Source organism: Granulicella sp. S190, from assembly GCF_009766095.1.
GTDB lineage: Bacteria > Acidobacteriota > Terriglobia > Terriglobales > Acidobacteriaceae > Edaphobacter.
Map to the genome: position 1 here is coordinate 1 of NZ_LMUD01000047.1, position 57,671 is coordinate 57,671.

Here is a 57,671-nt window from a genome sequence, read left to right on the forward strand (position 1 = left end):
GTCGGTGGTGTCGGTGGGGGTGAAGGTGGCGACGACGGCGGTGGCGGGACCGACGGCGAGGACACCGGCGGGGTTATAGGAGAAGGATCCGGGGATGGAGGCGGTGGCCTTGATGCCGGTGGTGCCGCCGAGGGCGGTTCCGTAGACGATGCTCTGGTTGGGCCAGGTGATGGTGTAGCTGGATCCGGTGGCCTGGGTGATGGTGAGGGTTCCGGGGGCGTAGGTGAAGGTGTAGTTCTTGGCGGCGAGGGTTCCTGCGGCGGCGGTGATGGGGTAGGAGCCGACGGGCGAGGTGGCGGTGTCGGTGGAGGTCAGGGAAGCCGAGCCGGTGACGGCGGTGGCCAGGGTGTCGCCGTTGACCAAGCCTGCGATGGTGTCGGTGAAGGTGGGATCAGCCTGGCCGTAGGCGCGGGTGGCGTTGCTGGCGGTGACGGTGAGGACGGCTGGGGTGACGGTGATCTGGGCGGTGGCGGTCTGACCGGCGTAGTCGGTGGTGTCGGTGGGGGTGAAGGTGGCGACGACGGCGGTGGCGGGACCGACGGCGAGGACACCGGCGGGGTTATAGGAGAAGGATCCGGGGATCGAGGCGGTGGCCTTGATGCCGGTGCTGCCGCCGATGGCGGTTCCGTAGACGATGCTCTGGTTGGGCCAGGTGATTACCGGAGTGGCCTTCGTAATTGTGAGCGTGCCATTGACCAAGGTGAAGGTGTAGTTGCTGGATGTCAAAGACCCGATGGCGGGGGTGATGGGATACGTGCCAGTGGCAGTCGGGCTTGCCGGATTTGTAGTCAGCGATGGGCTGCCGGTGGTGGAGTTGGACTGGGTATCGCTGCCAAAGAATCCTGTGATGGTGTAGGTGTAAGGAGCAACCGAGCTGCCGTAGGTCACTGTCTGATCAGCGGCAGTCACAGTGAGAGCTGCTTTGGTGATAGTGACGGAGCCATTGGTGAAGGTGAAGGTGTAGTTGCTGGAAACGAGGGACCCGATGGCTGCAGCGATGGGATAGCTGCCCACAGCGCTCGGAGTTGTTGGGTTAGTCGTCAGTGATGGCGCGCCAGTGGTGGAGCTGGACTGGGTATCACTGCCGGCGAATCCTGTGATGGTGTAGGTGTAAGGAGTAAGCGCATGGCCGTAGATCACGGTCTGGCTGGCTGCAGTGACGTTAAGTGTCGCTTTGGTAATGGTGACGTTGCCGTTGGTGAAGGTGAAGGTGTAGTTGCCTGAGGTGAGCGACCCGATGGCTGCGCTGATGGGGTAAGAACCGGCGGCAGTCGGCGTCGTCGGGCTGGTGGTCAGCGCGGGGCTACCGGCGGTGGAGTTGGACTGGGTATCACTCCCTGCGAATCCTGTAATCGTGTAGGTGTAAGGAGCAACCGGATTTCCGTATGCAATGGTCTGGCTGGCTGCAGTGACGTTAAGTATCGCTTTTGTAATGGTGACGTTGCCGTTGGTGAAGGTGAAGGTGTAATTGCTTGAGGCCAGGGATCCGATGGCCGCGGCGATGGGGTAGCTGCCTACTGCGGTCGGCGTTGTTGGGCTGGTGGTCAGTGAAGGGGCACCGGTAGTGGAGTTGGACTGAGTATCGCTGCCGGCGAATCCTGTAATCGTGTAGGTGTAAGGAGCTACTGTGTTTCCATAAACCACACTCTGGCTAGCCGCAGTGACATTTAGGTTCGCTTTGGTGATGGTGGCTGTGCCGTTGGTGAAGGTGAAGGTGTAGTTGCTTGAGGCCAGGGACCCGATGGCTGCAGTTATGGGATAGACGCCTGCGGCAGTCGGTGTTGTTGGGTTGGTTGTTAGCGATGGACTACCTGTGGTGGAGTTGGCCTGGGTGTCGCTGCCAGCAAATCCTGTGATCGTGTAGGTGTAAGGAGCAAGCGCATGGCCGTAGATCACGCTTTGGCTGGATGCCGTGACGTTAAGCGCTGCTTTGGTGATGGTGGCGTTGCCGTTGGTGAAGGTGAAGGTGTAGTTGCTTGAGGCCAGGGATCCGATGGCCGTGGTGATGGGATAGCTGCCTACAGCGGTCGGCGTCGCTGGGTTGGTGGTAAGGGATGGGGCACCAGTGGTGGAGTTGGATTGGGTGTCAGTGCCGACGAAGCCTGTAATAGTGTAGGTGTAGGGAGCAAGCGCATTACCGTAGACAACACTCTGGCTGGCCGCAATGACGTTGAGACTAGCTTTGGTGATGGTGGCGTTGCCGTTAGTAAAGGTGAAGGTGTAGTTGTTGGAGGCGAGAGAGCCAATGGCTGCAGTGATGGGGTAGCTGCCTACGGCGGTCGGCGTTGTTGGGTTGGTCGTCAGCGAGGGTGTGCCGGTAGTGGAGTTGGACTGGGTGTCGGTACCTGCGAAGCCTGTGATGGTGTACGTGTAAGAAGCAAGCGCATTACCGTAGACAACGCTCTGGCTGGCCGCAGTGACGTTGAGATTAGCTTTGGTGATGGTGGCCGTGCCGTTAGTGAAGCTAAAAGTGTAGTTGTTGGAGGCCAGCGATCCTAAGGCTGCAGTAATGGGATAGACGCCTGCGGCAGTCGGTGCTGTTGGGTTGGTTGTCAGCGATGGTGTGCCGGTAGTGGAGTTGGACTGGGTGTCGGTACCTGCGAAGCCTGTGATGGTGTAGGTGTAGGGAGCGAGCGCATGTCCGTAGACCACGGTCTGGCTGGCTGCAGTGACATTCAGGTTAGCCTTGGTGATGGTGGCCGTGCCGTTAGTAAACGTAAAGGTGTAGTTGCTGGATGCCAGGGATCCGATGGCCGCTGCGATGGGGTAATTACCTACTGCGGTCGGAGTTGTTGGGCTGGTGGTCAGCGAGGGGGTGCCGGTAGTGGAGCTGGACTGGGTATCGCTATAGGCGAATCCTGTGATGGTGTAGGTGTAGGGAGCAAGGGCGTTACCGTAGACCACGGTCTGGCTGGCTGCGGTGACGTTGAGTGCTGCTTTAGTGATGTTTGCTGTGCCATTGACGAAGGTGAAGGTGTAGTTGCTGGATGCCAAGGACCCAACAGTCGAAGTGATGGGATAGGAGCCCACGGCAGTCGGTGTCGTCGGGCTGGTGGTCAGTGACGGAGTACCGGTGGTGGAGTTGGACTGGGTGTCCGTGCCGGCGAATCCTGTAATGGTGTAGGTATAGGGAGCAAGTGCATTGCCGTAGACCACAGTCTGGCTGGCAGCAGTGACATTCAGATTAGCCTTGGTGATGGTGGCTGTGCCGTTGACGAAGGTGAAGCTGTAGTTGCTGGAGGCGAGCGATCCGATAGCTACGGTAATGGTGTACGCGCCTGCAGCAGTCGGCGTCGCGGGAGTAGTACTCAGTGATGGCGCGCCGGTGGTGGAGTTGGATTGGGTGTCGCCGGTAGCGAATCCTGTAATGGTGTAAGTGTAGGGGGCAAGTACATGGCCATAGACAACACTCTGGCTGGCAGCGGTAACAGTAAGAGCACGCTGGTCAACATTTATTTGGACGGATGCGGTAGCGGTTGTGTAGTCGATGGCGTCGGTGGGAGTAAAGGTAACGGTGAGCGTATGCGGTCCGGCGCTGAGAATCGTGTTTGCTGCTGGGCTGTAGGAAAAGGTGCCACCTACGGAGGAGGTTGCATTCAGCTGTCCGGTTGAGCCAGTGGTAAGAGGAGTGCCGTAACTAATATCTGCCGGCGTCGCCCAGGTGAGCACCGGCGTAGCTTTCGTGATGGAGAGTGTTCCGGGTGCAAAGGTGAGGGCGTAGTTTGACGAGGCGAGGGAACCGACTGCGGCGGTGATCGTGTAGTTGTTAGCAGCAGTTGGTGATGCGGGAGTCGTTGTCAATGACGGAGTTCCCGTGAAAGCATTCGACGACGTATCTCCGTTGACGTAGCCGGATACCGTGTAGGTGTAAGGAGGAACTGTGGTGCCGTAGACGGCAGTCTCGTTACTCGCCGTAAAGAGCAGCGTCTGCTTGGTGACGACGATGCTTATCATCTTTGAAGCCGCTGCATAGTTCGTGTTGGTCGGAGTGAACTGGACGCTGAGGGAGTTGGTACCTACAGGAAGAACAGTTCCTGCGGGAGGGGTATAGGTATAACTTCCTGCGATAGTGGTAGGCGTCGAGGAGGTGTTGAGCGCCATTGCAACAATCACTACGTTGCGATTGTTGGGGAGGGTTACACTCTGCACGGTTCGCGTGCTGTCAAGAGGAATGGAATAACCGTATAGGTTTACATTGCCAAGAGTCTCGCCGCCGCCGCTGGTGTTTCTATAGGGAGTTGTGGAGACGATCGTCTCGCCTGTGTAGTTTGCCGACTGTGTCCAGCTGCTGAGACTTACCGTGGTGATCGCTGTGGTTCCATCTGTATAAGTGATGGTGAAAGATTGCGCGGTCTGTCCGCTCGTGGTGGCTGCACCGATCATGGTAAGGCCGGCGAAGGTTCCCTGGGGCAGAGCGATAATCGTACTCGTGACGGCGTCCGGAAGATTCGCAGGCCCGAGCGAATAGGTCTGCCCATTCCACGTGATCGACGATCCAACCTGATTGGAGGAGTAAGCATTTCCCCCGTTGTCGAAACCGCCTGTTGAATAGATCGATCCATTCGATTGGAAGGCGTTGACGCGGTAATAAGAAGAAAGAGAGACGGACGTAGTGCCAGGATTTGTCTGAGCGACTGCGTTGAGTTGTGTACTGCTGAGCGGCGTCCCGTAAACGATAGGAGAAGGTGTGGGCCATACGATCGTCGTTAGATTCGCCGGGTTGTCGAGTTCCTGGACGCTGGCTGTGGCGCTTGTGTAATCGGCCTGATCGGTCGGAGTGAAGTTTGCAGTAAGAGTATTTTCACCAGTCGGAAGAACGGTACCCGATGGGGGCGTATAGACAAGCGCCCCTGGGATTGGAGGCGAGACGAGTGCCATCGCGAGCATCACAATATTTCGTGTTGCAGGCATGGTGATGCTCAACGGAATTTTCGTACTGTCGAGCGGAATCTGATACCCATAGACGCAGGTGAGGTGGGCATCCTGGCTGCCATTAGATTCATCGCGATAGGGAACGCACTTTACTTCTGTCTCTCCCGTGTAGTTCAACGGGTAGACCCAGTCGCTGAAGCTTTGCGTGACTTGAGCGCTAGTTCCGTCGGTGTAGTTCACGGTGAAGGTATTTGCTGGTGTCGCATTGTTAACAAGCGCACCGAGCATTGTCAGATTTGCATAGTGTCCCGCTGGCAGGCTGATGGTCGTATTGCTGACCGCATCGGGAGCGTTAGCCGGTCCCAATGGATACGTAATGTTGTTCCAAGTGACTGAAGTCCCTAGCGTGTTCGCGGAGTAGGCAGAGCCGCCGCCGTCGAACCCACCCGTGCTGTAATTCGAGCCGTCCGTATAGATTCCAGAGACGTTGTAGAAGGAGGCCAGTGGAACCATCGTGTAGACGGCTACAGTTGCATTCAGCTGAATGCTGCTCAACGCCGTTGGATAAGTAATGGGAGCTGGAGTTGCCCAACTGATCTGTGGGTTTGCAACGCTTACAGTGAGAGTGACGTTGCTGGTCGCCGTGCCATAGCTCGAGCTGTTCGCGGCATTTGGCGTGAACGTGACGCTCAACGTGTAAGTGCCTGGAGTCAGCAGGGTGTAGGGCGCTGGGCTATAGGTAAAGGTTCCGGCGATGGTCGTTGTGGCATTCTGCTGCATGGGGGATAGCAGTGTGCCGTAGTTGATAGCTGCGGGAGTGGGCCAGGTGATTACAGGAGTCGCCTTCGCAACGGGATAGCTCACAGGAGTGGAGGCGCTGGTCACGAAGTTCGCGTCCACTGGGTTGGTATCGAGATAGGTTGCGGTGAGGCTATCGGTTCCAACTGGCAACGACGTGACGTTAAGCGTTGCGACTCCGCTTGAAAGCTTGCCCGTGCCCAGAACAGTGGTGCCGTTCATGAAGGTAATGAGCTCGTTGTTTGTGGAATAGGTCCCTAAAGAAAAGGGACTCAAGGTGGCGGATAGTACGATCTGCTGGGTGTAGTTGCTTGAAGAGGGGTTTGCTCCCAACAGGGTCAGGGTGGAGATTGGCGTTCCGGTAAGAGATATTGTGCCGGACGTACTTCCACTAAAGAACTGTCCGGCCGGCAGTAACGGCTCTCCGGCATAAACCGCGTCAACCTTATGTGTTGTAGCCGCTCCCTGTGGAACGTTGGGCGTGTTGAGCGTGGCTGTTGCGGTGTGGGTGATCTGGTCCGACAAGATCGTGACTGTATTGTTGGTCTGGGTCGGGGTCGCAAGATCTGGGAATCCGTCGCTATTGAAGTCCGCTGCCAGTGTGGCGGAGCCATTGGTCCCGACCGAGAAGCTCGCTGCGGCTCCGAAGGTTCCATCACCATTACCGAGCAGCACGCTTTCGGTCTTTTTATTCGTATCGGTAGGATCTACGACTGCCAGGTCGGCGATTCCGTCTCCGTTGAAATCGCCAAGAGCGATCGAGCTCGGATTTGTTCCCGCTGCATAGGCTACGGCTGGTTTGAAGGTGACAGTTGGGTCACCGAGAAGAATGCTGACCGTATTGTCGCCGGAACTGGTGATTGCGAGATCGAGTCTTCCGTCGCCGTTGAAGTCTCCGGCAACCAGACTGTTGGGAGATGTTCCGGCAGCGAATGGAGAGCCGGTTGGCTGGGTGAAGGTGCCGGTACCACTTCCTTCGAGGATGGAGACTGAGTTTCCAACAGTATTGGTTACGGCAATATCGGAGTGACCGTCACCATTGAAGTCACCTACGATCAAACCGGAGGGGCTTTTCCCAACAGCGATAGGCGAGTTAAGCGGTGCGGTAAAAGCGCCGCTCCCATTGTTGAGGAGAATCGTCACGCTGTTGGTGGTCTGATTTGCGATGGCGAGATCGGCGTTTCCGTCGTTGTTAAAGTCGCCGACCGCGATCGCGACTGGTCCTGTCGTCGGAACGGTGATCGTTCCGGTGGCGTAGTTAGCCGGAGCCTGAAACCCGCCAGCTGCTATGCCCAGAAAGATGCTTACGGTGTTGCTGCCGAAGTTGGTAACAGCAATATCAGCAACTCCGTCATTGTTGAAGTCGCCGACTGCGACGCCGGTTGGAGTAGTTTGAGCGGTTAGCGTGGTTCCAGCCGCGAAAGTTCCATTGCCATGGCCCAAAAAGATGTTGACACTGTTGGTTCCCGCAGCGACAGCAATATCCTGAAAACCATCACCATTAAAGTCACCTAGAGCGGCGCCTCGCGGAGTTGTGACTGCAGACGTAAAAGTGGCAGCGGCAAACGTCTGTATCGCCACGGCTGCTGACAGCGGAGCTGTTCCGAACGCATAGTTGCCATTCGAGGTGTCCTGAAAGGAGACTGTGGTGGAGGGAGAGATCTCAAAGCCACCTTTGGCAGCAACCGAAGCTGAAAGCGTGTAGTTGCCTTTAGTTCCTGTCGCCGGGGCAAGAGTTGTTACGGTCGAATAAGTTCCACTTACGGTAAGAGTCTCTGAGGAAGACGTGCTGCCTGTAAAAAGATTGGTGCCATGGAAGACGGCTGTGTAGCTGTGGTTTCCGATCGCTGGTACAAAACGCAATATCGCGGTGCCAGCGGAGGTCAACTGTGCCGTGCCTAGAACTGCGGAGTTGACGCAATGGGGTGCTGTAGCTTCGCAAAAAGTCACCAGGCCAGGTGAGACAGCTGTAGCAGTACTCGTAGTTGCGACGGCGGCGGTGAGGGTCACCACAGTTCCACTGGTGACGGTACTAGAAGAGAGACCTAGAGTAGTAGTCGTCGTCGCGCCTAAGGCAAAGCTTGCAGGTGTGGCTACTGCTGCCATAAGTAAGGCGAGCACTGCCGAGAAGATGGCTGAGAAAGAACGCGAGCCGAACTTTAGATTCCCTGAGCAGCTTTTGTAGGTGGCGCAGTGTGACGACATACATATCTCCATGACGACCGTGACGTAGCAGGAAGTCTTCAGGGCAGACTGGGGCGTTACACAAAAAACCGGTAGCTGGTGGCCACCTTGCTTTTGCGCTGTCAGTTGCTGAAAGACTTCCTGTGGCGAGAACTGTGCTTGTATTGCTGAACCTGAAAAAATCCCCTAAGAACTTACGTGCCGTTCTTATCAGGCCTGCATATTCGCCGATAGAGAATGGAGTTGGGCAAGGAGTTCTTCGCTACTTTGTCCATCACTAGAATCACTTAGCGGAGGGTTCTCATCCATAGTCCAAAGGTGGCAGCAGAAACATCGCAAAATGCAGGGATTTTTGCGCAACTTGGGTACGTGTCTCAGGGGACTGACACAGAAGTGTCAGAAGTCTCGTGGCTTTGACGTCATCTGTGGTATCAAAAATGGCGTCAACTCTCCCACCAGTTCTAAAGAGCCGCGACTGAAGGTGGGAAGAGAAGATCTGGAGAAGAAGTTTGTGGCACTGGAGCAGATTTGCAGTCGAATGAAGGTGACTGCCTACTATCATTTTGCACTAAAGATCGCTGCCCGATGGCGACTGCATCTCTTCGCCTTTCGTTTGTTAGGCGAAGAGTAATACGGCAACCGTAGGGACGTTACATAGACGGTGGTGGAACTTCGATCTCTCGCTTTTGTAGTCGAGCCTGATTCGACTGAACCACCGCGAGAGCTGAGCCTAAGCCGACATGGACGTCCGCAATAGGCCGCGAGCTGGTACGGACACAGTAGATAAAGGCTCGGGTTGCTGCCGTGGTGGGGTCCTCAGCAGTTGTAACGTTCACGGGTCTCCCAGGACCGCGGTACGGCATTTCACCGGACGAACGATAGGACGCGCTGGTGGTCACGCCCTTCTCCTCACCATGGGCGCTCGGCTTGGCGCGTTCGATCTGATGGGGTTCGTAGAAGAAAGTTGCGTCTTCAAGAGTCAGATTAAGAGAGCCCTTGTTGCCATATAGCCAAAGCTGATCCCCCATCTTCGCGTTATCAGTCACGGAGTTGAATATGAATCGACGACCATCTGAGTAGCCGAGGACCGCCTGCACGTTGTCGTCTGTCTCGCGTCCATCGTGGTAACGGCAGATAGAACCGGAGGCGAGAGCCGTTATGGGAGTTGAACCAAAGACCCAGTTAGCGATGTCTATATGGTGAGATCCCAACTCAGCGAGAAGACCAAGAGACCACTGATGATAGAGTCGCCAGTTGATCAATCTTTCCAGTGAAGGATCCGGCACAGGTCGTCGCCAATCGTTATTGCGATGCCAGTAGCCTTCAATGTGGGTCACAGTGCCAATTTCTCCCGCCTGCACACGAGCGATGGCAGCTCGAATCCAGGGAGAGTATCTATATTGATGCCCAACCTGATAGAGGCGCTTTCCCGCTTCGACGGCAGAGACAATCTGCCGAGCCTGATCGACCGTGTAAGCCATCGTTTTTTCGCCATAGACGGCGTGTCCTGAGGCTAAAGCCGCAAGTACATGATCTGCATGCAGGCCAAGTGGCGTAGCCACGACGATAGCGTCCAGATCCTTGCGATCGCAAAGCTCCCGAAAGTCGCTAAGAGCAGCAACCGGATACCCGCACAGGTCGTTGAGTTCCTGGAAACGCGGAGCATAGACGTCGGACGCAGCAACAATCTTGATTCCCGGAACGCGGAGGAAGTTTCGAACCAGCTCCTTGCCGCGTGAACCCGGACCGATGATACCGATATGGAGCGGCGAGCTATCTTTAGAGGGAAGAATCTGTTTGGCCACCTCGGCCTCGGCCTGAGTCAGTCCCGGAGTATCGGCATCTGCACCCAGCCCTATCAGGGAGTCTGCTGCAATTGCCGTGGCTGAAAGTCCCTGAAGGAAGTGGCGCCGGTCGATCATCGTCGATCTCCTCTTTGAAATGGTTATGCCTGGCCACAGGGGTCTCCGGGCCAATTCATATTGAGACAGCTTTGATGAGTCTGCGGCCGACGAAAGACCAACGCCTTCCTGCCTGGGGTGGATTCGATGACTCGTCGAGAAAGGGTTGGATCAAGGACGAAGACCACTGTGGAAAGCGCATCGCTGTCCGTCGCGCTGGGATCGATAACGCTGGTCTGCAGGACGCCCTCCACTGGTCGGAGGCTTTTAGGATCGAAGATATGGCAATATCGGTGACCATCTTTAATGAAGAACTTCTCCGTACAGGCACCTGTTGAGAGGGAAGAGTCTTTCAGAAGAATTCTACTGGCTATCCTGCCGGGGTGGATGGGATCAGGAATATTGACCGGCCATCCTGTCGTGCCGGGAGGAGCTCCAATTGCATAGAGAGTGCTCCCGCCGGCGGAGAGAAATGCGGATGTGACGCCTAATCCGTGAAGCATCGTTACCACCTGATCAATAGCAAAACCCTTACCGATACTGCCGGGGTCAAGTTCCATCGACTGATGGTGTGAGAAGCTCACGGTCCTTGCCTGGGAGTCGAGGATCACCTTCTGCCAGCCAACTTTCGAACGCAGAGAGACAAGCTCGGAGCCGGAAGGGATGCGACCGCCCTGAAAGAAGAATCCCCACGCTCGCAGCAGCGGACCCACGGTGATGTCGAACGCGCCCTCCGAGCGCGCACTCCAGTAAAACGCTCGCTGAAGAAAGCGGAAGGTCTCGGGGTCCGTCGTGACGGGCTCGTTAGACGCTTCACGGCTGATGCGAGAGAGCTCGCTCGAAGGACGGTAGTTGCTGAGCAGGTCTTCCAGTCGATCTACCTCATCAAATGCTAAATTGATGGCCCGATCAGCCTCGGATTGATTGTGAGCGTATATATCGATGGAGAACTCTGTACCCATGGCGGGATGGGTCTTGTGGAAATACTCGAGTGGCTCTACGTCAATGGCGCTTTTAGTCGCGGAGCCAAATAACTCACCACTAGAGGTGTTTGCCGGACTCCAAGCGGAAAGAATAAGAAATAACGCGCCCACGAAACACCGACCGATGAGTTGGTGGAAGTGCAAATATGACCTCCCTCGCATTTATAAAACAGAATTGCCGCGCTCCTCTGTGCGATGCAGGTTTTACCGTCTACGGACCGAGGAGCTATCACTCTGCATGCACTTTTAGCGATAATAGAGTTCTATGTCGAAACGCGAATTTCAAACAGAAGTTAGTCAACTGCTCCAACTGATTATCCACTCTCTTTACTCTCATCCTGAGATCTTCCTACGCGAACTTGTCTCGAACTCGTCGGATGCGCTTGATAAGCTTCGCCACCTGACGCTCACCGACGAGGCCTACAAGTCATTGCCATTTAGCCCTCGCATCGACCTGGAACTGGATGAGGAGAAGAAGACTCTAACGATCAGCGATACCGGCATCGGCATGAACGAAGAGGATCTGAGTTCGAATCTTGGCACGATTGCCCGCTCCGGCACGAAGAACTTTCTGTCTCTCCTCTCAGGAGATGCCAAGAAAGACTCAAATCTGATCGGTCAATTTGGCGTCGGCTTTTATAGCGTCTTCATGGTCGCAGACCGTGTTGAAGTGGTCTCTCGTAAAGCCGGAGAAGAACAGGCCTGGCGTTGGGTGAGCGACGGTAAAACCGGCTTTGAGATTGAACCGGCGGAGCGACAGGGCGTAGGCACTACTCTCGTGATTCACTTCAATGAAGAAGGAAAGCAATACGCCAATAGTTGGCGATTGCAGGAGATCGTCAAAAAGTACTCAAATCACATAGCGTTTCCTATATTTCTGACTTACGACAAGAGTGAGTGGAACGAAGCTGAGAAGAAGTCGGACAAGATTCGCGCTACGGAACAGGTAAATGCAGCAAGCGCGCTATGGCGCCGCCCGAAGAGCGAGTTGAAGGATGAAGACTATAAAGAGCTTTACAAATCCGTCTCAGGAGATTGGGAAGATCCTCTGTTTTGGTTTCACACCAAAGCAGAGGGAAGTCTGGAGTACACCACTCTTTTTTTCATCCCTTCCAAGGCTCCGCTCGATCTGTACCACGCCGAATATAAGGTGGGAGTCAAGCTTTACGTGAAACGTGTCTTCATCATGGATGATGCCAAGGAGCTTCTCCCGCAGTACCTCCGCTTTGTGCGCGGCATTATCGACAGCGAAGATCTTCCACTTAACGTCAGTCGAGAGATCCTGCAACAGAATCGCATCCTCACTAATATTCGTACAGCAAGTGTTAAGAAAATCCTCTCCGAACTCAAGAGCATTGCTGTCGACCAACCTGAAACATACCTGAAGTTCATCGCCGAATATAACCGTCCGCTCAAAGAAGGACTCTATGGGGATTATGGAAATCGCGAGGCACTGTTAGATCTTGTCCGCTTCAAATCAACCAAAGTGGAAGGTCTTACCAGCCTAGCCGACGTGAAGTCACGTATGAAGGAAGGGCAAAAGAGCATCTACTACATCACGTCTGGCGCAGAGTCGTTGCTACGCACATCGCCTCTTCTCGAAATCTACAAGAAAAAAGACTTTGAAGTTCTCGTCCTCGATGATGACTTTGATGAAGTTGTCTTCTCTGGCATCGACAAATACGGCGAGATCGACCTTAAGGCCATCAACAAGACCTCTACCGGGGAAGACTTGAAGGACGAGAATGAGCCTGATAAGGCCGAAACCCTGCAGCCTCTGCTCGATAAGCTAAAGAGCACATTGGGAGATCGAGTGAAGGATGTACGGATTTCAGCGCGTCTTGCAGATAGTCCCTCTTGCATCGTCTCCGATGAAGCTGAGCCGTCACTGAAGATGCAGCAGATGATGCGCGCTATGGGGCAAAAAGATATGCCAGCGCTCAAGCCCACGCTCGAAATCAATCCTGATCATGAGATTGTCAAAAAGCTCCTTACGCGATCTGATGATGCCGTCGCCGAGGATGCTGCATGGTTGCTATTTGATCAGGCGTTGCTCATGGAAGGCGTAGCGCTTCAGGATCCTGCAGCCTTTGTCCAACGGCTGAACCGGCTCCTGAGTCTCTCCGTTTAGCCTAGGGATTTAGTAGAACCCAAGATAGTCCCTTCGTTAGGAAGGGCCTTCTTTGATTGCATTCGTAACTAGAGAGTTGTAGGGAGATACGATCATGCTTCTCTGCGGGGATGTCCTTCCATTCGTAAGAGATACAGCAGCCGCCATCGACAACACGCCCTGCATTCCGCCCCATCCGATGACGAATACGGCTCGTGGATCTGTCTCTGTGGCCTTTACGTCTTTCTTATGCCAAAAACATTAGCCTAATCGGTACGTCGGTAGCGAATATTGAGGCCGACCGACGGAGAGATGTATGTCGTTGTTCGATGTTCTGGTAGGCAAGCCTTTGGCCACTACAGAGGAACGCGCTGAACATATCGGTCCAATTGCCGGCATCCCGGTATTCGGCCTCGACGCTCTGAGTTCTGCGGCATATGGTCCCGAGGCTGCGCTTGCTCTGCTTATCCCTCTGGGCCTCGCAGGCATTCAGCACATTGTGCCGATCAGCATTGCGATCATCGGCCTGCTTGTAGTGGTCTTCTTCTCGTATCGTCAGACTATCGATGCTTATCCTCATGGAGGTGGAAGCTATACCGTCGCATCGGAGAATCTGGGGGAGACTGCCGGTCTACTTGCTGCCGCCGCTCTCATGATCGACTACATCCTCAATGCGGCAGTTGGCATCTCTGCCGGCGTTGGGGCGCTCATATCTGCCTTTCCGAAACTTCAGCCTCACTCTCTCGCGCTTTGTCTGGCGATTCTATTGTTGCTCACTGTCATCAACATGCGAGGCGTCAAAGATACAGGTGCGGCCTTTCTGCTGCCTACTTATCTTTTCCTGGGAACGCTGCTTCTCGTACTCGCAGTAGGAGCAGTTCGAGTTATAGCGTCGGGAGGTCACCCCACACCGATCGTGATGCCACCGAAGTTGCCCGCCACAGCCTCTCTCTTGAGCATCTGGCTGCTGCTCAAGGTCTTCGCTAGTGGGTGTACAGCGATGACGGGCGTTGAAGCAGTGTCGAACGGTGTGATGGCATTCCGCGAGCCGAAGCAAAAGAATGCGAAACGAACCCTCACGATCATCATCCTGCTTCTGATTGTCTTCCTTGCGGGTATTGCGCTCCTCTGCAAGTTCTACGGCATCGGAGCCACTGATCCGACCGGCGCCGGCTATCAAAGCGTACTCTCGCAACTCGTCTCTGCCGTCATGGGTCGAGGATGGTTTTATTACCTAACCATTGCGTCCATCCTGGCGGTGCTGGCTCTCTCCGCGAATACCTCTTACGCCGACTTTCCCCGTCTCACCCGTGCCATTGCCCAGCGGGACTACCTTCCACATGTCTTTCAGATTCGCGGGAGACGCCTCCTTTATTCGCACGGAATCTATGCACTCGTAGGCCTCACAGCATTCTTGCTGATTATCTTTGGCGGAGTGACTGATCGGCTCATCCCTCTGTTTGCCATCGGAGCCTTTCTAGCCTTTACGCTCTCTCAGGCTGGTATGGTCGTGCACTGGAAGCGTGTGGGGGGAAAAGGCGCACGTCAGCGGATGATCATCAACGGTGTTGGCGCGGTTGCTACCGGCGTTACCCTCATCGTTGTGCTTATTGCTAAATTTACCGAAGGTGCCTGGATCACCGCGATTCTAGTCCCCGCTCTGATGATTACCATGATCGCCGTGAAGCGTCATTATGATCGAGTCGCTCGCGAGGTTGGTGTGGATCGTCCGATAAGAATGGACAATCTCGCCCAACCTTTCGTGATTGTTCCTCTTCATCGCTGGACACGTATTACGGAAAAGGGTCTCCGCTTTGCGATGAAGCTGAGTGACCAGGTGCAGGCTGTCCACGTCGATGCGGAAGAGTGCTGCGACGAAGTGAAGGAGATGTGGCAGCGTAATGTTGCAGGACCAGTCTCTAAATCAGGCAAAGCCGTACCCGAGCTTGTGTCACTTCCGTCGCCATTCCGCTATGTGCTCGGTCCGCTCGTCGAGCATATTCTGAAAGTCGAGCGAGACCACCCTGAACGACAAATAGCTGTTCTCGTTCCAGAGCTCGTCGTCAAACATTGGTGGCAGAACCTGCTGCACAATCAACGCGCACAATTGCTCAAACTTATCCTCCTGGTTCGAGGCAATCAGCGCATCATCGTCATCAATATCCCCTGGTACTTATAACTGCCTAGCTACTTCGTTAGCCGGGATTCAGTTCTAAGCCTCCGTTTCATCGACCATAATTTATCTGAGGAGCGGCTTTTGCCAGGTTTTGCCTCACATCGTCGAGCCACAATGTAAATTTGTGGGTAGTCCCGCTGAAAATGTCTCTTACAGCCGTAGCCTTATTCGCGATCACGATAACGCCGGGCATGCTCGCCGCCTATCATGTGATCCATATTCCAGATCGGTTCACGATGGGTGGCATCGACGATGCCCGGGCGATTCTAAGCGCGATGCTGGGATGCGTCAGCACAAGAAGAAGAGTAGAAGACTAAATGTCTAGGTTCTTCACATCAAGTGCGTTTTCTTCGATGAACTTTCGGCGGCTCTCGACATCTTCGCCCATCAGGGTGGTAAAGATCTCTTCGCAGGCTGCGATGTCTTCTAGCTTTACCTGAAGTAGAGTGCGGCGTTCGGGATCCATGGTCGTCTCCCACAGCTGTGGAGCCGTCATTTCGCCCAGGCCTTTGTAGCGCTGGACCTGATACTCCTTTTTGCCTTGTTCGATGACGTATTCGAACACATCGCGCGCGGTCTTCTTCTCCACCGGATCCTGCGATGCCTTGCTGGACCGTTTGGCTGGCTTCGTCTCGGCTACAGTACCGGGGGCGGTGGCGGTTTCGGCTACACCCTCTTCGGAGGCAAGCTCTTCTGCCTCTTCTGCGGCGGCCTCGGCCTTAGTCTTTGCGGCATACTCGATGAAGAACGGCGCTACGAGCTGTTCTTTGATCTGAGCGTGCTTAGCGAGCATCTGTCTGCTCTCGGGAGCGGAGGCAAGTGCCCAGTCGATCGTTCTCACTGCGCCCTGAGCATCGGTATAGCTCACCGAGTAACTCCTGTGCTCCTCATCCATCACGACGTCGCCAACATTCTTGAACTGATAGGTCTTCTGCATCGCTACCAACCGCTCACGCATGGCCTGAACCTTAGCGGGCGTCTCAAAATCCACGCGGCGAACGGAGTCCTTTCCTTCGTGGGCAAACAGCTCAGCAAAAGCCTGGGTTACGTCATCGTTCCGCAATCTCTTCTGCACCTTGTCGAAGAAGCCGAGGTAATCGTTGAGCTGGCCCATGTATTTCGTGAGCGCTGCACCTTCGAGCCTGCCACCGTCCTTCCCGTAGCGAATGACCATGCCATCGGAGGCGCGTTTGACCATGACGCTGACGTACTCGCGGTCGTCCTTGATGTACTGCTCGAACTTGCCCTTCTTGATGCGATAGAGCGGCGGCTGAGCGATGTAGACGTGTCCGCGCTTGATGAGTTCGGTCATGTGTCGAAAGAAGAAGGTGAGCAGCAGCGTGCGGATGTGTGATCCGTCGACGTCAGCATCGGTCATCAGGATCAGTTTGCCGTAGCGCAGCTTGCTGGCGTCGAAGTCGTCTTTGCCGATGCCGCAGCCTAGGGCTGTGATCATGGCGCGAATTTCTTCGTGCCCCAGCATCTTGTCGTAGCGGGCTTTTTCGACGTTGAGGATCTTACCTTTCAACGGAAGAATGGCCTGGAACTTGCGGTCGCGGCCCTGCTTGGCGGTTCCGCCTGCGCTCTCTCCCTCGACGAGGTAGAGTTCGCAACGGTCAGGTTGGCGCTCGGAACAGTCAGCCAGCTTGCCTGGGAGTCCACCGCCGTCGAGGGCGCCTTTGCGGCGTGTAAGGTCACGGGCCTTGCGTGCAGCCTCACGCGCTCGAGCCGCATCGATGGCTTTATTGATAATCTTCTTCGCAACCTGCGGGTTCTGCTCCAGGAATGCTCCCAGCCGCTCATTCACAAACGCTTGTACGGTTCCAGCGATATTCGAATTGAGTTTGCCCTTCGTCTGGCCCTCGAACTGAGGCTGTGAGAGCTTCACTGAGATCACTACAACCAGACCCTCGACCACGTCCGTGCCAGCCAGATTCTCTTTAACATCCTTGAATAGTCCTAAAGACTGCCCTGCCGCGTTGATCGTCCGGGTCAGCGCGGTTCTGAAGCCTGAGAGATGCGTTCCACCATCAACCGTGTTGATGTTATTTGCAAAGGTAAACACGGTCTCGGAGTAAGCATCGTTCCATTGCAGCGCGATCTCCATGGCCACGTTGTCTCGCTCGGCCTCCATGTAGATCGGCTTTTCGTGCAGCACAGCTTTGCCCTTATTCAGATGCTTGATGAACTCGGCGATGCCACCTATGTACTTGAATTCCTGGTGCTTATACTCGCCCGTTTTAGAGTCGGTGGTGCGCTGGTCGGTGAGGTGGATCTCAAGTCCTTTATTCAAGAAGGCGAGCTCGCGGAGACGCTGGGCGAGGGTGTCGTAGTTGAACTCGGTGCCGGTGAAGATTGACTTGTCGGGCAGGAAGTGAACCTTGGTGCCCTTGCGGGTCGAGGCGCCCATCTTCCGTAACTTGCTGATGGGGGCACCTTTAGAGTAGTCCTGCTCCCAGGCGTGGCCGTCGCGCCAGATCTCGACGTCGAACTCTTCGCTGAGCGCGTTGACGCAGCTTACGCCGACGCCGTGGAGACCGCCGGAGACTTTGTAGTTCGAGGCGTCGAACTTTCCGCCCGCATGTAGCATGGTTAGAACAACTTGCACGGCGGGCATCTTCTCGCCGTTGATCACTTTGTCGTCTACGGGGATACCGCGGCCGTCGTCGACTACGGTGATGGAGTTGTCGACGTGGATGGTGACGTCGATCTTGGTGGCGTGTCCGCCGAGGGCTTCATCTACTGAGTTATCAACGACTTCGTAGACGAGGTGATGCAGTCCCTGCTCCCCGGTGGAGCCGATGTACATCGCCGGCCGGAGGCGCACGGCGGCGAGACCTTCAAGAACTGTAATGTTTTCAGCTGAGTAGCCGCCGCCCTCTTTAACCTTTGCCGGTGCGTCTTTCGTTTTTCCGATTTCGAGCTCCAAAAGAGCGCTTTCTGTGGGGATTGCAGTCGATGCCATGTATCTCCGTTCAGCGGTTGCTGAAGTGCAGGATTTTCAGCCCTTTCCGTGCCCGCGCAATCCGCGAAAACCCGCGCCATTCCAGCGCTTTACACACGTTCCAGCCTGATTCTCAGTCTCTTAAGTATAGCATGCTGGAGGGCTTTTACGCCGTTTTCGGCGTACCTCGAAAGGCCCCTCCCGGCTTATGTTTTTTCGAAGTGGGCGCAATATTTTTCCCAGCGCTAATATCGCTGTTTTACAGGGGATTTTCGAGGAATTGTGGTATTTGAGCGTGGTGATTTGATGGTGTGGTCGTGGTGAACGGGTGGTGGGAAGGTGGTGCGGAGCAACGTAGTTATAGTGAGCTAAAAGTACGCCACTGTTTTGAACTATATTTTCTGGGGAGGCATGGTGGTTTTCACGTGTCAAAGTAAGTCGTTTGTTCAAGCGTGCGGGCAGCTTTTCGAATAAGCGTGGTCTCCGGCTACTTCGTCGTATATACTTAATAAGTTGTCCAGAACACAGTTTTCGTCAGGAACACCATGCCAAAGTTGAAGACACACAGCGGCGCAGCCAAGCGCTTTCATAAGACCGGTACCGGCAAGTTCAAGCGCGGCCAGTCGAAGATGCGCCACATCCTCACCTCGAAGGCCACCAAGACCAAGCGCAAGCTCGGCGGGTCGGCGCTTATCTCGGATGCGGATCATCACAAGGTTGCCCGGATGCTTCCTTACGCCTGAGTATCAGGCAGGGAAGCATAAGTTGTTCAAGTCGAGCCGCCTCGTAAGAGCAAAGGGCCAGTAAAAGCGTTGTGGCCCCTGGAATCGCGTTAGCGATTCCACCGAGACTTGAAGTTGCATAGCGAGTGAAGAGGCCACCTTACCTCCAGCCGCTTAAACGAAGTACGCAAAAGGAGAAGCAAGATGCCCCGTGTAAAACGGAGTACAAAACGCAACGATCGCCGCAAGAAGATCCTCAAGCGCGCGAGTGGTTACTTCCTCACAAAGTCCAAGCTGTACCAGGCCGCTCAGGAAGCTGTTGAGCGTGGACTCAAGTTCGCCTACACGGGCCGTAAGCAGAAGAAGCGTCAGTATCGCGCTCTGTGGATCGTCCGCATCAACGCAGCCTGCCGTAACAATGGCATGAGCTACTCGACGTTTATCAACGGCCTGAAGCTCGCCGGCAATCAGCTCGACCGCAAGGTTCTCGCCGATATCGCCGCCAACGACGCTGCTGGTTTTACTGCTCTCACCGAGCAGGCAAAGGCAGCGCTGAAGACTGCAACCGATAAGCACACCGCAGATCGCGTCACCGCCGCTGCGTAGAGCACACCGTTTCAAGAAGAGGCACGGCGTACGCTGTGCCTCTTCCTTTTTAACCCGACGCCGTCGTGAACCAGTATTCTGTCCCTATGCCTGACCCAAATACCACAGAGGAAGCTCAATCGAAGGTGCAGGCTCCGTTCGAGTCCTGGGGACGCTACCCTACCTACGACGCGAAGCTTCTGCCGCTCCACTGGCAAGGCGATTATCCAGCACTCGTGGAGAACCTCCACAACGGAGCTTTGCCTGTAGGGATGGGCCGAAGCTACGGCGACGTTTGCCTCCTTAAAGACGGCAACCTTCTGGTCACCACGGCGATGAATCGCCTGATCAGCTTTGACCCGAAGACCGGGCTGCTTACCGCCGAGGCGGGCGTGAGTCTCGCGCAGATTCTCGACTTTGCTGTTCCGCGGGGTTTTTTTCTGCCTGTCTCGCCGGGAACCAAGTATGTAACTCTTGGCGGAGCAATTGCGAATGATATTCACGGTAAGAATCATCACTCTGCCGGAACGTTCGGATGCCACATCACGCAGTTCGAGCTTGTGCGCTCCGACGGTTCGCGTATGCTGTGCTCCCCTACGGAGAACCCTGAGTTCTACGCTGCGACCATCGGCGGCCTCGGCCTGACGGGCGTCATCACCTGGGCCACGCTGCGTCTCAAGCCGATTGTGTCCCGCAAGATCGACTACGAAGGTATCCAGTTTCACGGTATCGACGAGTTTCTAGACCTTACCAATCAAAGCAAGGATATTGAGTACACCGTGAGTTGGGTCGATGTTACGTCGTCTGGCCGTAATTTTGCCCGGGGCATCTTCATGCAGGGCGACCACTCCACGAAGAGAGATGACCTGACGCGATCTCCGAAGCCGAAGCTTGTCTTTCCCTTTGAGGCTCCGGGCTTTGCACTCAATTCGCTTACGGTGAGCCTCTTCAATACTGCGTTCTTTCATAAACAGATTCATAAGCGCGTCGTCGCCGTGCAGGACTACGAGCCCTTTTTCTATCCGCTCGATAAGGTTCTCCGCTGGAATCGCATGTATGGCAAGCGCGGTCTTTTACAGTTTCAGTACGTCATTCCGTGGGAGCACGCCAAAGAGGGAACCATCGCTGTCCTGCGCGAGGTGGCCAAGTCCGGCCTTGCCAGCTTCCTTGCTGTACTGAAGGCCTTCGGCGACGTTCCTTCGCCCGGCATGATGAGCTTCCCGAAGCCGGGCATCACGCTCGCGCTCGATTTTCCCATCAAGCCTGACAAGAGTTTTCCGCTCTTTCAGCGTCTAGCCGATATGACCCGCGAGTTCGGGGGTCGCCTGTATCCCGCCAAAGATGCTGCCATGACGGCTTCGCAGTTCCAATCCTTCTACCCTCAATGGCAGCAGTTTGCCCAATACCGTGACCCTATGCTCACCTCCAGCTTCTGGGAGCGCGTCACTCCAAATTCATAAGACCGGACAAAGCACCTATGAGCACGACCCCGCAATCGACCCCTTCGGCTCCGCGCAAGATTCTTGTTCTTGGAGCCACCTCCGGTATCGCGGAAGCGACCTGTCGCATCTGGGCCTCGCAGGGCGCAAGCCTCTTTCTAGTCGCGCGCAACGCCGAAAAACTTGCAGCCGTAGCCGCCGATCTTAAAACCCGTGGAGCAAGCTACGTCGATACTGCCGTGGCTGATCTCGACGACACGGACCAGCACCCGTCGCTGCTCGCTCACGCCATTAACTCGCTGACCGGCATGGATATCGCGTATCTCGCGCATGGTGTGCTCGGCGACCAAGCCGAGGCCGAGCGGGAGTTTAATACCGCTGCGCAGATTCTGCACACCAACTTTATGGCACCCGTCTCGCTGCTAACGTGGCTGGCTAACTTCTGCGTCCAGCGCCACGCCGGCACCCTTGCGGTTATCTCTTCCGTAGCTGGCGACAGAGGCCGCAAGTCCAACTATGTCTATGGGTCTTCGAAGGCTGGCCTGTCGGCGTTTCTTGGCGGCCTTCGCAACCGTGTCGACCGCGAAGGCGTTACTGTTCTTGCTATCAAACCCGGCCCTACCAAGACCGCAATGACCGCGAACATGCCGAAGAGCGAGACGTTTGCCGATGTCGACTCAGTGGCGGAGGCCATCGTTAGCGCTATCGATAAACGTAAAGACGTTCTTTACGTTCCGTTTAAATGGCAGCCGATCATGTTTGTTATTCGCAACATTCCGGAGCGAGTGTTCAAGAAGCTGAACCTCTGAGATTCTTCTGCCGGAGGGCTATTTCAGCAGGCTCTCAGGCTTCAGGAGACTCTTCGGTGCGACCATCTTCCAGGCTTCCAGAATGTGTGCCGCCAGGTCATGTTCGCCTATTCGGTGCAACTCGATCCCGACCCAACCCTTGACTCCGACGTAAGGTGGGCGGAAGAAAGTTTCGGGCGAAGCTGCAATCAGATTTTCCTGCATGCCGGGTGGCGTTGGAAGCCAGACTGCGACATGACCATCGCCGTGATGGTTATTCGCGAACATGACGAAGACTTTCTTGCGGACGAACCACGTCGGCTCCCCATGCGATAGCTTCTCTTCGCATGCTGGCATGCTCATGCAGATCCGTCTTATACGACCGGTGTGATCTTCAGAGGTTGCGACTTTCTTTTTGACGACCATTTTTTCGCTTTCGCGGATGCAAATGGACTTGCAGGTTTAGCCTAAACATTTTCCTGCTGTTGCTGCGCCATCTGCTGCTGACGTGTCGGAGGTGGAGGCTGCTCGGGAAGCTGCGTTGCTTTTTCGACGAGGATCGACCAGTCTTCCGGTACGGGCAGCTCCTGGTCGAGCGATGGTGTTCCGAGGCTTGGTGTGACTCGCACGGCTACGGTGAGTTCGCTCGCAGCGCGGCCTCGAAAGATGCCGTGGGTTGGCGGCACATCGGAGTAGTCACGGCCAATCGCGGTCCGGATGTGGCGATCTCCCGCTACCAGCCAGTTGGTTGGGTCGAATCCGACCCAGCCGAGGTGGGGAATGAGAGCTTCGATCCAGGCGTGGGTCGCGGAGCTTACGGAGCGGTCCATGTCGCTTTCGCCGTGGAAGAGATATCCGCTGACGTAACGGCAGGGGATCCTCAGCTTCGATCGCACGAGAGTGATCATGATGTGCGCGAAGTCCTGACAGACCCCGGCCTGGGTGCCTAAGGCGAGGTCGATGGGTGAGTCGACGTTGGTCGACTTCGGCTTGTAGTCGAAGTACTCGTAGATCTGCTGATTGAGGTGATGAAGGACCATGAGCGGATCATCTCTGCGTCGCACATCCAGCTTTGCGGCGAGGGAATCGAGCGCGGGGGTGGGTATGGCAAACTCGCTGGGCAGCAACATCTCCCAGTAGTCGCCCTGTTCGACCATGGCGTCGAGATCTGCCCAGGCATCGGGCGCGAGGAAGGCTGGAATCTGTGGTGCCGGCTGCACTTCGACCAGGGACTCGGCAACGATGACCAGCTGTCCGTGCATGCCTGGGATGTCGAAGTGGTGAACATGATTTGCGAGATGGTCGCGATAGCTGAAGACTCTGCAACGCGGGCTGACGGAGAGATGGAAGGTCAGGCAGCGTTGATTGTGGTCGCTGCGCGGGTGCATTCGAGTCTCCATCATGCTCTCGCTGACCTGGTTGCTATACAAAAACTTCGTCAGATGGCGAATCGAATAATACATAGACCGTCCCTTTCGATTGTTCGAAGAGATGCATTCGGATTACAGGGGCCAGCGAAAGAGCCAGCCCAGCCGCCATCGATCCTGTTGATACCAAACAATAGCAGGTAAGAGTGTCGCGAAGGCCGTTGGGAGGAGCAGTTGAAGCCAAAGATTGTTGGTGTGGAACACTTTCAGCAATATTGCGCGTGTCGTGATCTGCCCAAAGGCGCTCATCAGAAAGACTGCCAGCGATGCCCGGCCGATCCAGGCTAAAGCGTTGCCTAGTTGGTGTTTTTCCAGGACTCGTGCTGCGAAGAAGAGCAAGCATGTGCCGGTAAGGCCAAGTGCAACGAAGCTCCATCGCCCGGGTGGGCCATAGAGTCGGATCGCGAGAAACTGAATCGCCAAGAAGAGAATGAGGCCAAGAGCTGCTCTTGCCTTTTGCAGCCGCTCCAGTCGAAAGATGGTGTTGCCCACCCACATACCCGCAGCTAAGAAGCAGAATTCACGCAAGATCTCATAAGGTATCAATGTGCTGAATGGCACACAGAGAGAGATGATGAGTGCAGATACAAACCGTAGCCAGTGCGGAAGCCGGACGGTCAGCATCGCCAGCAGGAGGCAAAAGAACAAGGTATACAAAAACCATCCCTCATTCCCCTCCAGAAGGCCTACAAGAAAAACTTTCCAAAGAAAGGGACGGGGAGTCGCCGCGAAGTACACCAGAAAGGGGCTGAGTACCGCAAAGACCGTACCCCACAGCGCGTAGGGATACAGGATTGTCTTCACCTTGTCCACCGTGAAGTGCGCCGGCCCACGCTTGCGAATGCTGCCTATAACGAACAGACCGGCCACGAAAAAAAAGGCCGGCATATGAAAGCTGTAGATAAAGTCATCGGTAAAAAAAACTCGAGAGCCTGTTCCCCATCCTCGATGAATTGCGCCTTGAAGCGTATGGCCAAATACCACCAGAATGATGGCTATGCCCTTCACGATATCGACAAGAGTGGAGCGTGTCCCGCTGGTAATTGGTTCTGAGGTCTCTGCCGTTGATCTCTGTGTGCTCATCTATCCTGCCAGGGCCGCCTGAATGGAATAGTCCACGTATAGCTCGTAGATCGTCTCGTGAATTGCGCGGCACTGTGCCTGGATGCCGCTCAGATATCCCAGCACATCCTGGTTTAATATCTCATCGACGCTACTGTAGTTTAGTGAGGACTGAAGTCTTCCGCTGAGCCGACGCAATGTTTCGGCACGGCTTTTGCCGCTGTCTCCCTGGATCTTCTCAAGAGCGCATTGCAGGCTATCGATCGAAAACCGAACCGAATGGGGAAATTCCTCGTCGAGGAGAAGAAATTCAAAGATCTGATCCGGCGTGAGATCCGCGGTATACACCTTGCAATACGCTTCGAAGGCTGTAGCCGAACGCAACAGGCCCATCCAGTCGAGGTACTCATTTCCATCAACGACTCTCTCTGTGTTGCCCCAGAGATCGACGTGATAGGCCTGGAGAAGCAACGCGGTTGCGCACGCCCGCTCGATATATCGTCCCACCTGGATGAACTGCCAGCCTTCGCCGTGATTCATCGTCGAGTCGGTAACACCCTGAAACTGATGCACCGCCTCCATCACAGACTGAAGAAATTCACTTGGCTGCGACATGCCGGCAACCAGCGCTTCAGACTGCCTTTGATGCTCCATCTCCGGTCCTGTCACCTGAAGATAGAGGCTGTTCAGCCGATGCCACTGCTCGGTAGAGATCTGCTCACGCACATGCCGCGAGTTCTCCCGCGCGGCGATGATGCACGACAGGATAGAAGCCTTGTTCGCTGTATCGAAGGTCAGGGCCTGGGTCAGCGCGTACGGCTCCCCTGTCCACTCGACGTTCTTAGGTTTGCCCAAGGCCTGCAAGACTCGCTGCCATCGCCGTTCCGCGCTGATAGGGCTCTCATCGAGCATCAGGTTCAGATTTACATCGAGCAGACGCGTGGTGTGTTCGGCGCGCTCAAGATAACGGCTCATCCAGTACAAGCTATCGGCAACACGTGAAAGCATAGACCTCTCCCTTCACTGGCTCAATACCCACGTATCTTTACTCCCGCCACCCTGCGACGAGTTCACCACCAGCGACCCTTGATTCAACGCCACCCGAGTCAAGCCGCCCGGAACGATCGTCACCTTATCGCCATACAACACGTAAGGCCGTAGATCCACATGCCGCGGTTGCAGCTCATCGCCGATCAAGCATGGTGCTCGCGAAAACGTTATGGTTGGCTGCGCGATGTAGTTCCTCGGATCGGCTTCTATCTTTCTCGCGAACTCTTCCTGCTGCGCCTTGGTCGACTGTGGTCCGATCAGCATGCCGTAGCCACCGCTTTCGCCTACTGCCTTGATCACGAGCTTGTCGAGATTCTGGAGTACGTGCTGCCGCTCTTTAGGCCTGGTGAGGAGATAGGTTTCAACGTTCTTCAACACGGGCTCTTCGCTCAGGTAGTACTTGATGATTTCGGGGACGTAGGCGTAGAGCGCCTTATCATCCGCTACGCCGGTGCCGAATGCATTGGCCAGCGTTACATTGCCCGCACGGTAGGCGTTGAACAGACCCGCTACTCCAAGGATTGAGTCCCCACGGAACGCGAGTGGATCGATGAAGTCATCGTCCACGCGCCGGTAGATTACATCGACCCGTCGCAGTCCGATGGTGGTCCGCATGTAAACGACGTTGTCGTGAGTGACCAGGTCGCGGCCTTCGACCAGCTCGATGCCCATCTGGCGAGCGAGGTAGGCGTGCTCGAAGTAGGCCGAGTTGAAGACTCCGGGGGACAGCAGTACGATGTTTGGCTCGGGGCGTCCCTCTGGAGCAAGCGAACGCAATGTTCCGAGAAGCAGCTGCGTGTATTGCTCGATCGGCCTGACGTTGTAGCTGCGAAACAGCTGCGGAAAGATTCGCTTCATGACCCGGCGATTGGTCAGCATGTAGCTGACGCCGCTGGGAACACGGAGATTGTCTTCGAGCACGACAAACTCTCCGCTCTCGAGTCGAATCAAGTCCGTTCCGCAAACGGCGATGTAGACGTTCCTGGGAACCTGCAGGCCCGCCATCTGCCTGCGGTAGTGCTTGCAGCTATAGACGACCTCGCGCGGCACGATGCCATCGTCGAGGATTCTGCCTTCGTTGTAGATGTCCTTCAGGAAGAGGTTCAGAGCGGTGATGCGTTGAGTCAACCCAGACTCAACCGTGGCCCACTCCGCGGCAGTGATGATGCGCGGAATCAGGTCGTAGGGGAAGATCTTTTCGGTCCCCTCTTCGCGCCCGTACACAGTGAAGGTGATGCCCTGATTGAGAAAGCTGAGGTCGGCAGCCTGCTTTCTTCGCTGCAGCTCGTCTGAGGGCAACGATGCGAAGTGCTCGAGGAGCGGCTCGCAGTGGGGGTGCAGATTGCCTGGACCCGTGAACATCTCGTCATAGGCGTGATCCAGCAGATAATTTTTCAGGGCCGCATGCTCGAACTGGGATGGCTGGGTTGGATGCATTAGGAGCCTTGAGTATAGCGGCACAATCCCAAGCGTCAAAACGCAATCTCACAGCCTTTCGACTGAAAGGATTAGATTTGAAGAACTATCTCCTGGGTGGAAGTGGAGCTGAAAATAAAGGCGCATTCACCATATCTTCTTCCAGTTGGGCATTTTTGGGAGTCAACCTGTGCCCAAGTAGGCTAAACTAGGAGAGACGCGCACTTTCCCCGAAATAACACCCCTAAGCGCCCAGACAGGACATACACGCAGTGAGCAATTCAACCGCAGTAGCCGTTAAGCCTATCTTCAATATCGCCATTATCGCCCACGTCGATCATGGCAAGACCACCCTGGTCGATGCCATGCTGCGCCAGAGCGGAACCTTCCGCTCCAATGAGGCCGTTACCGATCGAGTCATGGACTCCAACGATCTTGAAAAAGAGCGCGGCATCACGATTCTCGCGAAGAATACCGCTCTTTACTATCACGACAATAAGATCAATATCGTCGACACCCCTGGCCACGCCGACTTCGGTGGTGAAGTGGAGCGCGCACTGAAGATGGTCGATGGTGTCGTTCTTCTCGTCGATGCCTCTGAAGGACCCCTGCCGCAGACGCGCTATGTGCTCTCAAAGGCCCTTGAAGCCGGTCTCACGCCGATGGTCGTCATCAATAAGATCGATCGTCCGGACGCGCGTCCTCAGGAGGTTTTGAACGAAGTTTATGACCTCTTTATCGACCTGGATGCTGACGAGTCGGTTCTCGACTTTCCCGTTCTTTATACCAACGGCAAGCTGGGTACCGCGACCAACGATCTTGCGACCCCTGGCACCGATCTTCAGCCTCTCTTCGAGCAGATCGTCAAGACCATACCGGTCTCGAAGGGCGATCCCGAGGGCACGCTCCAGATCCTCGTTACCAACCTTGACTACTCCGACTATCTTGGCCGTCTGGCTATCGGTCGCGTCTTCAATGGCACGATGCGCACTGGTCAGGAGTACTCGGTCGCGAAGATCGACGGCACCTTTACCAAGCACAAGATCACCAAGCTGTTCAGCTTCTCCGGGCTGAAGCGCACGGATATCGACGAGACTCAGGTGGGCGATATTGTCGCCATCGCCGGTATTCCGGGCATCTTTATCGGGGAGAGCTTCTGCGATATCGAAAATCCGCAACCGCTGCCGCAGATTACCATTGATGAGCCGACGATTGCCATCCAGTTCAACGTCAACAACTCTCCCTTTGCAGGTCGCGAAGGCAAGTTCGTTACCTCACGTAATCTGCGTGACCGCCTGGAGAAAGAGCTTCTTACCAACGTCTCGCTGAAGATGCAGGACACCGGTTCACCGGACTCGTTCAAGGTTCTTGGCCGCGGCGAACTCCAGCTTGGCATCCTGATCGAGATGATGCGCCGCGAAGGCTTCGAGCTGATGGCGAGCCGTCCTGAGATCGTTACGAAGCGGGTCGACGACCAGCTTGTCGAGCCGGTCGAACATCTGTCGATTGACGTTCCGGAGAACTTTGTGGGTACTGTCATCGAACGCCTGGGGCCGAGAAAAGGCGAGATGACCAAGATGATCAATCATGGTTCAGGCCGCGTTCGCATGGAGTTCCGCATTCCTTCGCGAGGCTTGATTGGTCTGCGCTCGGAGATGCTGACCGAGACTCGTGGAACGATCATCATGAACTCGATTCTGGACGGCTACATCGCGTACCAGGGGGAGATTCCGCAGCGTCTTTCTGGTGCTTTGATCTCCGATCGCCAAGGCACGACAACTGCTTATGCGCTGGAAGGGCTGCAGGATCGCGGCGTTCTCTTCGTTACCGACGGAGTAGAGGTCTACGAGGGCATGATCGTCGGTGAGCACACGCGGGACAACGATCTGGACGTGAACTGCGTTCGCGAGAAGAAGCTCTCGAACATGCGTGCTTCCGGCTCGGATGATGCTGTACGGCTTGTTCCTTATAAGCAGTTGACCCTTGAGCAGTGCATCGAGTTCATTGCAGACGATGAGCTGGTTGAGGTTACGCCGAAGTCGCTGCGCATGCGCAAGAAGGTTTTGCAGGCTAACCGCCGGCCGCGCAAGGGTTCCAGCGAGTAGTTCAGAGTAAAACTTAGAGCCAAACAAAACGGCTGCCCCCCTGGGGGACAGCCGTTTTGTTTGGTGTGTCGACTACACGGTTGTTTATGCGTTGGAGCTACTTTTTGGCGGTGGCGAAGCGCTTGTTGATCTCGTCCCAGTTGACGGTGTTCCACCAGGCGGCGAGGTAGTCCGGGCGCTTGTTCTGGTACTTGAGGTAGTAGGCGTGCTCCCAGACGTCGTTGCCGAGGATGGGATAGTGGCCCTGGGAGAGGGGATTGTCCTGGTTGGCAGTCGTGACTATCTTCAGCTTGCCGCCTTCGAAGACGAGCCAGCCCCAGCCGGCGCCAAACTGCTTCGCGGTGGTCTCGTTGAACTGCTTTTTGAAGTCTTCGAAGGAGCCGAAGTCTGCTTTGATCTGATCGGCGATCGCGCCGGTGGGCTCGCCGCCACCCTTGGGCTTCATGATCTGCCAGAACATGGTGTGGTTGACGTGGCCGCCGCCGTTGTTTTGGACGACCTTGCGAACGTCCTCGGGGATGCTGGCGAGGTCCTTGACGAGCTCCTCAGGCGTCTTCTTGCCGAGTTCGGGGTGCTTCTCGACCGCGCCGTTGAGGTTGGTGACGTAGGTCTGGTGGTGCTTGTCGTGGTGAAGCTTCATCGTTGCTTCATCGATGTAGGGCTCGAGCGCCGCGTAGTCATAGGGCAGTGGGGGTAGTTCGTAGGCCACGGTAGTTCTCCTGTCGTCGTTCGGTATGTCAGTCAGGAGTATCCTGACCGCCTGAGAATGTTCGATGCTGTCCGGAGGGTGCGCGATGCACTCGGGGAGTCGGCACAACCTCCAGAATGATAGCGTACCTGCGGGATTCATCGCTCTTTGATGAAGGGATGTAACTTACTTCGTGGATCTGCGTTCTAATAGGAACCAACAATGAACGATCTGACCTCTGCGTATCGCTGGCTTGATGACGATGGACCTGCCTTTGGCGGTCCCGGGATGGAACCGCGCTGGACTTCGAGCGAAAAAGACGCGGTGTCGACGGCCTACGCGGCCTCGAGCCGGGTGTGGTTCACGGTGTCGCATGGCACTTTGAACGAGATCTATTACCCGACGATCGATCGGCCGCAGACTCGCGATATGGAGCTGCTGTTCACGGATGGCGAGACCTTCTTCCACGAGGAGAAGCGCAACTTCGAGTATGAGTTTCACTACATCGACGAGGCGGCGCCTGCGGTACGGGTAATAGCGAGCGATCTGGATGGAGGATATACGGTGACGAAGGAGTTCATCTGTGATCCGCACCATCCCGTGGTGCTGATGAACGTGAAGATTACTGGAGACGCGGAGATTCTGTCGCGGCTGAAGTGTTATGCGTTGCTGGCTCCCCATTTGAATGGAGGCGGTGCAGGGAACTCTGCACGATCGATCGACGTGGCGGGACAGCGGTGCCTGCTGGCGTGGAAGGGGGAGACGTCGCTTGCGTTCGGCGCCAGCTGCGGTTTCGTGCGTTCTTCCTGCGGGTATGCGGGTACGAGCGATGGGTATCAGGACCTATCTCAGACGATGAAGATGAGCTGGCAGTTTGGGCAGGCTCTGGACGGCAATCTCGCGTTGATGGGGGAGATCGATATTGCGAAGAATCCGGAGTTCACGATTGCGATCTCGTTTGGCGATGGGCATCATTCCGCGATTGCGCAGATGATGCAGACCTTGTCGTCGCCTTACGCTGAGCTGCAGGAGCGATTTCTGGACCAGTGGCGTCGCGTGAGCTCGCCGGCACAGATGGCCAGTGCCTCCACCGATGGCGGCAGGCTGATGGGAATCAGTCAGAATGTGCTGCTGACACACGAGGATAAGACGTATTCGGGTGCGTTTATCGCTTCGGCTTCGATACCGTGGGGAGCGTCGAAGGGCGACTCGGACCTGGGCGGGTATCACCTGGTGTGGACGCGCGATATGGTTCAGACGGCGAGCGCCCTGCTGGCCTGCGGGAGGACGGATACGGCGCTGCGGGCGTTGGTCTACCTGGCTTGTACGCAGAGGCCCGACGGGAGCTTCGCGCAGAACTTCTGGATCGACGGGACGCCTTATTGGACTGGGATTCAGCTGGATGAGGTGGCGTTTCCGATCATCCTGGCGTGGCGATTGTGGAAGCAGAATGGGCTGGGGAACTTCGATGTGTTTCCGTTTGTCGAGCGGGCGGCGGCTTTCCTGGTGGGGTATGCGCCGGTGACGCAGCAGGAGCGCTGGGAGGAGGCGGCGGGGTACTCGCCTTCGACGCTGGCGGCGGTGATCTCGGGTCTGCTGTGCGCGGCGGATATTGCTCGCGATCGGGGATCGATTGAGCTGGCGGATTATCTGGAGACGTATGCGGACTGGATAGAGGCGCATCTGGACGAGTGGACGACGACGACCGAAGGAATTCTGCACCCGGAGATCAAGTACCACTACATGCGAATTCGTCCGCCGGCCAAGGGCGAACCGTTCCACGACGACACCCTGCCTGAAGGTGTGATTCGAATCAATAATCGTGAGCCCGGGGAGAAGAATGAGTTCGAGGCGCGTGAGGTGATCGATGGAGGTTTCCTGGAGCTGGTGCGCTATGGAATCCGGCGAGCGGACGATCCTTTGATCGTCAATTCGTTGAAGGTGATCGACCACTGCCTGAAGATCGAGACGCCGTTTGGAGTTTCGTGGCGGCGGTACAACCATGACGGCTATGGTCAGAAGAAAGATGGCGGCCCGTATGACGGCTCCGGGCAGGGCCGTGCGTGGCCGATTTTGACCGGGGAGAGAGGCCACTACGAGATCTGCGCCGGGTCTGATTTCACGCCTTACATCAAGGCGATGGAGCAGTTCAGCTCGGTTGGAGGGATGCTTCCCGAGCAGGTCTGGGACTATGACGACATTCCATCGCGTGGGATGTACCGGGGGCGTTCCGCGGGTTCGGCGCAGCCCTTGGTGTGGGCGCATGCGGAGTATCTGAAGCTGCTGCGCTCTGCGGCCGATGGCAGAGTGTTCGACCGGATAAAAGTAGTGGAGGAGCGGTACGCGGTGCCGAAGGGGAAACGTACGTTCAGCAACCATATTCAGATCTTCGAGCCTAACCGGGCGATCTGCTCTGTGCATGCAGGACATACGTTACGCATCGTCGAACGAGAGCACTTCCGCGTGGTCTATACGCTGGATCATTGGGCGACGACGCTCTCTCTTAGTTCGACCTCGGTAGGGTTTGCGGGATCGTATGTAGACATACCGACGGAAGGAGACAAGACAGGCGCGATTACCTTCACGCTGGCGTGGCCGGTAGAGGGTCAACCGGAGCGCTGGCTAGGGCGAAATATTGATGTCTCCATTATCCGCATTCCAGCATCTACCAAGGTGTAGAGATGCGGCAGCCGGGTCTCGCTAGTACACTGATAGAGTTTGACCAAATCTTCCAGATTCAGCGTAGTTGACGACGCCGAATCTTCAAAAAAAGAGTAAAGGAACAGAATGAGCGAACAGCAGGATTCGAAGCAGCACGAAATTGACCAGATCTCCATCAACGCCCTCCGTTTCTTAGCCGTCGATGCCGTGGAAAAGGCCAAGTCCGGCCATCCCGGGGCTCCGCTTGGATGCGCTCCGATTGCTTATCTGCTGTATCACAAGATAATGAAGCACGATCCATCGGATCCGAAGTGGATTGACCGGGATCGGTTCGTGCTTTCGAATGGGCATGCGTCTGCGCTGCTGTACGGCGCGCTGCATCTGTCTGGATACGATCTGCCGATCTCGCAGCTGGAGCAGTTCCGGCAGTGGGGATCGCATACTCCTGGACACCCGGAGTACGGCGAGGCGCCGGGAGTTGAGGTGACGACCGGACCGCTTGGACAGGGCTTCGCAATGGCGGTGGGCCTGGCGATCGCTGAACGGCATCAGGCTGCGGTTTATAACCGCGATACGTACAACATCGTCGATCACCACACCTATGTGCTTTGTGGCGATGGCGACATGATGGAAGGCATCTCGCACGAGGCTGCTTCGCTGGCCGGAACGCTGGCTCTGGGCAAGCTGATTGTGCTTTACGACGACAACCTGATCTCGCTCGATGGACCGACAGAGCTGTCGTTCACCGAAGACGTGACCAAGCGCTTCGAAGGCTATCACTGGCATGTGCAGTATGTTGCTGATGGAAACGATCTGGTAGCGATTGAGAAGGCGATTCTTGCGGCTAAAGCTGAGACGACGAAGCCTTCGCTGATTCGCGTGCGTACGGTGATCGGTTACGGAAGCCCGAAGGCCGGCACGAACAAGGTGCACGGCGAGGCGATGGGACCCGAGGCGACGAAGGAGACCAAGAAGAACCTCGGCTGGCCCGAGGACAAGAGCTTCTATGTTCCTGATGAGGCTCGCAAGAACTGGGACACGATCAAGCTGAAGGGCAAGGATCTGCACGCTGCGTGGACTGCGGAGTTTGAGGAGTACGCGAAGGCATATCCGGAGCCGTCGGCGCAGTTTGACCGGACGATCAAGGCCAAGCTGGCCGAGGGATGGGAGAAGAAGATTCCTACGTTCCCGATCGAGAAGCCTATGGCGACTCGCAATGCGGGGCAGGCCGTGATGCAGGCGATTGAGAACGTGGTGCCTGAACTTTTCGGCGGCGCAGCTGATCTGACTGCTTCGACGAAGACAATCTTCAAGGATTCACCGAGTTTTCATGTGGACCCTGCGGGACGCAATGTGTTCTTTGGCGTGCGCGAGTTCGGCATGTGCGCGGCGGTGAATGGCATGGCGGCACATGGCGGATTGATTCCGTTTGGTTCGACGTTCTTTACGTTCTCGGACTACTGCCGGAATGCGCTTCGCCTGGCTGCACTGATGAGCATTCATTCGTTGTTCGTCTTCACGCACGATTCGATTGGCCTGGGCGAGGATGGACCGACTCACCAGCCAGTGGAGCAGTTGATGAGTCTGCGGTGCATTCCGCAGCTCACGGACTTCCGCCCTGCGGATGCGAATGAGACGGCGGCGTGCTGGCAGTTGGCGCTGGAGCGAAAGAGCGCTAGCTTTATGGCGTTGTCGCGGCAGGACCTGCCAACGATCGATGCCGCGATTGCCCGGCCCGGTGCTCGTTTCGGTGCGTACGAGACGGTCTCGTACGGCAAGGATCTGATCCTGATCGCGACTGGGTCCGAAGTTGGACTCGTTACAAAGGCTGCCGAAGAGTTGAAGGCTGCAGGCATCAACGCGACGGTCGTTTCGATGCCGAGCTTCCACATCTACGACGAGCAGAGCGACGAGTATAAGGCGAAGCTGCTTCCGGAGAACACGCCGAAGCTGGCGGTGGAGGCCGGCGCGACGTTGGGCTGGTATAAGTACATCGGCCATAACGGCGCGGTGATTGGACTGGACCGCTTTGGCGCCTCGGCGCCTGGGCCGATCGCTCTCGAGAAGCTAGGCTTCAGCGTTGCGAATGTAGTGGCCCATGCCAAGAAACTGGTGAAAAAGTAGACGGGAAGGCGGGGCTTATCGCCCCGCCCTTTCACTCTCTGGCAATAAATTCCGCGTCTATGGCAATTTGGCTCATGGTGTAGAAACTGCAAACGCAGATTCCCTTCGGGAATGACAAACAAAAAAGTTTTTTAGGAAATGGCAAACAAAAAAGCGAAAGCGACTCTACATCAACTGCGGCGTTGCTCTAACTTAAGTGTGACTACGACTCCTTTTGCGCCTTTGGAGTCCGCCTGCGCATCTTATTTTGAATGCCGATTTGGACCCGATGACGGGCTTCCGACTGAGTTGGTTGCAGGCGTATCAAGCAACATGGACCGGTTAGAACGGGAGCCGGGTCAAGCAGCGGCAGCGACGCAGGGTGCGCTGGACGGATAGTTTTCTTTCATGGGCTCGGGATAAGAAACGCGGTTTTGGAGTTTGGAAGATCATGGCTCTATCGATTCAACGTGTCTGGTTCATTACGGGAGCATCTACGGGCTTTGGCCGTTTGCTCGCCGAAGAGGTACTGAAGTCGGGCGGGAAGGTGGTCGCAACTGCCCGCAAGCTGGAAAAGGTCGCCGATCTTGAAAAGAAGTATCCGAAGACTGCCAAAGCGCTGGCGCTGGATGTGACTGACGCTGGTCAGGTGGACTCTGCGGTGACGCAGGCGATCGCACAGTTCGGGCAGGTGGATGTTCTTGTCAATAACGCGGGCTATGGCGTGGCCGGCGCGATTGAAGAGGTTTCGGAAGATGAGTTTCTGCCGATGTTCGAGACCAATGTCTTTGGCCTGCTGAAGGTGACGCGAGCTTTTCTTCCTCAACTTCGCAAGCAACGCAGCGGGCACATTCTTAATCTTTCGTCGATCGGTGGATTGATCGGCAGCCCGGGGGGTGGGATGTATAACGCGACGAAGTTTGCGGTCGAGGGGCTTTCCGAGGCGTTGGCGGCCGAACTTGCCCCGTTGGGCATTCGGGTTACGGTGATTGAGCCGGGGCCGTTCCGTACCGACTTTCTGGGCCGCTCGGGCGTGATCGCAAAGACGAAGATCTCCGATTATGACAACACAGCTGGCAATATGAGGAAGTACTTCGCGGAGAATGACGGCAAGCAGACCGGCGATCCGTTGAAGGCAGTTCAAGCGATGATGGAGGTGGTCGAATCTCCGAATCCTCCGCTCCATCTTTTGCTGGGCCGCAGCGCGTTGCAACGCTTCCGAGGCAAGCTCGACAGCTGGCAGAAGGAGATTGCCGCGTGGGAGCAGGTGACGGCTGGGGCAGATTTTCCGGAGGGTGAGTGAGTTCTTCGTCGCACATCAAGACGATCTTCTGGGACATCGGCGGAGTTCTGCTCACCAATGGGTGGGACAGGGGCCAGCGAACAGAGGTGCTGAAGCGGCTCGGTGTGGATTTAGCAGACTATGAAGCGCGTCATGAAGAGGCGAACTACTTCTGGGAGCGCGGGCTGTCGACGGCGGAGCACTTCTTCAACCAGACGGTGCTGAACCAGAATCCGAATCTTACATTTGCGGAGCTTTGGCCGCAGGTTTGCGCGGAGAGCAAGATTCTGCATCCCGGCAGCCTCGATGTTCTTGGCGAGCTTGCTTCTTCCGGAAGGTACCACCTCGCCACGCTGAACAATGAGAGTCGCGAACTGAATGAGCATCGGCTGGATGCCTTTCGGCTGCGGCCATTTTTCGATTACTTTATCTGCTCCGGTTACGTGCATGAGATGAAGCCGCATTCTGGCATCTATCAAGCGGCGATAGAGATCTCTGGGCATGTCGCGGAGACAGCGCTTTTTATCGATGACAAGGTGGAGAACTGCGATGCTGCGGCAGCGTTGGGCATGCAGACGATTTGTTTTGAATCACCAAAACAGCTTAGAGCTGAGCTTGCGCAACTGGGCTTACGGGCCGCATAGGGAAGGGAAGATCGATGGAACGGGGAGTTACCGGATTCGGTAAGATGGCTTCAACAGGGCAGAACGGCTTCGTCTGGCGGGTTATATGCCGGTGAGCTTCGACTGCAACCTGGAGGCGTCTGCGAAGCTTAACGGTAATGACTTTACCGACCGCATGATCTGGATTACGCGTGAGGCCTTGGTGGTCACGACGTGAAGAAGTTGTAGTTCTGGTGGACGTGCGCTTGAGTTTGACGCGCACGTACCTTGAATTTCATAGCCTGACGAGTTTTATCGGTCGGCACAGCATGGAAGGTTTTGTAAGGAGCAGATTATGAGCACGAGCACAGTACCAGTTGGCGTATCGGCAGCAGCGGCGGACGCCGCCAAGAAGGGTGAGCGGATTCCTGAGCCCTGCATCGTTGTTATCTTTGGCGCTTCGGGCGATCTAACGAAGCGCAAGCTTTTGCCTGCGCTCTATCACCTGGATCAGTCAGGTCTCTTGCCGAAGGATTTTGCGGTGGTGGGCGTGGCGCGTCGCGACCTTAGCGCGACGTTCGGGCCCGATATGAAGGACGGAATTCTGAAGGGCGGCGGCGTGGAGGAGAGCGATCCTAAGCTTAAGCCGTTTATGGACCGGATCTCCTACTTCGCCACTGAGTTTGACGACGACGCGGGCTTCGACAAGCTAAAGGCTCACCTCGCAGAGCTGGATGGCAAGTTCAACACCAAGGGCAATCGGCTTTTCTATTTGGCGGTCGCGCCGGAGTTTTTCGCCGATATCACGCGCCGTCTAGGGAAACATGGCATGGCGAAGCCTGAGGCCGGGGACAAGCACTGGATCCGGGTGATTATCGAGAAGCCCTTTGGCACCGATCTGGAGTCGGCGCGCAAGCTGAACGATGAGATCAACGACGTGCTGGAAGAGGATCAGATCTTCCGCATCGATCATTATCTGGGTAAGGAGACGGTGCAGAACATCCTCGTCTTCCGGTTTGGCAACGGAATCTTCGAGCCGGTCTGGAATCGCAACTTTATCGACCATGTCGAGATTACAGCGGCGGAGTCGATCGGCATTGAGGGGCGTGGGCCGTTCTATGAGAAAGCCGGTGCAACTCGCGACGTGCTGCAGAATCATGTGATGGAAGTGCTTTCGTTCGTGGCGATGGAACCACCGGACTCGTTTGAGGCCGGGGCGGTGCGTACAGAGAAGCTGAAGGTCTGGCGTGCGATTGAGGGTATTCCGATCAACAACGCGGTGCGAGGACAGTACGGACCGGGCAAGGTTGATGGCAAGGAAGTAATTGGTTATCGGCAGGAGGATCGCGTCTCGCCGACTTCGAGCACGGAGACCTTTGCGGCGATTCGGCTGGAGATCGAGAACTGGCGTTGGGCGGGGGTTCCGTTCTACCTGCGGGCTGGAAAGCGGCTTGAGAAGCGGGTAACAGAGGTGACGATTGTGTTCAAACAGCCACCGTTGCACCTGTTCAAGTCCAATAGCAGCGAGGATAATATTGCGCCCAACATCATCAAGATGCGAATTCAGCCGGACGAAGGGATCTCTCTGCAGTTTGGCGCGAAGATGCCTGGGCCGACCACGAATCTGGCGCAGGTGAACATGGCGTTCAGCTATGCGGATGCGTTTGGGAAATCGTCAGCGAACGGCTATGAGCGGCTGCTGCTGGATGCGATGCTGGGCGATGCGACTTTGTTCGCGCACCGCGACGGTGTTGAGGCGACCTGGGCGCTATTTACGCCGATTCTGGAGGCTTGGGCCAAGGTTGAGGGTAAGCACTTTCCTAACTATGCGGCGGGCTCCGAAGGTCCGGATTGCGCGGACGAGCTGCTGGCGAAGGATGGCCGGAAGTGGCAGAAGCTGTAGTTGAGTAGCGGTCTGGCACGCTGCGGGTTGAATATCTTCAGCGTGCCGGATTTTCTGCAGGTGTATCCAATGTTTGTCGAACTCCGGAGCGGCTTTGGAGTTCGCTGGTTTCAGTTTTTTACTTCTATTTTCTTGTGAGATCTTATGCCCCGTCCTGTATCTGTTACATACCGTGCATTGCCAACACCGATGGACACAGCCCGTGCCGGGGCGCAACTGTTTACCGACGTGGCGGTGAAGGCCGCTGCTGCCAGGGGGTTGGCGCGAATTGCTATCTCTGGCGGCACTACGCCCAAGACGATGTTCGGCCTGCTGGCGAATCCGGCCGAGCCGTTCCTGAAGCAGGTTCCGTGGGACAAGCTCGACCTTTACTGGGTGGATGAGCGTTGTGTGCCGCCTGATAATGTGGAGTCGAACTACCGGATGACCAATGAGGCGCTGCTCTCGAAGGTGCCGCTGACGGCGGAACGGGTGCACCGGATGGAGGGCGAGCTAGAGCCTGAGGTAGCTGCGGCGCGGTACGAGTCCACGATCCGGAACAGCTTCAAACTCGAAGGCGCGGAGACGCCGACCTTCGACCTGGTGCTGCTAGGCATGGGCGACGACGGGCATACGGCTTCGCTGTTTCCGCACACCGAGGCGCTGAATGAGATGAGTCATATCGTGGTGCCAAACCACGTTCCGCAGAAGGATACGTGGCGGATTACGCTGACCTGGCCGGTGATCAACCAGGGCAGGGAGGTGGCGTTTCTGATTGAAGGCACGGGAAAGGCGCAGGTTCTGCACGATGTATTTCTGGGCCCTTACCAGCCGGAGGTTCACCCGTCACAGTTGATTCGCCCGGCCAGCGGGCAACTGACCCTCTTGCTCGACTCGGCTGCAGCGGCTAAGCTGCCTGAACCGGCGAATTCCGGTTCGACCGGCACTTTGGAGCTTAAATAGATGATTCTCGCTGGGGACGTTGGCGGAACGAAGGTTCACCTTGCACTGTACGACTTTACCGATGGGCGGCTGCACCCGATCCGCGACCAGAAGTTTCCTGCGCATGAGTTTGCGAGCCTGGACGATGTAGTGAACAAGTTTCTTGCCGGCGATGGCTCCGATGAAGCTAAAGGAGGCGACATTCTGGCCGCCTGCTTCGGTTGTCCGGGGCCTGTGCGCGATGGACGCATGAAGCTGACGAACCTACCGTGGACGCTGGATACGCGCGATTTGGTGAAGTCTCTCTCGATTCCCCATATCTCCCTGATCAACGACCTAGAGGCGAACGGCTATGGCATCCCCGAGCTTGCACCGGAGAGCATCTTTACGTTGCACGAGGGCGATCCGGAGGCTAGTGGACATGCAGGGTTGATGGCTGCGGGGACGGGTCTGGGAGAGGCGTTGCTGATCTGGGATGGGAAGAAGCATCGTCCGATTCCGTCAGAGGGCGGACACTGTGACTTTGCGGCGCGGACAGACCGCGAGATCGCGCTTCTGCAATATCTGCGCGGTACGTTGAAGGGTCGCGTGAGCTGGGAGCGGGTCGTCTCCGGTCTGGGGATCAAGAATATCTACGCCTTTCTGCGGGATGTGGAGAAGATCGATGAGCCAACGTGGCTACGCGACCGCATGACCGAGGAAGACCCGAACGCGGTGATCGGGGAGTGCGCTGAGGATGGTTCGAGCTCATTGTGCTTTGAGACGATGAATCTCTTCGCGGCAGCTTATGGGGCCGAGGCCGGCAACGTGGTGTTGAAGGTGCTTGCAAACGGGGGGATGTATCTTGGCGGAGGTATCGCTCCGAAGATGCTGAAGACGCTGAAGAACGGCAATTTCATGCAGGCGTTTATCGATAAGGGACGGCTTTCGCTTGTACTGGAGTCGGTTCCGGTTCGTGTGATCCTTGACGATACCTGCGCTTTGCTGGGAGCGGCGGCGTATGCGGAGGCGCGGGCGTCGGAATACTCCGGCTACTCCGAGAGGGCGGCTTCGCTTCAATCCTCGTAGTTGCGTCGGAATGACCTGAAGCGTGGTTGGTGATTATCGCTTTTCCGAGGATTATCTCGTCGTAGTTCCCGGCTTAGTTTTAAGAGGTTTTTTCTCAAGCGGTTATACTGATCGCGGATCATCTTGTCGATTACACCTATCTCGCCGGTCGAAGTCTCGTCGCAAGAAATTCTCAATGCCTGTTCTCCTTCAGACCAGGTTGCCGACACTTCGCTGGCAGCGACTCGAGCTCCTGCGCTAGCTGGAGCGCTCGATTTCTCCCGGCGTGCCGATCTGATTGAGATGATGGACCAGCCATGCTCGTATGAGGAGCTGCGAGCTTGCCTGCACGATATCGCCCGCGTGAACCGACTGACGTTTGCGCAACGGCCTACTCTCGGCTGGCTTGCGGAGCTGGTGGCAGCGCATCCTGTCTCCGGCGCTCCGCTGCGCATCGTGGATGTTGGCTGCGGCTATGGGGATACGCTGCGAAGGATCGACCGGTGGGCTGCGAAGCGCGGCGTTGCTGTGATGCTGACGGGCATCGACCTGAATCCGGATGCGATTCGAGCGGCCCGTGAAGCGACTTCAGCGAATCAGAAGATTGAGTGGCTGGTAGGAGATGCGCTGGCCGACCACACCAAAGGGCCGATTGACGTCGTGATCTGCTCGCTGCTGACCCACCACTTAACCGATTCGCAGGTGGTGCTGTTTCTTCGCTGGATGGATCAGACAGCGCGGCGGGGGTGGTTCATCGACGACCTCCATCGCAAACCGGTGCCATACCACCTGTTCCGGTTGTGGGCGCGTCTTTCGAACTGGCATGAGTTTGTGAAACACGACGGGCCGGTGTCGATCCGACGCAGTTTTGTTGCGGAGGACTGGCAGAGGTTGTGCGCCGGCGCGGAGATCGCTGCGGACACTGTGTCCATTACGGAGCATCGACCGGCGCGGCTTTGTGTGGGGCGCATCAAGTAGGGCGGAACCTGCCATGGGCTAACGGTGTGCCCGCAAGACGGACTCGTGAAGTATGAAATTGATCTTTGGTTTTGAGGCCCTTTTCATGTTTGTTCGTACCGCTGTTTCTGCCTTTTTTGCTTTTGCACTTTCTCTTCTCGCAACCCCTGGAGCTGAGGCACAGCGATTGCCTTCAGGTGTCCATCCCGAACACTACAGTCTTACGATTACGCCGGATTTGAAGAGTGCGACCTTCACTGGCGAAGAGACGATCGATGTCGTTCTGGATGCGCCTGCCAAGAGCATTACGTTAAATGCGGTGGAGATTAAATTTGGCGAGGTGAAGGCTTACGTTCTGCCGGTTGCCGCTTACTCTTATGGCAAACTGGGCATCCAACCGAAGCCGCTGAGTCCGCTGGATTCGGACCGGCATCCGCAGATCGCGACGACCATGCTCGATGCGAAGAAAGAGCAGGCCAGCTTTACGTTTTCTGAAGAGCTGCCTGTGGGCACAGTTACGCTAGCGATTCGATACACGGGGGTGCTGAACGATAAGCTGCGCGGGTTTTATCTTTCGAAGACGAAAACCCGCAACTACGCGGTGACCCAGTTTGAGCCGACGGATGCGCGGCGGGCGTTTCCCAGCTTCGATGAGCCTTCGCTGAAGGCAACCTACGACATTGCGATGGTCGTCGATCGTGGCGATACCGCGATCTCGAACGCGAACATGATCTCGGATCAGGCGGGGCCGATTGCGGGCAAACGTACGCTGCGGTTTGCGACGACGCCGAAGATGTCGAGTTACCTGGTTGCGTTTCTGGTGGGCGACTTCAAGTGCAGCGAGGGCAAGTCGGATGGCGTGCCGATTCGTGTCTGCTCGACTCCGGATAAGGTAGGGCTGACGAAGTTTGCGCTGGAGTCGGCGAAGTACGTTCTGCATTATTACGATACTTACTTTGGCATTAAGTACCCGATGCCGAAGCTCGATATGGTTGCGCTGCCGGACTTTGAAGCCGGGGCGATGGAGAACTTTGGGTGCATCACCTATCGCGAGGCCGACCTGCTGGTGAATCAGAGGACGGGAAGTATCACAGGGAAGAAGCAGGTGGCCGTGGTTGTGGCGCATGAGATGGCGCACCAGTGGTTCGGCGATATGGTGACGATGCAGTGGTGGGACAACCTGTGGCTGAATGAAGGATTCGCGAGCTGGATGGAGACCAAGTCCGTGGCGGTGTGGCATCCGGAGTGGAACTTTCCGCAGGATGATGCCCAGGAGCTGAACGACACGCTGAACTTCGATGCGACGAAGACCACGCGAGCCATTCGCGCGACGGCGAATACGCCCGATGAGATTAACGAGATGTTCGATGGCATCGCATATGGCAAGGCCGGCGCGGTGATCGGCATGGTGGAGAACTACCTGGGGGCGGAGGTGTTTCGCCAGGGGGTGCATAACTACCTGCAAGCTCATCTGTATGCGAATGCTACTGCGGAGGACTTCTGGGGCGCGCAGACGGCGAACTCGCATCTGCCGGTGGACAAGATCATGTCGAGCTTTGTGACGCAGCCGGGAGTGCCCCTGTTGACGTTTGCGGAACGGCAAGCGGGAGGTGTGCCGGTGATGCAGAGCCGGTTTTATCTTTCGACCGCCGAGTCCGGTCGTTCCCTCGAAGGAAGAATGCCGCAGTGGACGGTTCCGGTTTGTTTGAAGACGAATGGGCAGCCGATCTGCCGGGTGCTCGGGAAGGAAGATTCAAGCGTACCGCTGCCGATGGATATCGGCTTGCCGGTGTTCTATGCCAATGCCGCTGCGAAGGGATACTACCGCACGGCGTACACGCCTGCGCAGTTCAGCGCTATCAATGCGAAGGCAGAGAGTTCGCTGACTCCGCCGGAGCGGGTGGGTCTGGTGGGTGATCAGTGGGCGCTGGTGCGCTCAGGGCAGGCTTCGGTGGGAGATTACCTTGACCTGGTGCTGGCACTGAAGGGCGATCCCAACGCGGCCGTACTGGATACGGTGCATGAGGAGCTTAAGAGGATTGATTCGAGTATTGCGAGCGATGAAGATCGCGATGAGCTGGCAGCGATACTGAGGCGTGAGTTCGGGCCGGTGTATGTGGGGCTTGGCAGTCCGGCGAAGAAAGAGTCGTTCGACCGCCAACAACTTCGCGGTACGTTGTTCGAGCTGCTGGGAGAGGCGCGAGATCCGGCTGTTCTGGCCCAGGCTCAGCGGCTGACGGGGCGGGTCTTCGCGGGGAACAATGCAAAAGACAGGACGCTGGACCCTACCCTGGTGGATGCAGCGGTGGAGTTGAGCGCTGGCGTAGGGGATGCATCGCTGTACGATAAGCTACTGGCGGTGAGCAGGAACTCCGGGGATCCGGCGCAGCAGACGGCTGCCCTGGGACTGCTGGCGAGGTTTCGCGACTCCTCCCTGGTAAGCCGCACGCTCGACCTGATCGCCTCGGGGGAGATTCGCAACCAGGATAGCTGGACCATGCTGACGACGCTTCTGCGTAACCGCGAGACACGCGACCAGGCGTGGGAGTACGTGCGACATCACTGGGAGAGGGTGCAGGCTCAACTGACGGTGTCTTCGGGGGCCGAGGTGGTGGGCGCGACAGGATCCTTCTGCACGGTGAAGCGACGCGAAGAGGTGGATGAATTCTTCTCCGTCCACAAGGTGGAGGCTGCGGAACGGACCCTTGCCAAGGCGGTTGACAGCATCAACGATTGCATCGAGCTGCGGGCAGTTCAGGAGCCGAAGCTTCATGCCTGGTTGAAGCTGCAGGCGAAGTGAGCTGTGCAACTTAAGTATCCGCAGGTCAACACATAGTTGAGGGAGGCACCTGTTGTTCCGCGTCCAGGGCCAAGTCCTTTGTGCCATATCGGGAGGTGGATCGAAGAGGGCGAGGAGAGAAGCGGGCAGAGCTTTGTGGATGGGCAGGGAATCGACAGAGTACCCGAAAGTGTTAGGAAGTGGAAGGCATTCTGCGTTGACTTTCAACTTTTGTAACGGTACCTTCCCAATTGAGGACACCAATGAAAAAAACCTGTCTAGTAGTCGCTTGCATCGCTCTCCTCTCCTCCGTCGCGCTCCCTTTGTACGGTCAGGTTGATACCGGCGGTTGTGTGAACTCTCCAGAAAATCCAACAGCTATTCTTGCCGTTGTAGGCTCAGCCGGTGCATTTTTCGTCTCAGTTCGTGCCCGCATCAAGGCTCGTCGCAGCTCGTCCAAGTAAGACTGTATTGGGATCGGCCACCTAACACTCTCCTGGTGCGCTGTCCGGATTGAAACCTGAATGCCAACTTTACCTGCAAGCGCTGAAGTCAGCCCACTCCAATCGGCTGGAGCGGAAGGGATAGGCTTGTCCCGAGCCGCAGGACTTGCTGCGTTGATCGCGGTCCTCGGCCTGTGTACAGTCGCCTCGACGGTGAATGCGTTGTGGTTTCTGTGGACTACGGACGCGCTTAAGTCGATCGGTATGTTCATCCCGCTGGTCAGCTTTGTGCTGGTGCTGCGGGCGTGGCGTTCGCTTGGGTGGGAGACAGAGGGCAGCTGGTGGGGACTCGTCGTGCTGGTGGTTACGGCTGCGGTGGTTCATGTTCGCGATCAGGCGATTCTGGTGTTTGTTTTTTCTCCGAAGTGGTCGGTCTATATCCCTCCTCACTCGCTGGTGGCTTTTGCGTACGGGGCTGGGGTCGTGCTGCTGTTTGGCGGAACACGCTTGTTTCGTGCGGCACTGTTTCCGCTGATTCTTCTCTGGTTCGTCAATCCGATTCCTCACATCTTCAACGTATTCGTCGATCTGCCGTTGCAGCGTGCCTCGGCGCATGTGGCGCGTGGGTTTGCGATGGCGTTGGGCCAGCCGCTGAGCCCGGACCAGTTGCGGCTAATGTTCACGCCGCAGTTCGGCATGTTTATCGCTCCGGGATGCAACGGCATTCGCGGAGCCGTTACGATGGGCTTCATCGCACTGATTGCCGGCTACGTCTATCGCTTCCGCTGGTATGCCCATGCCGGGGTTGTTGCCGGCGCGGTTCTGCTCGGGTACGTCTTCAACTTTGCTCGGCTCTGCATTCTGGTTCTGTACTACCTGGTTGCATTGCGCTTCCCTTCGCTGCAAAACAAGGCAGAGATGGGGGATTATGTTATTGGCGCCTGCCTCTTTCTTCTTGGTACTTTCCTGTTGTTCCATGTCGTCCGCCGGCTGAGCGAATCGCCTGACCAGATCAAGCCTCCTGTGCTGTCTTCTTTGTCTACCGGCGCGAGTGCGGGATCCTCCTTCTATTTGCGCTTTGCGGGAATGCTGGCGCTGGTGTTGTTCAGCGGCTATGGGGTCGCACGCGCCTATGTGCAGACGCATAGCGGTAGCTACGCCGCCGAAAGAAAGATCGAACAAGATGCGCCGGGTCAGTTCCCTGCACAGATCGGGAGCTACCGCCTGACGCGCATGTGGAATGAGAACATGTTCGCTGGCCCATTGATCTTTCATTGGGCGGAGTACACTCCAGCCGATGGAGGAACTCCTATCGCGGTTGGCGTGTCTCCTGTGCTGGGCTCGCACGACACGCTGATCTGCCACTCCGCGCGTGGAGAGGATCCGATCTGGCGGGATCAGCTTACGATTCCTACCGCCTCAGAACCGATCAGCTTTTCCGGCTCTCTGTTCAACGATGGCGCTACGCAGTCTCTGGAGGCGACTACTATCTGTAACGGAGGCTCCTGCGGAGAGTACTCCAGCGACCGTACTCACTTCGGATTCGTCTACAGCAAGCCCACTTCGCACTCTCTCCTATCGCAAGATGTCCAGCGGCCGATCCCGATCCTGTTGAAGGTAGAGACGACCAATACGACGCTGCCGGCGGAGAAGGCTCGCCAGCAGATGACAGCAGCTCTTCGTTCGTTCCTTGCCTCGGCCGATCTGGCCGGTCTTACGCAACCTTACCGCCGGCAATAACTGCGGTCACCCTTCGATCTTCCTGGCCCCTTCGTGAACTTATTCTTACGCAGCTATCAGAGACTTTGCATCGCGGCGATGGCCGGTGCCCTGGCCTGTTCGCTCGCTGGATGCGGCGGTGGGACGACTGCTGTAACTCCTCCGCCTGTCACGCCGCCACCTGTAACACCGCCGCCAGTGACTCCACCGCCTGTTACACCTCCCCCTGTGACTCCGCCTCCAGTCACCCCTGGTTCGGGCGTGAGCTTTACCGGAACGGCGATGGCAGGTAAAGCTCCAATTGTTGGAGCGACCGTACAGCTTTACGCGGCCGGGACTACAGGAAATGGATCAGCTTCCACGGCGTTGCTTACCAGTACGCTGACTACAGATGCGGCTGGAGGCTTTACGGCTCCGGCTGGTTACACATGCCCGCTGACGAGCTCGCAAGTTTATGTAGTAGTTCATGGGGGGCAGGTAGGTACTGCTGCCGATAATCCAGCCATTACGCTGACTAGCGCACTGGGAGCTTGCGGCGATATCGCAGCTTCGTCCTCGTTTGTCGTCAACGAGGTCACGACGGCGGCGAGTGCCTGGGGTCTTGCACAGTTCTTTGGTGCCGATGCCAATCTGGGGGCGACTTCAACGAACGCCCAGGGGCTGGCCAATGCGGTGGCCACGGTTGCGAATCTTGCTGATCTCACAAAGGGATCTTCGCCGGGTGCGGCATTTCCAAACACGGGTTCCTCCCCAGCTGCGAAGATCAATGCTGCCGCCGATCTGCTGAACAACTGTACGGGTGCAGCCTCAGGTTGCGCTGCGCTCTTTTCCGCAACGACACCGAGCGGTGGGACGGCTCCTGCCAACACGCTCGATGCTGCGCTGAATCTTGTGCGCAACCCCGGAAGCAATGTAGCTGTGTTGTGGGCGCAGCTGTCTGCGCCTACCGCGCCTTTTACGCCTCTGCCTACTGCTGAGCCCGCGGACTGGACGCTCCTCATCAACTACGGCGGAGGTGGGATCAAGCAAAGTACGCTGACGAGTAGTGGAAGTTCGCCGTCAGGTCTTGGCGTGGATGCAGGCGGTAATATCTGGGTCGCTAACTACGGTGGTGTCGTCTCGAAGTTCTCACCGACGGGAGCGCCATTGTTTCCGGCCGGCATTACCTCTGGGGGTCTGTACGACTCGGATGCGCTAGCGGTCGACGCGGAGGGCGATGCGTGGGTTCCCAACGACGGAAGTCCCGGAGTCAATGGCGGCTTCGGTACGGTAACGGAGCTGAGCTCAGCGGGACAGCCTATCTCCGGCACGACGGGATACTCGACTGGAGGGATCAACTATCCTACGTCGATTGCGATCGATACCAATGGAACAGTGTGGGTGCCAAACTATGGGAACTCGACGATCACGTTGCTCTCAAGTACCGGCCAGCCGTTGTCGGGCGCGACGGGATACGCCTCGAAGCAGTTCAGCTTCCCAGTAGCCGTCGCGATCGATGCGAACCATGACGGCTGGGTGGCAAACACCAGCAACGATACGGTCAGCAAGGTCTCCGCTGACGGCACCCAGGTGACCAGCTATGCCTGCTGCCTTGGGCCGGATGGCATCGCCGTCGATCAGCGCGGTTTTGTATGGGTAGCAAATGAGCGCGGCAACAGCATCAGCGAGCTGGCTAACGATGGAACTATCGTTTCCAGTGGCTACAGCGACAACAAGGCGAGTATCTTTGCGCCTCAAGGGCTGGCTATCGATGGATCGGGTCACGTCTGGATCGCGAATCTGCATGGTCCGTCGATCACAGAGCTGGCAGGATCGACTGCTGCTTCGCCGGGGCAGATTCTTTCGCCGACCGCCGGTTATGCGGCGGACTCCGGTTTCACCGAGGCGTTCGCCATCGTGGTGGATGCCAGCGGCAATCTGTGGGTGACTGACTTCAACAACAATACTCTTTCAGAGATCGTTGGGTTGGCGACGCCGGTAAAGACTCCTGCGCTGGGGCCGCCTCAGACGCCCTAGCTTTCGAGTGGTGCGCTAGCTGAGGAGCAGTCGCTTTTCGTAACAAAAGAAACGCAGGCCGGGCCGAAACTCAAGGCCGATCTCTCCGGCGAGCAAGTACCCCAGCTTGGGAAAGAGCCGCTGCGTGGCTTCGTTCTGCGTATTGGTATCGACACGCAGCACGGTGATGCCGCGGTCGAGTGCGACCTCTTCTGCTTTTTGCATCAAAGCTCCGGCTACTCCGAGTCCACGAGATGCGGGATCGACGGCCAGCCGATGGACTACGATCGCAGGTTCGTGGATGTCCCAACCCACCTGAAGGTAGTCGGACTCTTGATCCATGGTAATCGCGGCTACACCGGCGATGCGATCATCTTCCGCGGCGACCCATAACTGCTTCAGGTCAATGTCCCGCTGAAAGACAGCGTCGTTAGGATAGGTGTCGTCCCACTGTAGGTTTCCTTCTGCGCGCATCAGGGGGACGATGCGTCGCATCAAGTCCATCAGCGCCGCAAGATCATCGCATGTGGCAAGCCGAATCTGCATCGTCTTTCCAGCGTATCAGGAGCACTGGAGCGACGGGACGCGCGGAGACAACGCGCGCGGCGGCGATTGCACTACATGATTCGAAAGCGTTCGCGCATGAGACGCTGGAAACGGGGACGCCAGATCAGGTCGTAGGCCAACTCCTTGCCGGGGAACATGGCGAGTGCAGCCTTTCTGCTGTCCGCGATCATCTGGGCTGCATCGTCTACTGTCAGGGACCCGTCCTGCGCGATTACCTGCATCACCATGTTCATCATCATCTGCAAGCGCCGAATCAGTTTTTGTTCCTCGGCTTGCTCGTCTGTACGGATCGCAACGACTTCAGCATTTGGCCCATTCAACTCCATCGAAACCTCCCGATCAAGTCAATTCCTTATGGATTAGACGCATCAACCAGCTCACGGATTTCTCCAGCGCGCCCCAGCAGAAAGGTGGTGAGGCCGAACTCATCCGTTCGATACAGCTTAGCCCGAGCCTCTGTGATTCGCTCGATCACTTCGTAGCGGGGGTGACCAAAGGTGTTCCCCTTGCCGACCGACACGACAGCAGCTTTGGGAGAGGCCGCACTCAGAAACTCCTGGGTGGTTGAGGTGCGACTGCCGTGATGGCCGACCTTCAAAAGTGTCACCGCTGCCACTCTGCCGTGAGCGAGCATGGCGCGCTCGCTGGGCGCTTCGGCGTCGCCCTCCAGCAGCACAGAGGCGTCGCCGTACTGCATTCGCATCACCAGCGAGTCGTTGTTTATCGGCTCTCCCGAGTTGGTGTAGCCGGTCTCCGGCGCAAGCACAGTTACCTGCGTCCCTCCCCAGGCAAACTGAGCGCCTGCATAGAAGTGGCGCACGATAACGCCGAGTTCGTTCGCTTCCGTCAAGAGTTCGCGGTAGGATTCGGAGTTGGGATCGATGCTCACCCATAGCTCGCGGGGGCGAAAGTTTCGCATCACGGCAGGCATCCCTCCCATGTGATCGCTGTGGGCATGGCTCAGCGCAAGGACATCGAGATGGCGAAATCGCCTCGACCAGAGATAAGGAGAGACGACCTCCTCGCCGACGTCAAAGCGGCTTGTCGCCTCGGCGGCTTCGGTGACTCCGCCGACAGGGCCGCCTGCATCGATCAGCATAGTTGCTCCGTCTGGACTGACAAGGAATATTGAGTCGCCCTGCCCGACGTCGATCGCCGTCACCTCCAGCTTACCCGGGGAGACGATTGCGCGCTCCGGCCACAGGACGATCAAGGCCACCAGCGGCAGTAGGACAACCGTCACCCACGCACCTCCGCGAGATCTCCGCACCGCCCAGCAGCAGAAAGCCCATGCGGCGACTGCTAGCAATGCAATCCACCACGCTGGTGCCGGGACGCGCAGGTCGGCTGCGTGCACCGCGCTGACGCGGCCGATGACGCCGGTGACTCCGTGAAGGAGCAGCGCTGTCAGCGCGCCTGGAAGGAGTGCGGCCCAGGGGCTGAGGAGGGAGGCACAGAAGGTGACGACCGCGGTAGGAGCGAGAATCGCTACCAGGGGCACGCTTAGCATGTTGGTAGGGACGGCAAACATGGTGGCGCGATGAAAGTAGACCGCCATCGGCAGAACCATCACCAGCTCTGCCACTACGCCTATCAGCGACAACTCCAACGCCCATAGGCTGTAGCGGATGATCGCAGGCAGCAACCCTCTGGACCAATGGCCAAGCACGTTGGCGACGGCCTCGCTTCCTATGCGTAGCATCAGTCGAAACTGCGCCACGGGTGGAGGAAGGCTTGCGTCAATCCACTTGTCCCACAGATTCTCCGCGGCGCGGGCATAAGGCAGAAAGCTGCGCTCTCCTAGAGGGATCGCGATGCCCCCAATTGCGATGATGGCAAGGAACGTCATCTGAAAACTGGCTTCAAACAAAGCGTCTGGAGACAGCACTAATACAGCCATAGCCGCTGCACCCAGAGCGTTCAATACGTTGCGGTCGCGCGAGAGCAGCCGGGCGAGGAGAAAGACCGCCGTCATGAAGAGGGCACGCTGCACCGGTGCGCCGAAGCCCGTCAGCAGAGCGTACCCAAACGTCAGCGCGATGGTGAGCAGAGTTGCCAACCAATCACGCAACTTCAGCCTTCTAGCCAGCCAGAAGACGATGCCGGCCAACAGGCCGACATGCATACCCGAGACGACAAAGAGATGGAAGGAGCCGGTGCGCTCGAATCCCACACGCTGCGATTTGTTCAAGCCTGCACGGTCTCCGAAGAGCATCGCATTCAGCATTCCGGCGTCGTCCGGGCTCAGTCGCAAGACGCTGGGCAGGCTGCGATTTGCGCGGGAGTGGACGTAGCCAAGTACGCGCCCGGAGGCCCAGCTTTGTGCTGCGAAGATTCTGCACTGCCACTGGGCCGCCCGATCAGAGGTCATCGTGTTGGCTGGATTGAGTACGGAGAGCTTCGAGGATCGGACGCTGGCATGTGTGCCAATCCCTTGCGCCAGAAGGTAGTCGGCATACTGCCATGCTCCGGGGTCGCGATAGTACTCGGCGACCTTCATTCGCATGGGAGCCTGCACGAGGTCGCCGCAGTGCAGCGTTGGGAGAGTGGAAGAGACCGCGGCATTCGGAAGTTTGTCAGGGATAACGTTGATGCGTACGCCGCCCTGCACGGGCGCCATCCATGCGATATCCGGCGTCACCTCTTCTACAGAATCAACCTCGATATCGACCGAGAGCGCACCAACGGTTGCTGCCTCCTCATCCGCTTCTTTTTCAGGCCACCAGCCGCCTTCTTTATCTTCATCAGAGCTTTTCTGTTGAGGAGCGAGCTCACGCACTCGTACTACGCGGCCTCGAACCTGCCGGCTTAGTCCGTCTGCGTATGCCTTCAGTGCATGTTGCGTCGGCGCGGCTGGCTGCACCTCGGCGCAGAGAAGCCCCACTGCGATCCAGACTGCAGCGAGAGGGAAGAGAGCTGTCCGGAGCGACCATCGCAGGCTCACGAGAGTTAGAACGGCCAAGAGAAATAGAGCGAGGAGCAAAAGGATCGTTGGCGCATGGTTCCGCGCTATCACCTCACCCATTGCAAAACAGCACGCCGCTGTGAGAAGAGGAGCTCTTCGGAACTCGAGCGCAGGGACACGTGCGACTGCCTTCGGCCAAAGTTCAGGGTTCGGCTCGTTTACTCTTCCGGTCTTCAAAGCTCTGCCTGCGGACCGCACTATCGACTATTTCACCACAAATCTGACCAGGCCTATCTACGCAGAACCACGACTGTCTCCAGATGAAACGTCTGAGGAAACAGGTCCACGCTATGCAGCTGCTCCACTCTGTATCCCGCATCGACCAGCATTTTGAGATCTCGACCCAGTGTTACGGGATCGCAGGAGACATAGACGAGCTCTGGTGCTGACACCCGCGCCAACAAAGAGCAGACTTCAGCTCCGACACCGGCCCGCGGAGGATCCATGACGATCAACTGCGGCCGGTCCCTCTGCACGGCGGTGTGACGGAGGAATTCAACTGCCGTCGCTTCCACGGCTCGTTTGCCTGGTCCCTTAAAGGAGTTGACGAGATCGCTCCCGGCGACTTCGACTGCTACAACCTGTGCGAACTTTTTCGCCAGGGCTCGAGAAAACAAGCCGACGCCGGCGAAGAGATCCCATGCCAAAGTGCCTTGACGATTCGTCGCCACGATCTCGACAAGCTCATCGACGAGAAAGCGGTTCACCTGAAAGAAGCCGCCTCGGCTGACCCAATAGTCTTCGCCTGCTGCGTGATAGCTCAAGCCGCTCGCTCCCCAACTCTCCAGCGGATACGGCTTCTGGATCTGGCGCTGCGGCCCCGGGGGCTTGATGAGAGACGAGCCGGCGCCCACCAGTTCGGGCACAAGCTGCTTCATGCGTTCGCAAAATGAAGCGAGACCCGGCTGCTGCTGCTTCAGAACGAAAAGACTCATTTGAAGCTTCGTTTCGTCGCCGCTTGTAAAGAGCTCTATGTCAGAGACGTTATCGATCCAGCGTTGGATCATGGAATCTTCCACGGCTGCCTGCAGCACGGACTGTGCCGCGCGCCATAGCAAGGGCGCGGTAATGGGGCACTCCTGAATCGGAAGAAATTCATTGGTGCCGCGACGGTTGTAGCCAACACGCAGGGTCGAGTCTACTTTTTTCACTCGCAGGCGCATTCGATTTCTGTAGCCCCACGGGTCTGCGGTATGGCTCTGAATCTCCGGCAGCGTCTTCAATCCAGCACGTTCCAGCGTCTCACGCAGAATGGAGATCTTGATCTTCTTCTGTGCCGGATAGTCAGCGTGCTGGTAGTGGCATCCACCACACTCTCCGAAGTGTACGCATCGCGGCTGGACGCGGTCGCCGGACGCATCAAGCACGTGCAGCAGAGAAGCTTCGTTAGATTTGTTCTGTTCGAGGAGGCTGGCTTCGATCAGCTCTCCCTGTAGGGTGAATGGCACAAGAACCGCCTCTCCGGCTGCTGTTCCTTCGGAAAGGTGGGCCACGCCTGGGCCGCCGTAAACTAATTTCTCAATTTGTAACTTCATTCGTGGCTCATATAGAAGAGGCTGAGACGGGGTAGTTTACGCGCTTCTAGCATTCGTTTCTGCAAAAACTGCTGCTGAACCTGCTTGATCTGCACCGCTTGCATCTTGCCGCGGTAGGGTGCCAACTCCCTGGCCGCCTGTTCGCGAAGAGCTACCATCTCCTCCTCCGGCGCTGCTGTCATCAGCGCCGCAAACAGCTTCTCTTCGAGCACGCTCAACGTTCTATCAAGCTCTTCGAGGGAGCGAATTGGTTCGGTGCGCAGGCCGATTGCTAAAGCGCGGAGGCGCCCTGCGACCTCATCGGCTGTCACCTCTGCAGGTGGAGGAAGCTTCGCCTGCTCAACAGCCGCGGCATTGTTCTCGAGGTATCTGGCTACACGTTCGGCCTCGAAACCGCTCTCTACTACTTCGGCTCCGGCAGCTGGCGCGGTGCCGATGGAAGCTTCCATCGCCTGCTCCACCGCCTCCATCACGCTCTGCGCACACCAAGCGAGGCCGTTCACCTTGCGCGTCCTGCCGGTAGCGCGCAGAGCCTTCGCGTCGTGCTTGTCGAAGGCACTATCAATGCCGCGCAGTACGGCTTCGAGCGGGATGCCGGCCTCGCGCCAGGTCTCAATGAGTGCCCAGTCGAGCGTGGAGAGCATCAGGAGCGAGCCGCGTCGTTGCTGAAAACGCTCTTCGATCTCCGTAAAATAGTTGAAGTAGTTTTGCATCCGCTCTTACAGTTTAAGCCAGCGCAGGGGAGCGTGCCTGAACGTGTTTTGCAGATCCGGTTCAGCGTTTACGATGCCGGTCGAGATTGCGTTCGTAGATGAGGCGCAGTCCGGTCAGGGTCAACATCTCGTCTACGGCGCCGATATACTTCGATCCGCTGGCGATCAGCCTTGCAAGGCCGCCTGTGGCTACTGTTTTGGTCTCAGGCCCCATCTCGGCGATCATGCGTTCGAGGATTCCGTCGACGAGCCCGATGTAACCGTAGTAGAGGCCGATCTGAATGTTGTCAACCGTTCCGGTTCCGATGACCTTTGCCGGTTTTTTTATGTCGATTCGCGGCAGACGCGCAGCGCGCGCAAACAGGGCATCGGCAGAGATGCCGAGTCCGGGAGCGATGGCGCCACCCAGGAACTCCCCTTTTTTTGAAAGCACATCGAAGGTCGTGGCTGTGCCCATATCTACTACGATGCAAGGGCCGCCGAAGCGCTCGAACGCCGCGACGCAGTTGACGATCCGGTCCGCGCCCAACTCTGCGGGATTGTCCGTCAATACGGGTATGCCGGTTTTCACGCCAGGTTCGATGAAGACCGGTTTTACATGGAAGTAGAGGTCGCAGACCTGCCGCAGAGTAGAGTCCAGAGGCGGCACTACCGAGGAGATTGCGATGCCGTCGACGGAGCTGATCTCCAGTCCCTTGAGGGAGAATAAATTGTGTAGCAGAATGCCGAACTCGTCACTGGTCTGCTTCGACGAAGGCGTCGTGATGCGCCAGTTCGCCACCATCTCCGGCTCTTTTGTTGGCGTGGTCGTTTCGCCGGTCAGCCGGTAGAGCCCAAGAACGGTGTTGGTGTTGCCGACATCCATTGCCAGTAGCATTGCTGCCTCTCCTGCTGTGATTGCTGTTTAGTACGGACGAACGCCGCCCGAGAGAACGGTATGCAGCTTTCCATCGTCTCCTGCGACACGGAGGAAACCGCGCGCATCCAGCCCCGTCGTCACGCCAGTATATCCGCCAGCTTCCTCAACGCGGACGCGCTTTCCGCAAACCCAGCTTGAGGCTACCGTGAACCTCTCTAAAAGTCCCGCAGTATTGGAGACTTCACGCAGCTCCTCTTCCAGGAGAGATATCTGGGTCTCAAGCGCCAGCAGAAGTTCGATCAGTATCGTTTGCCTGGACCAGGGTCTTCCGTCTTCGCGTCTGAGCGAGGTTGCGGCGGATTGCAGTTCGTCAGGGAAGTTTTGATGATTTACGTTGAGGCCGATGCCGATGACGGCGTAACGCAGCATCGCGGGCGCTTCAGAATGAGAGGCGCCGGTTGAGGTTTCGACGAGTATGCCTCCACACTTCTTTTCTTTGATCAGAAGATCGTTCGGCCAGCGAATATCCACTTTGATCCCGGTGACGGCGGCGATAGCTGACTGTGCGGCCAGACCTGTCGCCAGAGAGAGCCAGAGCGCGTCGGCGAGAGCCATCTGTGGGCGCAGAAGTACGCTGAGATAGAGGCCGTCGCCGGGGATGGAGTACCATCCATGTCCGCCGCGGCCTCGTCCGGCGGTCTGCTCGTCGGCTATCCACACGCTGCCGTGCGGGGCCCCTGCCTGCGCGGCTTCGAGAGCCAGTACGTTGGTGGATCCTATCGAAGGCAGGTGCTGCACACGGTCTGCAAAGGCTGTGGCGGAGAGGGCAGCCGCAACCGCAGAGAGGTCAAAGGAATCAGCCACTCTTACCTCAGTAGATGTCAGCGGTGATCCGCATGCTAAGGTCGACAGCGGCTGCGGAGTGCGTGAGTGCGCCTACGGAGACGAAGTCTACTCCGGCTAAAGCATAGGCGCGGACTGTCTTCAGATTCATATTGCCGGAGGCTTCGACAGGAACACCTGGCAGGGATTTGCGAATCAGTTTGACCGCTTTTTTTACCTGCGAAGGGGTCATGTTATCGAGCAGGATAGACTCCGCGCCGCCTGCGATGGCTTGATCCAGCTCGGGCTGACTGCGGACTTCGACCTGCACCACCTGGCCTGCTTTACGGCCTTCGAGCGCGCGTTGGAGCACTGTGGGAAGGCCTCCGCCCAGCGAGATGTGATTATTCTTGATGAGGATGCCGTCCTGAAGGTCGAGACGGTGATTGACGCCGCCACCGCAGCAGACAGCGTACTTATCGAGGGCGCGGAGGCCGGGGATGGTTTTGCGGGTGTCGAGGACCTTTGTTTTTGTGTTGGCCAGGGCTTTGACGAACTCGTTCGTGAGGGTGGCGATGCCGCTCATGCGCTGCATGAGGTTGAGGATGACGCGCTCGCAAGAGAGCAGGGCCGAGGCGTTATGCCGAATAACGGCGAGGGGTTGGCCGCTCTTGACCTTTACGCCGTCGAAGATCTCGGGGTGGCTGACGACTTCGAAGCGGCCAGCAGTGGCGGGGGTCATCTTGGAGAAGATATCTAGAAAGACGGGGATACAGCCGAGGCCTGAGACGATGCAGGCCTGCTTGGCGATGATGGTGCCAGAGGCGCGCAGATTGGGTGGAATGGTGAGAGCTGTGGTGACGTCGTTGGCTACTTTGTCTTCCGCCAGGGCAGCTTCAAGAATGGTGCGAATTCGTTTGCTCTTCCAGTCCATCCTGTAATCCTAAACCTCTTATTTTGAGAGAAAAAATCTCGGGTGGTAGCCGGGGTGGATTTCGTCGATTTCCGGCTGTTTTCGAGGGGGTTTTAGAAAATGTCGTGTTTTGAACGTGGTTTTTGGGTGGTGTAGACGTGGTGATTGGATGGTGAGATGTGGGGTTTGGGATGCGTTTTTTCGAGCGATGAAAGATGCGCCAGAGTTTTGAAGTTTTTTTCTGCAATCACAGAGGCCGCCCTAAAAAACTGTCCAGTAGGTCAAAACAGACCAGCTTTTTGACGCCGATAAGCCTAACGTCGGTTCTATAGCCCTTCCCCCACCCCTCTTGGTACCTCAAGACCAACCAGCAAGCAGGAGTCGACTATGAGTACAGGTTCTCTGGACTATATTCATTGCTTCCGAAACGGGGCGCACGATTCGGTTTGCCGGACCTGCTTCAAGACAATCTCCTCTCAGCTTTGGGAGAGCGACCTTGCGCGGGACGAAGAGATACACCTTTGCAAACCCGAACATGTGTACTTGTTCCGCCTGTACTCTTCGTTCCGCTTGTACCTTGAGTTGGATACGCTGAAGCGTAAGCCGAACTAGGAATCTGTCGCAGACAAGGTTTGGCTCCAGCCTCCACTCTTTGGCAGAAGCGACCGGCTCTTCTTCGAGTCGGCCGCTTCCGTTGTTTAGGGATGGTCGGCGAGGAAGCCGTTGATCTCGGCTACCTCTGCGTCGGTGAGACGGAGGTCGATGGCGGGCAGTACGCCCTCGACCTGCTTCGCGTTGCGGCCGCCTACGATGGCTGCGGTGATGGCGGGTTGGTGGAGCGTCCAGGCGATGGCGACAACGCCTGCGGAGACGTTGTGGCGCGTTCCGATTGCTTTGAGGAAGTCGGCTACGGCGAGGTTGCGGGAGAGCAACGGCTCCTGGTAGTTCTTCGCGTTGCGGCGGAAGTCGTCCTTCGGGAAGGCGGCGACGCGCTCCTTACTCATCGCGCCGGTGAGCAGGCCGGAGTGCATGGGAGCGTAGTTGAGGACGCCGATGTTGTGCTTCAGGCAGAAGGGCAGGATCTCCGCTTCTACAGTGCGGTTGAGCATGGAATATGGCGGCTGGTTCGAGGTAATGGGAGCGATCTTCTGGGCGCGTTCCATCTGGGAGGGGCTGAAGTTGGAGACGCCGATCCAACGGACCTTGCCCTCGCGCTGCAGATCGGCCATGACGGTCCAGCCCTCTTCGATGTCTTCGTCGGGCTTGGGCCAGTGGACCTGATAGAGGTCGATGGTTTCGACCTGGAGGCGGCGGAGGCTGTCTTCGACCTCGCGGCGAATCTGCTTGAGCGAGTTGGTGATCTCGCGCTTCTCATCCCAGACCATGGAGCATTTGGTGAAGAGGTAGGGTTTGGTGGAGGCGGATTTGACGGCTTTGCCTACCACCTCTTCAGAGTGGCCGAGGCCGTAGACGGCGGCGGTATCGATCCAGTTGATGCCGGAGTCGATGGCCTTGTGAATGGCGGCGATGGAGTCGTTGTCGTCCTGCGGGCCCCAGGAGAAGGCCCAGTCGCCGCCGCCGATGGCCCATGCGCCAAAGCCGATGGGGGAGAGGTGCAGGTCAGAGTTGCCTAGT

General features: G+C 57.0%; 39 protein-coding genes (1 of these 39 running past the window's edge). 20 read left to right on the forward strand and 19 right to left on the reverse strand.

What is annotated here, in order from left to right:
• The 3 genes from GSQ94_RS19750 to GSQ94_RS19760 form a co-directional block, all read right to left on the reverse strand.
• On the reverse strand, positions 1–7,875 hold a 7,875-nt coding region (locus GSQ94_RS19750), incomplete at its 3' end, for an S-layer family protein (protein WP_158945609.1).
• A gap of 629 nt (positions 7,876–8,504) precedes the next feature.
• Positions 8,505–9,776: a Gfo/Idh/MocA family protein gene (locus GSQ94_RS19755; RefSeq protein WP_158945610.1), complete on the reverse strand. Its 1,272-nt coding sequence runs from the start codon at positions 9,774–9,776 to the stop codon at positions 8,505–8,507.
• Positions 9,777–9,799: 23 nt separating this feature from the next.
• Positions 9,800–10,717 carry an FAD:protein FMN transferase gene (locus GSQ94_RS19760; RefSeq protein ID WP_254064015.1) on the reverse strand — a complete coding sequence of 306 codons (918 nt, stop codon included), beginning with the start codon at positions 10,715–10,717 and terminating at the stop codon, positions 9,800–9,802.
• Positions 10,718–11,003: 286 nt separating this feature from the next.
• On the opposite strand from GSQ94_RS19760, the gene htpG reads away from it, so the two are divergent.
• The 3 genes from htpG (at position 11,004) to GSQ94_RS19775 (ending at position 15,341) form a co-directional block, all read left to right on the forward strand.
• Entirely contained in the window at positions 11,004–12,869 is a 1,866-nt protein-coding gene (gene htpG / locus GSQ94_RS19765) for a molecular chaperone HtpG (protein ID WP_158945612.1), read from the forward strand.
• Positions 12,870–13,164: 295 nt separating this feature from the next.
• Positions 13,165–15,027 (forward strand): APC family permease, encoded by a 1,863-nt coding sequence (locus GSQ94_RS19770; RefSeq protein WP_158945614.1) that lies wholly within the window; start codon positions 13,165–13,167, stop codon positions 15,025–15,027.
• Positions 15,028–15,167: 140 nt separating this feature from the next.
• The gene (locus GSQ94_RS19775; protein ID WP_158945616.1) at positions 15,168–15,341 is read left to right on the forward strand and encodes a hypothetical protein; all 174 of its coding nucleotides are present in this window, start codon (positions 15,168–15,170) and stop codon (positions 15,339–15,341) included.
• Here the strand turns inward: GSQ94_RS19775 and gyrB are convergent.
• Positions 15,338–17,989, reverse strand: coding sequence for a DNA topoisomerase (ATP-hydrolyzing) subunit B (gyrB, locus tag GSQ94_RS19780; RefSeq protein ID WP_158945618.1), 2,652 nt, complete (start codon positions 17,987–17,989; stop codon positions 15,338–15,340). The genes GSQ94_RS19775 and gyrB overlap by 4 nt on opposite strands.
• Before the next feature lie 524 nt (positions 17,990–18,513).
• On the opposite strand from gyrB, the gene rpmI reads away from it, so the two are divergent.
• From rpmI to GSQ94_RS19800, 4 genes are all read left to right on the forward strand, one after another.
• A complete protein-coding gene (rpmI, locus tag GSQ94_RS19785; RefSeq protein WP_158790949.1) occupies positions 18,514–18,711 on the forward strand; it encodes a 50S ribosomal protein L35 in 198 nt (65 codons plus the stop codon).
• A 183-nt stretch (positions 18,712–18,894) separates the two neighbouring features.
• Complete coding sequence (gene rplT / locus GSQ94_RS19790) at positions 18,895–19,296, forward strand: 50S ribosomal protein L20 (protein WP_158945620.1); 402 nt, start codon at positions 18,895–18,897, stop codon at positions 19,294–19,296.
• A gap of 86 nt (positions 19,297–19,382) precedes the next feature.
• Positions 19,383–20,735, forward strand: a complete 1,353-nt coding sequence (locus GSQ94_RS19795; protein WP_158945622.1) for an FAD-binding oxidoreductase — start codon at positions 19,383–19,385, stop codon at positions 20,733–20,735.
• A 17-nt stretch (positions 20,736–20,752) separates the two neighbouring features.
• Positions 20,753–21,523, forward strand: a complete 771-nt coding sequence (locus GSQ94_RS19800; protein WP_158945624.1) for an SDR family oxidoreductase — start codon at positions 20,753–20,755, stop codon at positions 21,521–21,523.
• Positions 21,524–21,541: 18 nt separating this feature from the next.
• Here GSQ94_RS19800 and GSQ94_RS19805 read toward each other — a convergent pair whose 3' ends face one another.
• From GSQ94_RS19805 to GSQ94_RS19825, 5 genes are all read right to left on the reverse strand, one after another.
• Positions 21,542–21,865: an MmcQ/YjbR family DNA-binding protein gene (locus GSQ94_RS19805; protein WP_216843145.1), complete on the reverse strand. Its 324-nt coding sequence runs from the start codon at positions 21,863–21,865 to the stop codon at positions 21,542–21,544.
• A gap of 104 nt (positions 21,866–21,969) precedes the next feature.
• Positions 21,970–22,965 (reverse strand): transglutaminase family protein, encoded by a 996-nt coding sequence (locus GSQ94_RS19810; protein WP_158945628.1) that lies wholly within the window; start codon positions 22,963–22,965, stop codon positions 21,970–21,972.
• A gap of 39 nt (positions 22,966–23,004) precedes the next feature.
• Positions 23,005–24,012: an acyltransferase family protein gene (locus GSQ94_RS19815; RefSeq protein ID WP_158945630.1), complete on the reverse strand. Its 1,008-nt coding sequence runs from the start codon at positions 24,010–24,012 to the stop codon at positions 23,005–23,007.
• Complete coding sequence (locus GSQ94_RS19820; protein WP_158945632.1) at positions 24,013–24,999, reverse strand: alpha-E domain-containing protein; 987 nt, start codon at positions 24,997–24,999, stop codon at positions 24,013–24,015. It lies immediately after the preceding gene.
• Between the two features lie 12 nt (positions 25,000–25,011).
• The gene (locus tag GSQ94_RS19825; RefSeq protein WP_371417593.1) at positions 25,012–26,427 is read right to left on the reverse strand and encodes a circularly permuted type 2 ATP-grasp protein; all 1,416 of its coding nucleotides are present in this window, start codon (positions 26,425–26,427) and stop codon (positions 25,012–25,014) included.
• Positions 26,428–26,729: 302 nt separating this feature from the next.
• Between GSQ94_RS19825 and typA the strand changes: the two genes are divergently transcribed.
• A complete protein-coding gene (gene typA / locus GSQ94_RS19830; RefSeq protein ID WP_158945635.1) occupies positions 26,730–28,562 on the forward strand; it encodes a translational GTPase TypA in 1,833 nt (610 codons plus the stop codon).
• 97 nt (positions 28,563–28,659) lie between these two features.
• Here typA and GSQ94_RS19835 read toward each other — a convergent pair whose 3' ends face one another.
• Positions 28,660–29,271 (reverse strand): superoxide dismutase, encoded by a 612-nt coding sequence (locus GSQ94_RS19835; protein WP_158945637.1) that lies wholly within the window; start codon positions 29,269–29,271, stop codon positions 28,660–28,662.
• A 201-nt stretch (positions 29,272–29,472) separates the two neighbouring features.
• Here GSQ94_RS19835 and GSQ94_RS19840 point away from each other — a divergent pair, with 201 nt between their 5' ends.
• The 12 genes from GSQ94_RS19840 (at position 29,473) to GSQ94_RS19895 (ending at position 47,683) form a co-directional block, all read left to right on the forward strand.
• Positions 29,473–31,929, forward strand: a complete 2,457-nt coding sequence (locus tag GSQ94_RS19840; RefSeq protein ID WP_158945639.1) for a glycoside hydrolase family 15 protein — start codon at positions 29,473–29,475, stop codon at positions 31,927–31,929.
• A 108-nt stretch (positions 31,930–32,037) separates the two neighbouring features.
• Positions 32,038–34,035, forward strand: a complete 1,998-nt coding sequence (gene tkt, locus GSQ94_RS19845; protein ID WP_158945641.1) for a transketolase — start codon at positions 32,038–32,040, stop codon at positions 34,033–34,035.
• 430 nt (positions 34,036–34,465) lie between these two features.
• The gene (locus GSQ94_RS19850; RefSeq protein ID WP_158945643.1) at positions 34,466–35,317 is read left to right on the forward strand and encodes an oxidoreductase; all 852 of its coding nucleotides are present in this window, start codon (positions 34,466–34,468) and stop codon (positions 35,315–35,317) included.
• Positions 35,314–35,940 (forward strand): HAD family phosphatase, encoded by a 627-nt coding sequence (locus tag GSQ94_RS19855; RefSeq protein ID WP_254064016.1) that lies wholly within the window; start codon positions 35,314–35,316, stop codon positions 35,938–35,940. The genes GSQ94_RS19850 and GSQ94_RS19855 overlap by 4 nt, the downstream gene beginning before the upstream one ends.
• 313 nt (positions 35,941–36,253) lie before the next feature.
• Positions 36,254–37,801: a glucose-6-phosphate dehydrogenase gene (gene zwf / locus GSQ94_RS19860; protein ID WP_158945645.1), complete on the forward strand. Its 1,548-nt coding sequence runs from the start codon at positions 36,254–36,256 to the stop codon at positions 37,799–37,801.
• A gap of 144 nt (positions 37,802–37,945) precedes the next feature.
• Positions 37,946–38,743, forward strand: coding sequence for a 6-phosphogluconolactonase (gene pgl / locus GSQ94_RS19865; protein WP_158945647.1), 798 nt, complete (start codon positions 37,946–37,948; stop codon positions 38,741–38,743).
• Entirely contained in the window at positions 38,744–39,790 is a 1,047-nt protein-coding gene (gene glk / locus GSQ94_RS19870; protein WP_158945649.1) for a glucokinase, read from the forward strand.
• A gap of 123 nt (positions 39,791–39,913) precedes the next feature.
• Positions 39,914–40,747 (forward strand): methyltransferase domain-containing protein, encoded by an 834-nt coding sequence (locus GSQ94_RS19875; RefSeq protein WP_254064017.1) that lies wholly within the window; start codon positions 39,914–39,916, stop codon positions 40,745–40,747.
• A gap of 166 nt (positions 40,748–40,913) precedes the next feature.
• Positions 40,914–43,526 (forward strand): M1 family aminopeptidase, encoded by a 2,613-nt coding sequence (locus GSQ94_RS19880; protein WP_371417579.1) that lies wholly within the window; start codon positions 40,914–40,916, stop codon positions 43,524–43,526.
• 242 nt (positions 43,527–43,768) lie between these two features.
• Positions 43,769–43,969 carry a PExPT-CTERM protein gene (locus GSQ94_RS19885; RefSeq protein WP_158945653.1) on the forward strand — a complete coding sequence of 67 codons (201 nt, stop codon included), beginning with the start codon at positions 43,769–43,771 and terminating at the stop codon, positions 43,967–43,969.
• Positions 43,970–44,029: 60 nt separating this feature from the next.
• Entirely contained in the window at positions 44,030–45,688 is a 1,659-nt protein-coding gene (xrtJ, locus tag GSQ94_RS19890) for an exosortase J (protein WP_158945655.1), read from the forward strand.
• A gap of 78 nt (positions 45,689–45,766) precedes the next feature.
• On the forward strand, positions 45,767–47,683 hold the full coding sequence (locus tag GSQ94_RS19895; protein WP_216843146.1) for an NHL repeat-containing protein: 1,917 nt from the start codon (positions 45,767–45,769) through the stop codon (positions 47,681–47,683).
• Positions 47,684–47,698: 15 nt separating this feature from the next.
• Here GSQ94_RS19895 and GSQ94_RS19900 read toward each other — a convergent pair whose 3' ends face one another.
• The 9 genes from GSQ94_RS19900 to GSQ94_RS19940 all read right to left on the reverse strand — a co-directional run.
• The gene (locus tag GSQ94_RS19900) at positions 47,699–48,208 is read right to left on the reverse strand and encodes a GNAT family N-acetyltransferase (protein ID WP_158945659.1); all 510 of its coding nucleotides are present in this window, start codon (positions 48,206–48,208) and stop codon (positions 47,699–47,701) included.
• Between the two features lie 71 nt (positions 48,209–48,279).
• Positions 48,280–48,555 (reverse strand): hypothetical protein, encoded by a 276-nt coding sequence (locus GSQ94_RS19905; protein WP_158945661.1) that lies wholly within the window; start codon positions 48,553–48,555, stop codon positions 48,280–48,282.
• Between the two features lie 26 nt (positions 48,556–48,581).
• On the reverse strand, positions 48,582–51,191 hold the full coding sequence (locus GSQ94_RS19910; RefSeq protein WP_254064018.1) for a ComEC/Rec2 family competence protein: 2,610 nt from the start codon (positions 51,189–51,191) through the stop codon (positions 48,582–48,584).
• Positions 51,192–51,424: 233 nt separating this feature from the next.
• Positions 51,425–52,729, reverse strand: a complete 1,305-nt coding sequence (gene rlmD / locus GSQ94_RS19915; RefSeq protein ID WP_158945664.1) for a 23S rRNA (uracil(1939)-C(5))-methyltransferase RlmD — start codon at positions 52,727–52,729, stop codon at positions 51,425–51,427.
• A complete protein-coding gene (locus GSQ94_RS19920) occupies positions 52,726–53,442 on the reverse strand; it encodes a hypothetical protein (protein WP_158945666.1) in 717 nt (238 codons plus the stop codon). The genes rlmD and GSQ94_RS19920 overlap by 4 nt, the downstream gene beginning before the upstream one ends.
• A gap of 61 nt (positions 53,443–53,503) precedes the next feature.
• On the reverse strand, positions 53,504–54,319 hold the full coding sequence (locus GSQ94_RS19925; RefSeq protein WP_158945668.1) for a type III pantothenate kinase: 816 nt from the start codon (positions 54,317–54,319) through the stop codon (positions 53,504–53,506).
• 27 nt (positions 54,320–54,346) lie between these two features.
• Positions 54,347–55,165 carry a biotin--[acetyl-CoA-carboxylase] ligase gene (locus GSQ94_RS19930; protein ID WP_254064019.1) on the reverse strand — a complete coding sequence of 273 codons (819 nt, stop codon included), beginning with the start codon at positions 55,163–55,165 and terminating at the stop codon, positions 54,347–54,349.
• A 7-nt stretch (positions 55,166–55,172) separates the two neighbouring features.
• Positions 55,173–56,057: a carboxylating nicotinate-nucleotide diphosphorylase gene (gene nadC / locus GSQ94_RS19935; RefSeq protein ID WP_158945670.1), complete on the reverse strand. Its 885-nt coding sequence runs from the start codon at positions 56,055–56,057 to the stop codon at positions 55,173–55,175.
• A 677-nt stretch (positions 56,058–56,734) separates the two neighbouring features.
• Positions 56,735–57,671 carry the 3' portion of an aldo/keto reductase gene (locus tag GSQ94_RS19940; RefSeq protein WP_158945672.1) on the reverse strand. It continues 14 nt past the right edge of the window, so the window shows 937 of its 951 coding nt (coding positions 15–951); its start codon lies off the right edge, out of view; its stop codon occupies positions 56,735–56,737.

What these genes read in the sequence shown, in the direction of transcription:
- rlmD (WP_158945664.1), bottom strand. Translation starts at nt 52,729, where the DNA reads ATGAAGTTACAAATTGAGAAATTAGTTTACGGCGGCCCAGGCGTGGCC.
- GSQ94_RS19755 (WP_158945610.1), bottom strand. Translation starts at nt 9,776, where the DNA reads ATGATCGACCGGCGCCACTTCCTTCAGGGACTTTCAGCCACGGCAATT.
- GSQ94_RS19805 (WP_216843145.1), bottom strand. Translation starts at nt 21,865, where the DNA reads ATGAGCATGCCAGCATGCGAAGAGAAGCTATCGCATGGGGAGCCGACG.
- rpmI (WP_158790949.1), top strand. Translation starts at nt 18,514, where the DNA reads ATGCCAAAGTTGAAGACACACAGCGGCGCAGCCAAGCGCTTTCATAAG.
- GSQ94_RS19850 (WP_158945643.1), top strand. Translation starts at nt 34,466, where the DNA reads ATGGCTCTATCGATTCAACGTGTCTGGTTCATTACGGGAGCATCTACG.
- rplT (WP_158945620.1), top strand. Translation starts at nt 18,895, where the DNA reads ATGCCCCGTGTAAAACGGAGTACAAAACGCAACGATCGCCGCAAGAAG.
- GSQ94_RS19925 (WP_158945668.1), bottom strand. Translation starts at nt 54,319, where the DNA reads ATGCTACTGGCAATGGATGTCGGCAACACCAACACCGTTCTTGGGCTC.
- htpG (WP_158945612.1), top strand. Translation starts at nt 11,004, where the DNA reads ATGTCGAAACGCGAATTTCAAACAGAAGTTAGTCAACTGCTCCAACTG.
- gyrB (WP_158945618.1), bottom strand. Translation starts at nt 17,989, where the DNA reads ATGGCATCGACTGCAATCCCCACAGAAAGCGCTCTTTTGGAGCTCGAA.
- nadC (WP_158945670.1), bottom strand. Translation starts at nt 56,057, where the DNA reads ATGGACTGGAAGAGCAAACGAATTCGCACCATTCTTGAAGCTGCCCTG.
- GSQ94_RS19900 (WP_158945659.1), bottom strand. Translation starts at nt 48,208, where the DNA reads ATGCAGATTCGGCTTGCCACATGCGATGATCTTGCGGCGCTGATGGAC.
- GSQ94_RS19885 (WP_158945653.1), top strand. Translation starts at nt 43,769, where the DNA reads ATGAAAAAAACCTGTCTAGTAGTCGCTTGCATCGCTCTCCTCTCCTCC.
- xrtJ (WP_158945655.1), top strand. Translation starts at nt 44,030, where the DNA reads ATGCCAACTTTACCTGCAAGCGCTGAAGTCAGCCCACTCCAATCGGCT.
- GSQ94_RS19920 (WP_158945666.1), bottom strand. Translation starts at nt 53,442, where the DNA reads ATGCAAAACTACTTCAACTATTTTACGGAGATCGAAGAGCGTTTTCAG.
- GSQ94_RS19800 (WP_158945624.1), top strand. Translation starts at nt 20,753, where the DNA reads ATGAGCACGACCCCGCAATCGACCCCTTCGGCTCCGCGCAAGATTCTT.
- GSQ94_RS19895 (WP_216843146.1), top strand. Translation starts at nt 45,767, where the DNA reads ATGGCCGGTGCCCTGGCCTGTTCGCTCGCTGGATGCGGCGGTGGGACG.
- pgl (WP_158945647.1), top strand. Translation starts at nt 37,946, where the DNA reads ATGCCCCGTCCTGTATCTGTTACATACCGTGCATTGCCAACACCGATG.
- GSQ94_RS19760 (WP_254064015.1), bottom strand. Translation starts at nt 10,717, where the DNA reads ATGGGTACAGAGTTCTCCATCGATATATACGCTCACAATCAATCCGAG.
- GSQ94_RS19810 (WP_158945628.1), bottom strand. Translation starts at nt 22,965, where the DNA reads ATGTATTATTCGATTCGCCATCTGACGAAGTTTTTGTATAGCAACCAG.
- tkt (WP_158945641.1), top strand. Translation starts at nt 32,038, where the DNA reads ATGAGCGAACAGCAGGATTCGAAGCAGCACGAAATTGACCAGATCTCC.
- zwf (WP_158945645.1), top strand. Translation starts at nt 36,254, where the DNA reads ATGAGCACGAGCACAGTACCAGTTGGCGTATCGGCAGCAGCGGCGGAC.
- GSQ94_RS19905 (WP_158945661.1), bottom strand. Translation starts at nt 48,555, where the DNA reads ATGGAGTTGAATGGGCCAAATGCTGAAGTCGTTGCGATCCGTACAGAC.
- GSQ94_RS19815 (WP_158945630.1), bottom strand. Translation starts at nt 24,012, where the DNA reads ATGAGCACACAGAGATCAACGGCAGAGACCTCAGAACCAATTACCAGC.
- GSQ94_RS19820 (WP_158945632.1), bottom strand. Translation starts at nt 24,999, where the DNA reads ATGCTTTCACGTGTTGCCGATAGCTTGTACTGGATGAGCCGTTATCTT.
- glk (WP_158945649.1), top strand. Translation starts at nt 38,744, where the DNA reads ATGATTCTCGCTGGGGACGTTGGCGGAACGAAGGTTCACCTTGCACTG.
- GSQ94_RS19840 (WP_158945639.1), top strand. Translation starts at nt 29,473, where the DNA reads ATGAACGATCTGACCTCTGCGTATCGCTGGCTTGATGACGATGGACCT.
- GSQ94_RS19795 (WP_158945622.1), top strand. Translation starts at nt 19,383, where the DNA reads ATGCCTGACCCAAATACCACAGAGGAAGCTCAATCGAAGGTGCAGGCT.
- GSQ94_RS19770 (WP_158945614.1), top strand. Translation starts at nt 13,165, where the DNA reads ATGTCGTTGTTCGATGTTCTGGTAGGCAAGCCTTTGGCCACTACAGAG.
- GSQ94_RS19775 (WP_158945616.1), top strand. Translation starts at nt 15,168, where the DNA reads ATGTCTCTTACAGCCGTAGCCTTATTCGCGATCACGATAACGCCGGGC.